Source organism: Halopiger thermotolerans (assembly GCF_054654555.1).
Window position 1 is genome coordinate 1,767,046 of sequence record NZ_BAAIEU010000004.1, and the last position, 55,341, is coordinate 1,822,386.

Below are 55,341 nucleotides of genomic sequence, written 5' to 3' on the forward strand. Positions count from 1 at the left end.
CCTCCCGGTGTGCGATCTTTTCGGTCAGTTCCCGCGCGAGGTCGGCGTTCCCGAACTCGTCGACGCTCGCCAGGTAGGCCGCGACGGTGACCCCCGCCGAGATGGTGTCCATCCCCAGCGAATCACACAGTTCGTTCGCGCGCATGACGTCGACGATGTCGTCGACTCCCTGCAGCGAGCCGAACGCGTAGACGGTCTCGAACTCCGGCCCCTCGGTCTCGAGGCCCGTCTCCTCGTCCCGCGTCGGGAGTTTACAGGCGTAGGCGCAGGCCGAGCACGCGCCCTTCTCGTACTTCTTTTCCGCGACGGCCTCGCCGCCGATGTCCGCTGCCCCCTCGAACGAGGACTCGGCGAAGTACCGCGTGGGCAGCGAGAAGTGGTCGTTGATGAACTCCGTGCTGCCGGTCGTCCCCCGTCGGCGCCGCTGGTCGTCCGACTGGCCCGCCGCGCGGTGGATCTCGGTCTGGGGCGCGTCCGGAATCTCGACCGGGGGCTCGGCGTCGCCCGCGAAGGTGATGCACTTGACCCCCTTCGCACCGAGCACTGCACCGAGTCCGCCCCGGCCGAAGGCCCGCGAGTCGTAGGTCATCGCCGACGCGAACCGCACCCGGTTCTCCCCGGCCGGTCCGATCGCGACGCAGTGGTCGGCGCCGAGGTCGTGCCGTTCGCGCATTTCGTCGGTCGTTTCCGGGACCGTCGCCCCCTCGAGTTCCGGAACATCCTCAAATTCCACGCCACCGTCGCTCACGTGGACCGCGAGCAACTCGTCGCTCTCGCCGACGAGTTCGAGGGCGCTGATGCCAGTCCCGACGAAGTTTCGCGAGAGGTAGCCGCCGGCGTTGGCCGACAGCAGTCCGTCGGTCAGCGGCGAGAGCCCGGTCATGTTCATCCGGCCGGTAAAGGACGTCCGCGACTGCTGGAGCGGTCCCGTCGAGAGGTAGAGTCGGTTCTCGGGGCCCAACGGGTCCGCGTCGAAGGGGATCCGGTCGTGCGCGAGCGCGGTCGCCGCCGCGCGGCCGCCGACGTAGCGCTCGAGGACCGCGTCGATCGACGTTTCGCGCGCGGCTCGCTCGCCGACGTCGACGGTGCATAGCGGTCCCTTCGAGTGGAGCATGTACACATGCATCACGGCGATCGCCTTAGTCCTGGGTGAGGCCGAGGTCGACTCGCGTCGGGAGCGCACGGCCGCGATCGATCGAGCGTCGGCGCGCCGAACGCGGGGGCCGACGGCGCTCCGTTCGACGCCGCACGGTCCGTATCGCGTCCGGACGCGGTGCTCGAGGCGCGAGGGGCCGCATCTGCGTGGCGCCCATTTTTGAATCTATATAGCGGTTATTGCTGTATGAACGAAATCTGGCGGGAGCTTCGGACCCAGTGTGCGAACCTCGAACCGGGTGCGGTGCTGGAGACTCCGGTGTCGGAGCGCCGATTTCGGGTCGTTCGAACCGGCGACGACCGAATCGTCGTCCGGTTCGACGACAGCGACGAGGAGCGGCCGCTCTGGCGCGAGCAGTTCGACGTGTTCGTCGACGGCCTCGACGCGGGCCAGATCGCCGTCGACGACCTGCAACCGGGCGTCGAACCGTACGCCGTCGTGCTCACGCTCTCCGGCGAGTTCACCGTCGTCAACGACTTGATCGCTCGCGATCCGGACGCGGCCGTCGCGGGCGAGAGTCCGTACCTCATCCCGGCGGCCGAGGCCCGCACGCGATCCGAACGCGTCCACGACGACGCGCTGTTGCTCGCCTCGCTGCTCGAGGGCCTCGAGGACGCCGACGACCCCGACGAGTTGAAGACGGATCCGCTGACCGACCTCTACGTCCTCTCCTCGGACGTCCAGCGGGGTGCGGATCGGCTTCGAAAGTCGGCCCGGGAACCGCTGCTCGAGCGCCTCGGCCCCGATCAGGAACTGCACGGCCGGTACGGCACCGTTCGCCGGACGGTCCGCGAGCGCCGGCAGCCGAAGGACGACGAGACGGTGCTCGGTGCGCTCGACGAGCACGGGATCCCCCGCGAGTGGGTGCTCGGCGTCGACCCGGAGAAGCTCGACGTCGTGCTCTCGGTGACCGACCTCGAGGCCGAGGCGGTCTACGACGTCGAGGAGGACGTCTACGTCCAGAAGACCGGCGTCGACGAGGACGAGAAGTACTCGCGGCTCCAGGGGATCGCCGACCGAATCGACGACCTCGAGGGCGCCGAGGGCGAGGCCCTCGAGAGCGAACTCGAGCGGATCGAGGATCGGCTCGAGGAGGCGCTGTCGGCCGACTGAGCGGATCATTATAGGTGAACGCGTGCGCGTGCCGGACGCGAAACGCGTTTGCGGCGGCCGTCCGTAGGAAGACGCGATGAGTGCACCCCGGACTCGGACGGTGCCGCGGGTCCTGCTCGTGCTGATCGGCCTCGCGGTGCTGTGCTGTTACGTCGGGCTGGCGGCGCTCGCCTACCTCGGGCTCGCGGCGCTGTGGCTCTCCGCACCGGATCCGGCGACGACGGTCGCGATTCTGCTCGCCGTCTCGCTCGTCGTCGGCTACCTGAGCTACCGCTTCGGCCGCTCCCAACTGCTCTCCCAGCTCGAGGCCGTCGAGCTCCCGCGGTCGGAGGCGCCGACGCTGTACCGGCGGCTGGACGGGCTCGCCGAGCGGATGGACGTCGAGCCGCCGACCGTGATGGTCGCGCGACTGCCGACGCCGAACGCCTTCGCGCTGGGAAGCGCGACCGGCGGCGTCGTCGTCCTCGATCGGTCGCTCTTTCGCCTGCTGTCGCTCGCGGAACTCGAGGCGCTGATCGCCCACGAACTGGCCCATCTCGAGGGGTACGACGCGTTCGTTCAGACGCTGGCCTACAGCGTCTGCCGGACGATCGCGGGGCTGGCCGTCCTGGTGTTGCTGCCGGCATTGCTGCTGGTCGGCGGTCTCGCTCGCTCGGTCGCGTGGGCGCGCGGTCGGCCGCGGGCGTGGCCCGAGACCGTCTTCGGGCGCGTCGTGCGCTGGACCGAGCGGGGCGTCGCGGTCGCCCTGCTGGCGTTCACGGCACTGGTGCGGGCCCACTCGCGGCGCCGGGAACTCGCGGCCGACGATCGGGCGGCCGAGGTGACCGGCGATCCGCTCGCGCTCGCGCGTGCGCTCCGCCGGATTCAGCGCGTCGCGGACACCCGGCGCGGGCTGCTCTCGCCGCTGTACGTTCACACCGACGAGGAGGAGACGTGGACCCGACTCTTCTCGACGCACCCCTCGACGGACGACCGGATCGAGCGGCTGGTCGACCGGGCGCGAGAATCGGGCGGAACGGGGCGGCGGATCGATATTCGATGACCGACGCGAGTCTCGACCTCGAGGTGGAGAGCCGGTTACGCGGCGATCGGCTCCGCTTCGAGGTCGAGTCGGGCGAGCGTCTCGCCGACGAGCGCCGGCCGGTCGTTCGGGGCGCGGGCCGAGACTCACCGCGAGTTCGTCCAGCCGCACTCGAGGCAGGTGGCGACGCCGTCGGTCTCGACGGTGGCGCCGGAACAGATCGGACAGGTCGCCCCGCGGGTACCGCCGTCGGTGAGCGCGATCCGCGAGGCGTCCGGAACCGACGGGTGGCAGTCCGCGCAGACGCGCAGCGTTCGGCGGTGGGTCATGGTCTCGGTACGGGTGCGATGTTCGAACAGGCGGGGTACCTCGTCGCCGCAGCGGTCGCATTCGGCCATCGTATGCTAACCATCAACACGACCGAGTAAATAGATTGCCCGGACGGTCTAAAATTGTTCGTCTGTGATTTGACTGGCGACATAATGGCGATAATAGAGAACATACGCCCACCTTTCCCGACAACATCGTTGAGGACACAGAATCGACAGTCTCCACGCGGATCGATAGCCCGTCGAAACTCGAGCGGGACCCGAATCCGGACGGGGCCGACAGGACACGATTTCGCGCCGATCGTGGCAACCCGCAAACTCTTTTGGCCGTACGCGACCTACGTGAAGGCATGTACGTGCGGGACGCGAAAAACAGGGAGGAGGTCTGGCTGCTCGACCACATCGAGTCGATGGGGCTCGACGATACGGCGTTCCGCTCTCGCGATTACGTCCTCGCCGTCGACGAGGTGTCCGACGAGAAGGCCGGGTTCGGCCGGATCCGGATCCACAAGGTCGACGGCGAGGGCGACGACCCCGACGAGGTCTGCGAACTGACCAGCATCGGCGTCCTCGAGGAGTGGCGCGGTCAAGGGGTCGGCGCCCACGTCGTCGAACGGCTCGTCGAGTACGCCGGCGATCAGGGGTTCGACACCGTCTACTCGCTGACGAGCGAGGGTAGCTACCTCGCGCAGTTCGGCTTCCGTCGGATCGACGAATCACAGCTGCCGGAGCCGCTGCGCGAGCGGCTCTCGGAGAAGCGCGACGGCGTCGACCCCGAAGCGCGCCCCTACGCGCTCGAGGTCGATCGGTTCCGGATGCCCGAGCGACTCCGCGAGGCGTTCAAGCGGGCACCGGAGGGTCGCGACGAGGTCTCGAACACGGAGACGCCGGAGGACTTCGGGATCGATCCGGAGTCGACGACCTACAAGTACGATACGGGCCGCTGAACGGCCGGAGTGAGCGGTCGAGCGCGATCGCGAGCGCCGCCGCTCGAGGTCGACGTCGATCGTTTCGCGACGGGTAATTCTGCACCGGATATCAACCTTCAAGCCCCGGCCTATCGTAGTGATCTATAATGTTCGATCCCGACGATCTCGAGGCGATACGGGAGGGCCACGAGGAGTGGGAGGGCGAATCGGTCGAGCCCGTGGTCGAGCGGTTCGGCGAGCGCAAGGAGACCTTTACTACTGATACGGGCGGCCAGGAGGTAGACCGCCTCTACACGCCGGAGGACGTCGCCGACCTCGACTACGAGGAGGACCTCGGCTTCCCGGGCGAACCGCCCTACACGCGGGGCGTCTACTCGACCGGCTATCGCGGCCGGCTGTGGACGATGCGCCAGTACGCCGGCTTCTCGACGCCCGAGGACACCAACGAACGGTACCACTACCTACTCGAGGAGGGCCAGACCGGGCTCTCGATGGCCTTCGACCTGCCGACGCAGATGGGGTACGACTCGGACGCCGACATGGCCGCCGGGGAGGTCGGGAAGGCCGGCGTCGCGATCGACTCCCTGGCGGACATGGAGACCGTCTTCGACGGGATTCCCCTGGACGAGGTCTCGACGTCGATGACGATCAACGCGCCCGCGTCGGTGCTGCTGGCGATGTACATCGCGGTGGGCGATCAGCAGGGCGTCGACCGCGAGGAACTGCGCGGGACGATTCAAAACGACCTCCTGAAGGAGTACATCGCGCGCAACACCTACATCTACCCGCCCGAGCCCTCGATGCGGATCATCACGGACATCTTCGAGTTCTGCGCCGAGGAGACGCCGAAGTTCAACACCATCTCCATCTCGGGCTATCACATCCGCGAGGCGGGCTCGACGGCCGCCCAGGAACTGGCCTTCACGCTGGGCAACGGCATCGAGTACGTCGAAGCCGCCATCGACGCGGGCCTGGACGTCGACGAGTTCGCGCCGCAGCTCTCGTTCTTCTTCAACGGCCACAACAACATCTTCGAGGAGGTGGCGAAGTTCCGCGCGGCCCGGCGGATGTGGCACGACATCATGGACGAGCGCTTCGACGCTGAGAACCCGAAATCGAAGCAGCTCAAGTTCCACACCCAGACCGCGGGCTCGATGCTGACCGCCCAGCAGATCGAGAACAACGTGGTTCGGGTGGCCTACCAGGCGCTTGCCGCCGTGCTGGGCGGCACTCAGAGCCTACACACCAACGGCAAGGACGAGGCGCTCGCGCTGCCGACCGAGGAGTCCGTTCGCACGGCCCTGCGAACCCAGCAGATCCTCGCCCACGAGTCCGGCGCGGCCGACACCATCGACCCGCTTGCCGGCAGCTACTACGTCGAATCCCTGACCGACGAAGTCGAACAGGAGGCCTACGAGATCCTCGAGGAGGTCGACGAGCGCGGCGGCATGCTCGAGGCCGTCGAGCAGCAGTGGGTCCAGCGCCAGATCCAAGACACCGCCTTCGAGCGCCAGAAGGAGATCGAGGAGAAAGAGCGCATCATCGTCGGGGTCAACGAGTTCGAGGTCGACGAAGATCCCACGGTGGACGTCGAGGAAGTGACCGAGGAAGACGAGCAGCGCCAGATCGACCGCCTCGAGACCGTCCGCGCCGACCGCGACGACGAGGCCGTCGACGCGAAGCTCGAGGCCCTGCGCCAGGCCGCGAAAGGCGACGAGAACCTGATGCCGCCGATCATCGAGGCGGTGAAGGAGTACGCGACGGTCGGCGAAATCTGCGACGTGCTGCGCGAGGAGTTCGGCGAGTACCAGCCCGGCAGCGCGCTGTGACCGGATAGTCGGCCCGCGGCGCATCGCCGAACGCTCGAGAAACGTCGGATTAGCGCCGCCCGACGGCGTCGGGCGCCGAAGTAAACCCTTGTTACGGTCGGTCGCGTCGGGCGATCCCCGGCAAAGCCGTCGTTGATCGGAGAACTCGGCGGAACGGTCGGTCCGTTTATCCGGATATCGGCCGACCGCGAGGCCGTGAGTCACTCATGAGCGATACTCCGAACAAGCGACCGACCCGGGGTTCCGAATCGACAGACGGCCGTTCCTCGACCTCACGCCGCCGCATCCTGCAGGCGGCCGCGGCCGCCGGTGCGATCGGGATGAGCGGATCGGCCCTCGCCCAGTTCGACACTCAGTCGATCGAACTCGGCGGTCAGACGAGCGGCTGGGTGGGCGTGGCGCCCGAGGCGATCGCGGACGAGACGAACCCGACGCTGGAACTGCAGGAGGGGACCACGTACGAACTCACCTGGGAGAACCTCGACGGCGCGCCCCACAACTTCGTCATCGAGAGCGAGGACGGCGAGGAACTCGAGCGGACCGAGATCATGACCGCGGAGGGCGAGACCCAGACCCTCGAGTTCGAGGCGACGAGCGACATGGCGACGTACTTCTGCGAGCCCCACCGGCCGACGATGAACGGCGACATCTCGGTCAGTAGCGGGGGCGGTGGCGGGCAGGGGCAACAGGCCGCCCAACAGCCACAGGAGGGGTTCTTCCAGGCGGGAACCGAGATCGGCCTCCAGCCGGTCGCGGAGGGAATGACTGCACCGACGGACTTCGCCGCCGAGCCGGGCGGAGACCGCTACTTCGTCACGGATCAGACCGGCGAACTGTGGGCCGTCACCGGCGACGGACTGCTGGACGAGCCGCTCCTCGACATCAGCGACCGGATGGTCGAACTCGGGACCTTCCAGGGCCAGTACGCCGATCCGAACCAGGAGTACGACGAGCGGGGGCTGCTCGGCGTCGACCCCCACCCCGACTTCGCGGAGAACGGTCGCCTGTTCCTCCACTACAGCGCGCCGCCGAACGACGAGACGCCCGACGGCTGGAGCCACGTCGAAGTGGTCTCGGAGTTCCAGGCGTCGGACGACCTGAGCGAGATCGACCCGGACTCCGAGCAGGTCATCATGGAGTTCCAGAAGCCCCAGTACAACCACGACGCCGGGCCGATGGCGTTCGGCCCCGACGGCTACCTCTACGTGCCGATGGGCGACGGCGGCGGGGCGAACGACGACATGCTGGGGCACGTCGACGACTGGTACGACGAGAACGAGGGCGGCAACGGGCAGGACGTCGCCGAGAACCTGCTGGGGAGCATCCTCCGGATCGACGTCGACGCCGACGGCGAGGGCGACCGCCCGTACGGCATCCCCGACGACAATCCGCTCGCCGACGCCGACGACGCCCGGCCCGAACACTACGCGTGGGGCTTCCGGAACCCGTACGGGATCTCCTTCGACAGCGACGGTCGACTGTTCGTCGCCGACGTCGGGCAGGACCTCTTCGAGGAGGTCGACATCGTCGAATCGGGCGGCAACTACGGCTGGAACGTCAAAGAGGGAACCCACTGCTTCAGCACGGAGAACCCCGGCGATCCGCCCGAGGACTGTCCAGACTCGGCGCCCGACGAACCGCCCTACGACGGCCAGGAACTCCAGGACCCGATCGTCGAGTACCCCCACACCTATCAGGACCAGATCGTCGGCATCGCGATCGTCGGCGGTCACGTCTACGAGGCCGGGCAGGTCGACGGCCTCGAGGGGAAGTACATCTTCGGCGACTGGACGTCGGATCCGGCGCGGCAGTCGCCGCAGGGGACGCTGATCGCCGCGTCGGAGCCCCAGGGCGACGGCGGCGTCACCGGCGGAGACCAGCCGGGCAACGCGACCGCGGACAACGAGACCCTCGCGAACGAGAGCATCGAAGCGGGCGGCTTCGACGACGCGACGAACGGAACCGCCGACAACGCGACCGCGGATAACGAGAGCCTCGCAGACGAAAACATCGAGGCAGGCGGCTTCGACAACGCGACGAACGAGTCTGCCGGTAACGCGACCGCCGGTAACGAGACTGCCGCGGACGCCGGCCAGGAACAGGTCGTCCCGCGCGACGAGCTCTGGGAGATGGAAGAGCTCCAGGTCGCGGGCACCGACGACGGATCGTTCCCCTTCTTCGTCCGCCAGTTCGGCCAGGACGACGAGGGCAACGTGTACGTCCTCGCCAACCAGGTTGGCGTCCCCGAAGGCGACACGGGCGTGGTGTTTCGGATCGTGCCGCCCGGCGAGGGCGAGTCGCTGTCGCCGCCCGAGGACGTCGGCGACGGGCAGCAGGCGGATCAGCAAGCCGAGAACGCGACCGAAACGCAGGACGAGCCGATCAACGAAACCAGCAATGAGACCGAGACGACCGACATCGACGGCAACGAGACGGGGCTGAACGAAACCGACGGCAACGAGACGGAGCTGAACGAAACCGACGGGACCGTCGACTAGCGACTCGAGTCAGGTCAAGGGAGTCGACCGCTCGACTCCCGGCGATTTTCGTGGGGACGGGTGACGATACGATACGGGGCCGACCTTGATACCGACCGGCGACGAACGACCGGCCATGAGCGACAGCATCGCCACCGCGACGGTCGACGCGCAGGGAGCCGAGATTCCGAAGCTCGGGTTCGGCACCGCGCGGATGACCGGCGACGAGTGCCGTCGGGCCGTCGAGACCGCCCTCGAGGTCGGCTACCGCCACGTCGACACGGCGCAGATGTACGACAACGAACGGGCCGTCGGTGCGGCCATCGCGAACAGCGCCGTCGACCGGGAGGACGTCTTCGTCGTCACGAAGGTCCACCCCGACAACGCCGCCTTCGACGACGTCCTCGAGTCGACCCGCGCGAGCCTCGAGCGGCTCGGCCTGTCGACCGTCGATCTGCTCCTGTTGCACGCCCCCAGCGACCGGGCGCCGCTCGAGGACACCATCGACGCGATGAACGAACTGCAAGACGAGGGCGCCGTCGACCACGTCGGCGTCAGCAACTTCTCGGCCGACCGACTCGAGGACGCGATCGCCCTCTCGCGGACGCCGATCGTCGCGAACCAGGTGAAGTACCACCCCTACCACCACCGGGACGATCTCCTCGAGTACTGCGTCGAAAACGACGTCTGCCTCACGGCGTACAGCCCGCTCGCGGAGGGCGCGGTGCCGGGCGACGACCGGCTCGCGGAGATCGGCGCGGAGTACGGGAAATCCGCCGCGCAGGTCGCCCTGCGCTGGCTGCTCCAGCAGCCGTCCGTCGCCGCGATCCCCAAGGCGGCCAGCCGCGAGCACATCGAGGCGAACGCGGACGTGTTCGACTTCGAGCTCTCCGACGAGGAGATGGCGGCCGTCACCGAGGTCGGCGACGGCGTCTGGAATCGGCTGGCGGCTACACTGGGGCTGCGGTGACCGCTCGAGAAGACAGGGACGGGACGGGGACGTCCGCCGCTCAAGCGAGCGACGGTCGACGACCCGCCCCGCTCGCGACCGAGGTCGATCCCCTCGTTATTTGATACCGTTCCGCGAATACGTCGACACCGATGCAGTTCGATCACGCGGGCATCGCGACCGACGACGCGGCCGCGCTCGCCGACCGGTACGAGACCCTGTTCGGCCTCGAGATCGCCCACGAGGAGACGTTCGACGGTATGCGCGTCGTCTTCCTCGACTGCGGCGACGGGTATCTCGAACTCCTCGAGCCGCTCGAGGACGGAACGATCGCGCAGTACCTCGAGGACCACGGGCCGGGGATTCACCACCTCGCGCTCGCCACCGACGACATCGAGGGCGCGCTCGAGCGGGCGCGCGAGCACGACGTGCGACTCGTCGACGAGGAGCCCCGACCGGGCGCATGGGGACACTCGGTCGCCTTTCTTCACCCGGCCGATACGGGCGGCGTGCTGATCGAGTTCGTCGAGCACTGACTGGCGGCCGCGATCGCTGGCGTCGTCAGCGTCGCCGCGTTCGCCCTGGCCGGCGGGACAAGGGGATCACCCGAAGTTCTCGATCAGCGCCTCGTCGGAATCGCCGCCGGCCTCGTCGATGGCGTCGGCGACGAACGTGACGAACTCGTCGAACCCGAACGCGTAGAGTCGGCCGTCGTCGACGTGGGATTCGATCGCGGCCGCGAGCTCGTCGTTCGCGTCGTCGTCGACGACCGTGACCGCTGCGCCGTCGTCCTCGAGCGCCTCGAGGCGCTCGCGGTGGGCGGGCTCGTCGTCCTGATAGACGACGACCGCCTCGTGGCCCGCGTCGTGGGCCGCCTCGGCGATCGCGACGGCCGGACCGATGCCGGGCCCGCCCGCGATCGCGACGACGTCCTCGTCTCGCTCGTAGGTAATCCGCCCGAAGGGACCGTCGACGTGAACGGTCTCGCCGCCCTCGAGGCCGGCGAGCCACGGGGAGAGGTCGCCGTCGGGATCGACGCCGACCGTGATCTCGAACGTGTCGCCGACGGTCGGCGACGAGAGGGTGTAGTGGCGCTCGACGACCTCGTCCGCGCCGTCGGGCGCCGCTCGCAGCAGCACGAACTGGCCCGGCGACGCGTCGAACTCGTCGGGCGTCTCGAGGTCGATCGCGACGGTGTCCGGGCCGACTTCGCGTACTGATTCGACGGTGACTGGGGTCCCTTCCATGTCGAACCCGTTGGCCGGCCGATTGAAAAGGCGTTCCGATCGGTCGATTCGTCGGTTCTCGCGGCGATCGTACCCGTCGGACGGCGCGTCGCCTCGAGTCGGTCTCGCGCGATCGCGGCGCCGCGGCGGTCGATCTTCGCACCAGAAAAGATACCCGGAGCGTAGTAAAGATTCGGCGTCGTCGGCGGAGCTATCAGGGAGACTCAGGGTTATCCGGTATGGGTTTCAGAAGCCTTTTCATTTACTGGGGGCAAGGTGCTGCATAACATGGCTGAGGACCTCAACTGGGCGGTCGGAGGCGAGGCCGGAGACGGTATCGACTCCACCGGAAAAATCTTCGCTCAGGCCCTGTCCAGAGCCGGGCGACACGTGTTCACTTCGAAGGACTTCGCGTCGCGGATCCGCGGTGGCTACACCGCCTACAAGATCCGCACGTCGGTCGACCGCGTGCAGAGCGTCGTCGACCGACTCGACATTCTCGTCGCGCTGACACAGCGGACCATCGACGAGAATCTGGACGAACTCCACGAGGGGAGCGCTATCATCTACGACGGCGAACGCTCTTGGGAGGCCGATATCCCCGACGAGATGACGGCGGTCGACGTGCCGCTGAAGTCGCTGGCCGAGGACGCCGGCGGCGCGATCATGCGCAACATCGTCGCGCTCGGGGCCGCCTGCGAGATTACCAACTTCGACGTCGAGTACCTGGACGAAGCCCTCGAGAAGCGCTTCGGCGGCAAGGGCTCGAAGATCGTCGAGAACAACAAGGAGGCGGCCCGTCTCGGGCAGGAGTACGTCCAGGAGAACTACGATCTGGATCTCGACTACGACCTCGACACGACCGACGAGGACTACGTCCTCCTGAACGGGAACGAAGCGATCGGCATGGGTGCCCTCGCCGCCGGCTGTCGGTTCTACGCCGGCTACCCGATCACGCCCGCGACCTCCATCATGGAGTATCTGACCGGCCGGATCGAGGACTACGGCGGCCACGTCGTGCAGGCCGAGGACGAACTCTCGGCGATCAACATGGCGCTTGGCGCCGCACGCAGCGGCGCTCGAGCGATGACCGCGACCTCCGGCGCCGGAATCGACCTGATGACCGAAACCTTCGGCCTCGTCGCCCAGAGCGAGACGCCGCTCGTCATCACCGACGTGCAGCGCTCCGGTCCCTCGACCGGGATGCCGACGAAACAGGAGCAGGGCGACCTCAACATGGCGCTGTACGGTGGCCACGGCGAAATCCCGCGGTTCGTCGTCACGCCCACGTCGATCGACGAGTGTTTCTGGAAGACCGTCGAGGCCTTTAACCTCGCAGAGAAGTACCAGATTCCGGTCTTCCTGGTGTCCGACCTCGCGATGTCGGTGACCGAGCAGACCTTCGACCCCGAGACCTTCGACATGGACGAGGTCGAGATCGACCGCGGCAAACTCGTCGACGAGGACGAGGTCGACGAGTGGCTCGACGCCCAGGGCCGGTTCCGCGCTCACGCCGTCACCGACGACGGCGTCAGCCCGCGCGCGATCCCCGGCACGACCGACGGCGCTCACATGTCCACCGGCCTCGAGCACGACGAACTCGGTCGCCGAACCGAGGACCAGGACGAGCGCGTCCAGCAGGTCGACAAGCGCTACCGAAAGGTCGAGACCGCCGAGGAGCAGGAAGAGTGGGACTACCGCGAGTTCGGCGATCCCGACGCCGACAACCTCGTCATCTCCTGGGGGTCGAACGAAGGCGCACTGCGAGAGGCGCTGTCCTACCTCGAGGAGGACGGCATCGATCTGCGCGTGATCTCGGTGCCGTACATCTTCCCCCGTCCGGACCTGAGCGAGGAGATCGAGGCCGCCGACGAGGTGATTGTCGTCGAGTGTAACGCGACGGGACAGTTCGCCGACCTGCTCGAACACGACGCACTTACCCGCCTCAAGCGCATTAACAAGTACACCGGCGTCCGCTTCAAGGCGGACGAACTCGCCGAACAGATCACCGAGAAACTCTCCGCGGAGGTGCCTGCACAATAATGAGCTCCGACGTCCGATTCACCGACTTCAAATCCGACAAGCAACCTACCTGGTGTCCCGGCTGCGGCGACTTCGGGACGATGAACGGCATGATGAAAGCCCTCGCCGAGACCGGCAACGACCCCGACAACACGTTCGTGGTCGCCGGGATCGGCTGTTCCGGCAAGATCGGGACCTACATGCACAGCTACGCCCTTCACGGGGTTCACGGCCGTGCGCTCCCGGTCGGCCAGGGCGTCAAGATGGCCCGCCCTGACATCGAAGTGATGGTCGCCGGCGGGGACGGCGACGGCTACTCGATCGGTGCCGGCCACTTCGTCCACGCCGTCCGCCGGAACGTCGACATGACCTACGTCGTCATGGACAACCGCATCTACGGGCTGACGAAGGGCCAGGCCTCGCCGACCTCGCGGTCGGACTTCGAGACCTCGACGACCCCCGAAGGGCCCAAGCAGCCGCCGGTCAACCCGCTCGCGCTCGCGCTCGCCTCCGGCGCCTCCTTCATCGCCCAGTCCTTTAGCTCGGACGCGCTGCGCCACCAGGAGATCGTCCAGGAGGCCATCGAGCACGACGGCTTCGGCTTCGTCAACGTCTTCAGCCCCTGCGTCACGTTCAACGACGTCGACACCTACGACTACTTCCGCGACAACCTCGTCGACCTGCAGGAAGACGAGGACCACGACCCCAACGACTACGAGGCCGCCAAGGAGGTCATCCTCGACAGCGACAAGGAGTACCAGGGCGTGATGTACAAGGACGAGAACTCGGTGCCGTACCACGAGAAACACGGCGTCACCGAGGACATGTCCGAGATTCCGGACGGCGCGCCCGAGGACGCGATGGACCTCGTCCGCGAGTTCTACTGATCGGCGCCGTTCGCGGTCCCGTTTTTCGTCGGTTACGTCGGTTCGCGTTTCGATTTCGACGTGCTCTATCGAGAGCGGCGAGTCCGGTCGCTGTCCGTACTCGAGTACACGGGTCGATCGGAGCAAGAACGCGACAGCGATGCGTCGATGCCGAGTCGTCGAGCGCCTCGATTTAGACCGGGTGTTCGACCGACTCCATCAGCACCTCGACGTTCGCCGACTCCTCGGCGAACGGTTTCGGGTGGCTCCCGACGAGGATCAGCAGGTCCCCCTCGTGGGAAAACGACGTCAGCGAGATTTCGACCTCGACCGTGCGGCCGTTGAACTCGGTTTCGCCCGAGAAGACGTCGACCTCGCGCCCGTCGCCCAGGATATCGAGGCCGAACGACTCCTCGTGGCTGACGTTCCCGACCGAACTGAAGTCGTCGCCGGCGCGGTTCATCACCTCCTCGAGCAGCTCCTCGTTGCTCATGCCCTCGATGGGGTTGAACGACCGGCCGGCGACTTCGATCGCGGGAATCGAGACGGCCGCGAAGACGCTCGCGTCGATCGTCTCGCCCTGGAGATCGCGCGCCTTCGAGTACAGCGAGAGCCACATCGAGGCGCTCACGTCGCGCTCGACGTTGCCGACCTGAACCGTCTCGTCGATCGACTGCTCTTCGACTCGCGTTTCCTCGTAGCCGGTCTCCTCGAGCGCCGCGTCGGTCGGCGCCGCCCGGTCCGCCTGGAACTCGAGCGGGCCGTTGCCGAGGACGACGTCGAGACAGCCGGCGGTCAGTGCGATGGTCCCCGTCGTGCCCGCGGCGAGTAGCGAACGGCGAGTGGTAGGCATGCTCGAGTAGTTCGACAGGAACCGTATATTAGTTGCGGCTCGTGTGATTTCGTAGTCAACACTGTTTCTATCGGCTGATTATCACGATCGGAGAACGGTCGTCGATCCGGACGCGGGGCGAATACAGCGAGTGTCACCGGTCGGGACGTGGGACGAACACAGCAAGCGTTATCGGGATCGACTGCGCGCGTGTAGCATATGACGGAGTTCTCACAGCGGGTCGAACAGGTGTCGATCAGCGGCATCCGAGAGGTGTTCGAGGCCGCGGGCGACGACGCGATCAACCTCGGGCTGGGCCAGCCCGACTTCCCGACGCCCACCCACGCACGGCGCGGGGCGATCGAGGCCATCGAGAACGGGCTGACCGACGCCTACACCTCCAACAAGGGCACCGAAAGCCTCCGAGAGGCCATCGCGGCGAAGTACGACCGCGACTACGGCCTCGAGATCGATCCCGCCGACGTCATCGCCACCGCGGGCGGCAGCGAGGCCTTGCACATCGCGCTCGAGGCGCACGTCGATCCCGGCGAGGAGGTCATCTTCCCCGATCCGGGCTTCGTCTCTTACGACGCGCTGACGAAGCTCGCGGGCGGGACGCCGAAGCCGGTGGGGCTGCGCGAGGATCTGACGCTCGATCCCGCGACGGTCGAGGAGAACATTACCGAGGACACGGCCGCGTTCGTGGTTAACAGCCCCGCCAACCCCACCGGCGCGGTCCAGAGCGAGGAAGACATGCGCGAGTTCGCCCGCATCGCCGACGAGCACGACGTGCTCTGTCTCTCCGACGAGGTCTACGAGAAGATCGTCTTCGAGGGCGAGCACCGCTCGCCGATGGAGTTCGCCGAGACGGACAACGTGGTCGTCGTCAGCGCCTGCTCGAAGACCTACTCGATGACCGGCTGGCGGCTGGGCTGGGTCGTCGCCTCGAACCGCCGCATCGAACGGATGCTGCGGGTCCACCAGTACGGGCAGGCCTGCGCCTCCGCACCGGCCCAGTACGCCGCCGAGGCCGCGCTGACCGGCCCGCAAGAGCCCGTCGCGGAGATGGTGGAGGCCTTCGAAGAGCGGCGCGACGTCGTCCTCGACGGCCTCGAGGACGCCGGCCTCGAGGTGCCGACGCCGGAGGGTGCCTTCTACGCGATGCCGAAGGTCCCCGAGGGGTGGGTCGACGAGGTGCTCGACCGCGGCGTGGTCGTCGTCCCCGGCGACGCCTTCGGCGAGCACGGCGAAGGGTACGCGCGGCTGTCGTACGCGACCGGCATGGACGAGCTGAAGGAGGCCCTCGAGATCATGGCCGACGCGACGCGGGCGGTGCGGTAGCTGCCGAGCGATTCCCCGAGCTCGAGCACGGAGTCCCCGATAGTGCCGCACACGGGAGGGGCGTCCTCGGCTCGTCCCTCGCGCGGTCGAGACGGCTAACTGCTCCGCGCGCCGAAACTGGATCCGAAACCGATCGGTCGCGGGTGCGCTGCCGGAGAACGTACGTTTATTCCCGTTCCGGACGTGTTCGAAACCGTCATGCGAGCCGTACGCCTCCGCGAACACGGCGGTCCCGACGTACTGCAGGTCGAAGAAATCGATCGCCCCGAGCCCGACGACGACGAACTCCTCGTCGAGGTCGCCGCGGCGGGGGTCAACCCCGTCGACACCTACTTCCGGGACGGCTCGTACGAACCGGTCGACGTGCCGTTCACGCCCGGCGTCGACCTCGCCGGCACCGTCGCGGAAACGGGCGACGCGGTCGAGGAGTTCGCCGAAGGCGATCGCGTCTACGGCACCGGTATCGGCAACGGCTCCTATCAGGGCGCGTACGCCGAGTACGCGACGGTCCCGACGGACCGCGTCGTCGCGCTCCCCGACGGCGCTGACCTCGCGGAAGCCGGCGCGGCGGGCGTCGTCGCCGTCACCGCCTGGCGCGCGCTGATCGACCACGCCGACCTCGAGCCCGCCGAGCACTGTCTGATCCACGGCGGCTCCGGCGGCGTCGGCCACGCGGCCGTCCAGATCGCGGACGCGGTCAGCGCCCGCGTCGTCACCACCGCCGCCGAGGAGTACCACGACGACCTCGAGGCGATGGGCGCCGACACCGTGCTGGACTACGGTCGCGACGACCTCGCCGACGCCGTCCTCGAGGCCAGCGACGGCGGCGTCGACGCCGTGCTGGACCACCGGCTGGACGACTACCTCCAGTTCGACGCGGACGTGGCCGCGACCGGCTGTCGGGTCGTCGGCATCGGCGAGAACAGCCCCGATCCGGGCTTTACGAACGACGGCGCCGCCCGTTCGAAGGACGTCAGCTACCAGTTCATGAGCATGTTCAACACGCCGGATCTCCGGGTGCCGCTACGCGGCGTCGCCCACCTCATGGACGCCGGCCGGCTTGCGATCGAACTCGACGAGCGGTACGACCTCGAGGAGGCGGCCGAGGCCCAGCGGGCCGTCATGGAGGATAGCGTCTTCGGGAAGCTCGTGCTCGAGCCCTGACGCCTGACGACCCGTCGACTCACTGATCCGCGAGGATCTCGTCGCAACACCGGCGGGCCGCCGCGAGGTGCTCGTCGACCGCCTCGTCGCCGGTGTCGCCGACTTCGGAAAGCAGTTCGCGTACTTTCGCGACGCGGTCGCGGGTCGTCTCCGCGTCGAGGTCGTTCGTCGCGACGTCGCGAGCGACGGCTTCCGCCTCGCCGATCCAGCGACTCGCGGTCCGGTCGAGCGGCAGTTCGGCCGTCGCCTCGAGGTGGTCGTGAAGTCGTCGCGTTCGGTCGTTCAGTCGGTCGCGGGGCTGGTCGTCGGACACGCTCGCGAGTACGGCCTCGAGCGCCGTGAGCGTTCGTACGACGCGGCCAAACGTTGATACGCGACGTGGTCGACGTACGCATATGACGCAGGACTGCTCGTTCCTCGAGGAACTCCCGCTCGAGGACGATCAGGTTTCGTTCGCCGAGAGCCGGCGCGAGGACCGCGCCGCCGACTGGGGGTCGGAACAGCGCGGCCGGGAGGTGCTGCCCGACGCCGTCGTCTGGCCCGAAAGCACGGCAGACGTGTCGACTATCCTCGAGGCGGCGACCGAGCGCGACGTGCCGGTCACGCCCTACGCCGCGGGGACGAGCCTCGAGGGCAACGCCGTGCCGGCCCACGGCGGGATCAGCCTCGATCTGACGCGGATGGACGACGTCGTCGACTACCGGCCCGAGGACTTCCAGATCGACGTCGGGCCGGGGATCATCGGCAGCGAGGTCGATGAGCGCGTCGCGCGAGACGGCCTGATGTTCCCCCCACTGCCGTCCTCGGGCGACATCTCCACGATCGGCGGGATGATCGCGACCGACGCCAGCGGGATGCAGACCGTCCGCTACGGCGAGGTCGCCGACTGGGTCCTGGGACTGGAGGCCGTCCTCGCCGACGGGACTGTCATTCAAACGGGCTCGCGGGCGGCCAAGACCTCGAGCGGCTACAACCTCACCGACCTGCTGGTCGGCAGCGAGGGCACGCTGGCCGTCGTGACGGAAGCGACGCTGGAACTCGCCGGTCGTCCCCACCAGATCCGCGGGGGGCGCGCAGTCTTCGAGACGCTCGAGGACGCCACCGCAGCCATCGCCGAGGCCGTCCGGACGGAGGTCGCCGTTGCGCGGATCGAGTTGCTCGACGAACTGAGCGTCCGGATGACCAACGACTACCTCGATACCGGGCTGCCGGACGCGCCGACGGTCTTCCTCGAGTTCCATGCCAACCACGGCATTGAGGAGGAGATTGCCCTCTGTAGAACGATCTTCGAGGACCACAACGCCGTCCGGTTCGAGATCAGCGCGGACGACGCCGAGATGGACGAGCTCTGGGAGGCGCGCCGGGAGATCGCCTTCGCGGTCGAGAACTACCGGCCCGAACTGCACACCTTGCATCCCGGCGACGTGACGGTGCCGATCAGCGCCTACCCCGAGATGGTCCGCGAAGCGAAGCGCCTCGCCGAGGAACAGGACTTGCTGGCGCCCTGCTACGGCCACGCGGGCGACGGCAACCTCCACCACAACGTGCTGGTCGATCCGGACGACCCGGAGATGGTCGAGCGCGGCGAGGAAGTCTACCGGCGGACCGTCGAGACCGCCATCGAACTCGGCGGCACGGTCACCGGCGAACACGGCATCGGCGAGGGGAAACGACAGTTCCTCGAGGACGAGCACGGCGCGGGCGCGGTCGACGCGATGCGACGCATCAAGCGGGCGCTCGATCCGACGGACACGCTGAATCCGGGGAAGATATTTCCGGAAACGGCCGACGGGGAACGGGTTCGAGACAGCTCGGACGACCGCACGTGACCGTTTCGCGATTCAATCGTGGACGAGCACGTCGAGCACGTCGACCCCCTCGCTCGAGAGGGCGTCCTCAAGCGCGCCTTCGATTTCGTCGGGCTCCTCCACGAGTCGGCCGCGGGCGCCGTGGCTCTCGGCGTTTTTCGGGATGTCGACGGGCGGCTCGAAGTCCATGCCGACGAACTCGTGGTCGTCCTCGTCGCCGCCTAGGAGTTTCATCGTGTTGTCCTTCAGGATGCGGTAGTTGCGGTTGTCGGGGATGACGACGGTCAGATCGAGGTCCTCGCGGACCGCGCTGTAGATCGAGTTGGGGTAGTACAGGTAGGAGCCGTCGCCGATGAAACAGATCACGTTCCGCGGGTCGTCGCGGTGCTCCTCGGCGATCGCTGCGCCGACCGACGCGGGCAGGCCGTAGCCGAGGCCGCCGCCTTTGTTCGAGACGAACTGTTCGGGCGCGAAGTCCCAGCGAGTCATGACGGGGTACTTCGAGGTGACGCTCTCGTCGACGACGTAGGCGTCCTCGGCGACCGATCGCATCGTATCGATCAGTTCGGCCTTCGAGGCGCGGGGATCGTCGGTCTGTTCCCCCTCGCCGATGTCAGCTAATTGGTCCTCGATCGCGGCCTTGCGCTCGTGGACGGCCTCGAGGCGTTGTTCTACGGTTCCGTCGTCGATCTTCGGTCGGACGCGTTCGATGAGGTCCTGCAACACGAGTGCGGTGTCACCGACGACGGCCGCGTCGGCGGGCTGGTTCTTGCCGACTTCCCACGGGTCGTCGCTGACGTCGACGATGGTCGCGTCGAGATCGACCAGCGGTTCCTCGTGGCGAGTTAGCGTCGTGTTCGTCGACGTGCCGACGAACAGGATCGAGTCGGCGGAAAGCAGTTCCGCCGCGCGCGCCTCGTCCGGCGGGACGTAGGAGACCCACTGGTCGTGATCGGTCGCGAAGTCGATCTCGCTGGCGTGGATCTCGCCGTGGACGCGGGCGCCGATCGACTCCGCGAGTTCGACCGCTGCGGCGACGGCCTCGTCGCCCGACCGGGCCACGTGGTCGCCGACGATCATCGCGACGTCCTCGTCGTCGGCGTCGGTCAGGAGGTCGGCGGCCCGCTCTAGTTGCGCCGGATCGCCGCCTCCGGCGTTCGGAATCCCGCCCAGTCGCTCGGGCTCGGCGTCGGTCTCGGCCATCATCACGTCCAGCGGGAGCCCGAGGAAGACGGGGCCGGTCGGCGGCGTCAGCGCGACGCGGACGGCGCGCCGGAGCATCGTCGGCAGCGCCTCGACGTTCAGCACCTCGGCGGACCACTTGCAGAACTGGTCGGCCATGTCGACGAGGTCGCCGGCCAGCGCGGGCTCCTCGTGGCGGAAGTCGGTGCTGTGGTTCCCTGCGGTGACGACGACCGGTGCACCCGCGCGTTTGGCCGCGTAGAGGTTCCCGAGTCCGTGGGCCAGCCCGGGCGCGACGTGGAGGTTCGCGATCCCGACGGGGTTGACCGAGTCGTCGTGGTGGGCGTGGTAGCGGCGGGTCTGGGCGTAGCCGCCGGCCATCCCGACCGCGACGTCCTCGTGGAGCCCGAGCACGTACTCGAGGTCGCTGTCGCCGATCGCGTCGAGGACCGGCAGTTCGGTCGTCCCGGGGTTGCCGAAGACGTACTCGACGCCGTAGGACTCGAGGGCGTCGACGAAGAGGTCTGCACCGGTGTAGCCGTCGTCGGAATCAGTTGACATACGTCCCCATCACCGACCCAGCCAATCAAATGGTGGGCCGGCCGTCGAAGGGTGAGACGGCCGGCCCGCACCGAATGCCGGCCCGGGTATTATGTATCAGTTCGTTGTCGCTCGAGACATGGCCCTCGCCAGAGACGGAACCGGGGCCGGCGCGACGGCGCGAGCCTTCTGGTCGCAGGTCCACCCCGTGTTCATGACGCCGCCGCTGGCCGCCTCGCTGTTCGGTGCGATCCTCGCCGGCGACGTCGCGCCGGCGCCCGCGGCGATCCACGTCGTCGCGATGTTCGCGGCGGTCTACACCGCGCACGTCAAGGACGGCTACGTCGACTTCTACGTCCGCGGCGAGGACGACGATCATCCGCTGACAGAGCGCGGGTGTCGCGTCGCGCTCGCGCTGTCGACGGCGACGTTCGCGCTGTGTTGCGCGGCGTTGTTCGCGGTCGTGAACTGGGTCGCGGTCGCGCTGACGGTGCCGACGTGGCTGATCGCCTACCACCACGCGCCCCAACTCGACACGAATCCGGTCACCGCCACGACGGGCTACCCGCTGGGGATCGCGCTCTCGCTTCTCGGGGGATTCTACGTCCAGACCGCAGCGTTTGCGGCGGTCCCGCTCGGTTTCGCCGTCGTCTTCCTCGTCCTGCTGTCGGGGATCAAGGTGATCGACGACGCCCAGGACTACGACTACGACCGGTCGATCGAGAAGCGAACCGTCGCCGTCGCCGTCGGGCCGACCCGCGCCTACGACCTCGCGTACGGCCTCATGGCCACCGCGTTGCTGGTCGTGGTCGCCTTCGCCGTCGCTCGAGTCTTTCCACCGACCGCGGTTCTCGCTGCGCTTGCGTTCGCGGCGGTCGCGGTCGTCGCCCGCCGAGCCGAACCGGAACTCGCCACGATGTTGCTCATCCGCGGCTCGTACGTCTTCCTCGCTGTCCTCGTCACCGCAGTTCGGTTCGAGCCCCTAGCGACGCTCTGGTGACGACGCAGGATCTCACCACCCCACCTGAAGGACCGTACGATTCGGCTCTGGTCCTTCAGGAATGAGCGAGAATTCGGGATGAAATTCTACAACAGACTTTTAGCCAACTTCGTCGAACAGAGGGTATGGGGACGACCGAACGTAATCAGTCACGAAATAGAGGGGAGACGGCCAGCTCACAGTACGATTGGGAGACGACTACGCCGAGTCAGGCTATCGTCGAGGCAGTCGCGGCCATCGAAGAAACGACCCCGGTCGCGCTTGCATGCGAGACTGGCATGACGTTGTACGATTACGTCGATCCGGAAGCGCTCGATGCACTCATCGGCGCCGACCGGACCGAATCCGTCGAGGTCACGTTCGATATCGATCACCTCCGCGTCACGGTCGCGAGCAGTGGCCGACTCGCGATCGACGTCGGCGATCAGTAACCCGTCGCGACGAGTCGACCGTTCCGGTAGCTCGAGTTCGTCGGCCAGTTCGCGGAGTCGTTCGGCGGCTTCATCGCGCTCGAGTTTCTCGGCGGAGACTGTTTCCACCATAGCCAGCCGTACTACGAACCGCCGAAAAAGCGGTTTTCCTAACGATAATATCGGTTCTGAACAGTCAGCAACGCGTATTCATTGGTTGACCGGCGGCCCGCCGTAGTCACCGACGAAGTCATGGCACACCCCATCACACCGAGCGAAGTCTGAAGGACGAGCGCTCGAGAGGACACCCGCATGGAACTCGTCGAAGCCACCGACGACGATCTCGAGGCGCTCGTCGACCGCTGGTACGACCTCGCGAACGCGATGGTGGCGTATTCCGAACTGAACAAACTCGACGTGGACGCAACCGACGAGCGCATCGAAGACGCCTTCCGCGATCACCTCGAGGACGAGGATATCTCCGACTACCTCGTCGTTCACGAGGGTGAGACGATCGGTTTCGTCACACTCCGCAAGGGCCGTCACCCGTCCCGAAAGTACTCGCAGTATCTCCGAATCGTGAACCTCGCGATCGACGAAGACTACCGAAATCGGGGCCACGGGACCGCGGTCCTCGAGCGCGTGAAAGAACTGGCCCGCGAGCGGGGCTGTGACCACCTCAAGGTCTCCTGTGAGTGGCACAACGAGGGCGCGCGGCGGTTCTATCGTGACGCGGATTTTCGACCGAAGCAGGTCGACTACGCGCAGTCGCTCGAGTAAGGTGGACGCGGTGTAGCGGTAGCCAGTCCGGACTCAGCGATCGGTGTCGACCGAAACGACGGACAGCGTCTCGTCAAGAATTCCGGTTAGCGCGTCGCCATCGACGGACACCGTCACCGCAAGCCGATCGCTCGAGTTCGAGCGGTCGGTTACGTCGACGTCGTAGAACACCGATGCCCACACCGGCCGCCGGCGGATGTCGATGTCGCGGTCGTGGTAGAACGCGACGACCGCCGGATGCGTGAGAAGCGGAAAGACCGCCGGAACGTCCGCACTCGCGCCACATCGGTCGCACTGTGTCGAGAAGTGCGGAAACGCCGGGTCGAGCGCGTCCGCGGTCATCCGCTCGTCGGCCCACTGGAGCGGGCCGTGACACACCGGACAGAGCCCTTCGCAGGCCAGTTCCAGGTCCCTGTGCGTCGTGATCGTGAGCACCTCCACGGCATCGGCCAGCCCCCGCTCCTCGACGGTTTGCCGGGCCACCGCGTTCCGGAAGCCGTGATCGTTCGCGCACGAAACCGTCAGCATCCCGTTCGCGTAGCGCGCGGTCAGCGGTTCCGTACAGACCGGACAGTCGTCGGCGAGTCGTGTCGGTCCCAGCGGCTCGCCCGCGTCGTAATCCCCGGCCAGCGCCGCCGCAACCACCTGCAACCCGGGTGCGGTTATCCGATACCCCTCGTCGGTCCGCTGCACGAATCGGCCGCGAAGCTGCTCGAGGTGGTAGTTGAAGTTCCCCGAATCGCGCAGTCCGACCCGACGACGGAGTTCCGCGAATCCGATCGGCTCGCCCCCGGTTTTCAACCGTTCGACGAGCACCTCGAGTACGCGCAGTCGCGTCGGATGGGCCAGAATCTCGAATCCGGACTCGTCGAGTGGCTGGTCGTCCATCGTCCGTTGTGCCGTCTGTCTCGTGCCAAACGTATCAATCCGATTGGTGTAATCAGTTGCTGGAACGATATATCAGCCGGCGGGCCGTTGGTTGGTCCATGTCGCTACGGCAATCACTCGAGCGGGACGGAACGGACCCATCGGGCGACGAGACGCCGACTGCGCTGACGGCGGGCAGAATCGCAGCGGTGGTACTCAGCATCGCGGGGAGTCTGGTAGCGGCCGGGTCCCTCCCGGAGACGGTTCGGATTCACTGGACGCTCGGCGCCGGGCCGTACTACGGTCCGGAGTACGCGCCGACGGCGCTGGTGGTGTTCGGATTCCCGACGCTCGTCGTCGCCCTCGCGGTCGGCGCGCAGCGACTCGGGGTTCGACTCCGAAAGACCGGCGCACTCGAGCGGTTCGCGCCGTACTATACGTTGCTCGCACTAACCGCGCTCCTCCTCGTTCTCGTCGTCCAAGCGATCGTCCTGGGAGCGAATGTGTGACTGCGGGGACGGAGCCGGTTCTTAAGAACCGTGGGTGATGGCGAAGACGTTTCTCAGGGGCGGTAGAGACGCACACTGATGGCGTTCCCCGAGATAGAGTCGGCCGTTTTTTCGGCCGTCGTCAAGTAGTGCTCACGATCTTGATTTCCGCTGATCAGTCCACACAGTGTACACAACTTATAAATTCCATTTCAGTCTGCCCAGATTTTGCGATCACTACAGATACGAACATTAGTCTCTGCCGTATTCTTCGTCACAGTACGGATCATATTTCCGACCACAATTGTCACAGACATAGAATTGTATCCGCCATCCCGGCGTCGTATATCGGGCTGAGTACGTCTCACGCTTTCCACAGCGAGGACAGATAGTCGGTGGAGACGATTCCATTATTGAAAACAACTGAATGAACCGCGATAGGTATGTTCTTTGTGCTGATTACTGCATCCAACCAAAGCGCAAGAGGAGTTGTATTTATTCCGAAAACGTCAATTCGTACTCACGATCTTGATCACGTCGCCCTCCTCGAGTTCGTAGTCCTCCCCCACTTCCCGATTCGACTTGGCGTTGACCGCGTGGAGGTAGCCGTCGCCGATGTCGGAGTGGACGGCGTAGGCCAGATCGACCGGCGTCGAACCGTCGGGCAGCAGGTGGGCGTCGGGCAGCACGTTCCCGCTCCCGTCGGACCACTTCGCCGCGTCCTCGACCGGGTAGGCCGTGATGTGCTCGAGCAGGTCGTAGACGGCGTGGTTGAGCGCGCCCTGAACGCCCGTGCCGCCCCACTCGGCCATCGTCTCCCGGAGGTCCTCGAGGGCCTCGCGCTGGGCGTCGCTGACGTCGTCGCCGATCTCGACCGTCTCGTCGCCGGGGTCGTAGTCGACGAGGCCGTTGTCGGCGGCCCGGCGGAGGGCGAGTTCGCCCTCTGCCGTGGTCGGAATTACGGGTTTGTCGAGCTCGAGCAGCCGCTCGACGTTCTCCTCGGGGGCGACGTCGATCTTGTTCGCGGCGACGACGATCGGCTTCGTGCGCTCGCGGACCAAGCGCGCGAGTTCCTCGCGGTGCTCGTCCTCCCACTGGATCGGGTCCTCGGGGTAGTCCAGTTCCCGCAGGACCGTCGCGATCTGCTTCGGCGAGGCGCCGAAGCCCGAGAGCATGTCCGCCAGGGCGTCGTCGATGTCGAAATCGGGCGAGCGGGACTTGCGCTCGACGGACTCCCAGTTGCGGTCGACGATGCCGGCCAGCCACAGGTCCATCTCCTCCTCGATGAAGTCGATGTCCTCGAGCGGATCGTGCTCGCCGATGTCGACGGGTTCGCCCTTTGCGTTGGTGCCGCCGGAGGCGTCGACGACGTTGACGATCACGTCCGCGTTGGTCAGTTCGTCGAGGAACTGATTGCCCAGGCCCTTCCCCTCGTGAGCGCCGGGAACGAGGCCGGCCACGTCGAGCAGTTCGATCGGAACGTAGCGCTTGCCGTCCTCGCAGTTGTCGGCGTTACAGCGCTCGTCGCGCTCGAGGCAGGGACACTCCGTCCGGACGTAGCTCACGCCGCGGTTGGCGTCGATCGTCGTGAAGGGGTAGTTGGCGACGTCGACGTCGGCCATCGTCGCCGCGGTGTAGAACGTGGACTTGCCGGCGTTGGGCTTTCCGGCAAGCGCGATCGAGAGCATGCCGTTCCGTAGCACCGTGGCTTCAAATTGTCTTTCGATTCGGGGGTCTCCGAGGGGGTTGCCCGCCGACGGTGCCCGCAGACCTTCGACTGAAGGGATCACGGCTTTCCACGCGACGACGCCACTTCCAGACATGCAGTACGACGACTTCATCGGCGAAGTCCAGCACCGCGCGCAGCTCGACTCCCGCGAGGCCGCCCTGAGCATCTCTCGCGCGACCCTGACGACTCTCGCCGAGCGCCTCGAGCCCGGCGAAGCCGACGACCTCGGCGCGCAACTGCCAGACGAACTGGGCCGATTCCTCGAGGAGAACGACGAAGCCGACGTATTCGACTTCGACGAGTTCGTCGACCGCGTCGCCGACCGTCAGGAGGTCGGCGGGGACGACCCGGCCGACGCCGCGTTCCACGCGCAGACCGTGATTGACGTCGTCGAGGAGGCGGTTACCGAGGGCGAACTCGAGGACATCAGGCTGCAGCTGCCCGAGGACGAGGGGTACGAGACGCTGTTCGAGATCGCCGACGCGGCGGAGAGTCCGGCGCCGGACTCCCAGGACTGACTCGGCCGTTCTCCCGCCTTCTTTTTCGAGCGCTACAGTTCGACCGCCATCATCACCTCGTCGACGTAGTCGCCGTCGATCTTGTAGTGGTCCTCCCGGACGGCTTCGGTCTCCCAGTCGTGGGCCTCGAGGAACGCGATCGCGTCCTCGTTGGTCGCGGGCACGCTCTGGTAGACCTTCTCGTAGCCGTTGGCGCCGGCCCACTCCAGCCCTCGCTCGAGGAGGTGGGAGCCGATGCCGCGGCCGCGGTAGGCCTCGAGGACGCCGACGGTCAGTTCGGCGGTGTGGCTCAGCTTGTCCAGTTCCGGCGCGTGGAGGTGGACCCAGCCGACCACCTCGTCCTCGACGGTCGCGACGAAGAACATCCGCGACTCGAGGTCGTTGTGCCGGAGCAGCGCCTCCTCGTGGTCGATCTCGTCGGCGACGGTCTCGGCCTCGATGTAGGTCTTCTCCGCGGCGACCTCGCGGATCGCGCCGACGATCCCCGTCAGATCACCCTGGCGCGCCGGCCGGATGTGAAACTCGAGGTCGTCGGCGACGTACTCCTCCTCGGCGCCGGCGTCGATCGCGACCTGCAGGGCCCCCGCTCGCTCCTCGAGGCGCCCGTCGCGCTTGAGGATCGCGACGTGGTGTTTGAACCGACCCGGTTCGATCGCGAGTCGCTCGCGAGCCTCGTCGGCGTCGACGGCGCCGCGTCGCTCGACGAACTCGTAGATCGTCCGCCGGTCGGCGTGCTCGAACTCGAGGGCGTTTTTGGATGCCATGTTCTAGCACACCACGGATTCCTATTTAATGGTTGGAGCCCGACGGCCGACCGCCGTTCGGCTCGGGTACGAGGGTCGACTTAATACGGCAATCCGTACAGCCCGTCGAACTTGCACGGGGAGGTCGACGGATCGAATGCGCGGTGGCTCCGACGGGAACGGGTACCCGTCGAGCCGGTTCGCGCACGCTATGATCGGGATGGATTCGGCTCCGACTGTGGTGATTGCTGGGTTCGCGCTCGCCCTCTCGGCCGCGATCGGGCTGGTCGCCCACGAATCAGCCCACGCGCTGGTCCTTCGCCTCGCCCGCGTCGAGTACACCGTCGTCTTCTTTCCGGGCCAGAACGGTGTGCTCGGCCGGCTGGCCGGCTGCCCGTGGGCCGTCGTCCGGCCGACGCCGACCGGCCGGGAACCGGCGTGGGTGCTCCGCTTCGCGGCGCTCGCCCCGGCGCTGCTGGCCCTCCCTGTCCTCGCAGCCGGCCTGACCACGGACCTCACCGCCGAGACGCCCATAGCATCGGCGATCGCGATCGGTTGGCTCGCCTGCTCGATCCCCAGCCCGCAGGACTTTTCGGTTGCGTTCTACGCCCACCGACTCCTCGCCGATGCGAGAGACGCGAGTGGCGCGACGAACGCGGCGGCGTCCCTCTCCCGTGCCGACTGACGGTCGCCGGGGAGTACTGCTCCACGCTCCGCGGTCTCGTTTCTTGGTTCGGTGGCCGATCGTGCCCTAAAATCCAGAACAGAGGTACATATCCACCATCTCATTCCGTCGAGACTGTCGGACACAGCGGACCACAGCCGGGCCGGTAGGGCCGTCGAACCGTCTCGAGTCGCCCTCGCAGCGTTCGGGAGTCAGGGATCGATCGCGAGCGGCGTCAGGCGATCCGAGAGTTCGGCGCTGATGAGCGCGGCGTGGCTCCGTCGCAGCCGTTCCGAAAGCGCCTGGTGGGAGATTCCGAGTTCGGCGGCCAGTTCCTCGAGGGTCACCTGTCGGGGCACGTCGAAGTACCCCAGTTCGTGGGCCTTCGAGATCGTCTCGTACTGGATCTCGGTCAGCGGCGTGCGGACGCGATCGAGGTCCTCCGTCCCGCTGACGCGGGTTACCTCGACGCGGTACTCGTACTGCTCGAACAGTCGGTGCGCCGTCGAGACCGATTCGCGGTCGTGATACAACAACTGGAGCGCCCACCGGCCGTCCCGGCCGTTGGCCGAGAGGATCGCCCCGTCGTTGTCCGATACGATCTCCTCGAACAGTTTCAGGCGCTCGCCGAACTCGAGTCGGAACAGCCACCGGTCGCGGTCGGGGTCGGCGTCGCCGCTGACGTCACCGTCGGTTTCGGCACCGTCGCCGTCCGACCCGGAACTGCCGGTCAGGTCAGCGACGACGTCCACCGATGGATCCGCCTCAAGGGCCGCCGCGACGGTTCGTCGATCCGGCCCCGAGACGCGAACGAGCGGCGGTCCGTCGCCGATCATGCCCCCGATCTGGCACTCGAACGTCGGTACCCGATTGAACGTCCGGGCGAGTCCGAGGCGATCAGCCGGAACCTCGAGTTCGACGACCGTCGTCATCACCGGAACCCACCACGAAGACGTATAGGCGCGTTGGGTTTCCGGTAGCCTTTCCCGCCATCCAATTGCGATGAGAGTTCGCCTGTCTGTACGTTCCGGAAGAACGACTGGTAATCGAAATCGAAAGACGATGCACGGCGAATCACAATGGCTGAGTGTCAGTCGTCGGAACGCGCGAGATACGACCGAAACTCGAGCGAACCCCCGAGAGGGCGCCCGTAGCCGGATCGTGTCGGCCAGTACAGGCGTTCGGTTTAACCGAATCCGAAGCGAAGCGGCAGTGATGGATATTCCCACTGACCGGCTCCTCATCATGGTCGTCGTCGTCACCGGGTTCGCCGTTCTGTTCGCCGGGTGGGCCGGCGGACTCGTCGAGGCCGAAGCCGTCGGGATAAACGAACTCGGACTACAGATCGGACTCGCCGTCGTCTTCGTCGCGGTGATCGCCGGCATCTGGTACCAGTTCAGTCGCATCGATGACGAGCGATCCAAGCGCTAATCTCCTCGCCTCCGCTTCGAAACCGCGTTCTCACCGACCGAGCGTATCGCCGCAGGGCACTCGATTCGCGCCGACCGACCTTGCAATTCTCCCCCACACGCTTATTCGGGGTTCACCTGTGTATCCGGACATGCGCCGCAGAACTCGGGCGGGACCGACGGGAGTCTTCCGACGATCGATCTCCCGGGAACTGACCGATCTCGAGGACGAACTCGAGGAAACGAAACAACGCGTCGTCCAACTGGAAAACACGCTCCGGGGCGTCGTCCGGGACGCGAACGACATCTCGGTCGGCGGCCCCTGCTCGTGCGGCAAGAGTTTGCTCCTCATTCGACAACACGTGATCTACTGTCCGCAGTGCGAGTACAAGCGGACGATCTAATCGGATCGAAGGACGATCGAGCGAACGCGGCCGCCGGAGGCCGCTCGTGCCGGGCGGATATTTTTGGGCGTCACGGACCTCGAATGCGTATGGCAACCCGACCCCCGATCGAGTGCCCCATCTGCCACGACGACCTCCCGCGCGATCTGCGCCTCGAGGACCATCTGGTCGGATCGCACTCGAAACGGAAACTGGCGAAGTTCGTCGTGTGTGAAATGGAGGCGCTTCGCGAGGGCGACATCGCGGAATAGCACGTTCGACGCCGGTTACCGTCGGACGTCGATGGCCCCGGGTCGGCCTCCGATCACCGAGGTGCTACCGGCCCGTCCGCGCCCGGTCGGACCTCGAGACCCCGATAGCCGCGCAGGACGGCAAGTCGGATGGACTCCCGCTAGTGGCGTTCGATACGAACACGGGCCATCGCGCGCCGGATTTCGATCGTCATCACGCATCGCCATCACCGGTCTGGATGTCGAGCGTCAGCGTGCGATCGGCGCGCCGTTCCTCGAACTCCTCGCGCTCGCCGGCCGTGTAGTAGTGTCGACGAATCGTCTCGGGACGGGCGTTGACCCGCTTCGCGACGGTCTCGATCTCGAGGCCGCGGAGCAGCTGCCAGGTGATCGAACCCGTGCGGATCGCGTGGGGGCTCCGCGAGGAAGGACACTTGCTCGCGTGATTCCGGCGGGTGTACTCACAGGTCTCCCGGTCGTCGCCGTGGGGACACGCAACGGCACGACACGGCTGCGTACCGCGGTAGGACCACGCCCGAAACGTCGTCGGCGAGGGCCGCCCCTGCCTGCCGCAGAACAGGGGCTTGCGCCCCTCGTCGTCGCGCTTGTCGCGGCGCTCACGGGCGACGTACGCGCGAAGCGCCCGCGCGACGGGTTTCGAGACGCCGACGACGCGCTCACCGTCGCCCTTGTTCTTCAGCAGCGTCGGCGGCCGGTGGCGAAACTCGAGGGTCCGCCGGTCGGGGTCGAAGTCCCGCAGGTCGAGGGCGCGGATTCCGCTCAGACGCGCGCCGACGTGCCAGGCGACCTCGAGGAAGGCGTGTTCCGGCCGACCGAACAGGGCGGACGACGATCGGAACGTCGACAGCAGCGTCTCGGCGTGGTCGGCCGCGAGTCGGACGTCGCTCGATTCTTCCTCTCGGCTGAGGGTCGGTACGTGCACCTTCTCGGGGAGCGTCTCGTCGACGACGTCGATCGCCGCGCAGTACTCGAGCAACTGCTTCAGCGCGGTCAGTTCCCCGTTCAGCGTCGCCGGCGCGATGTCGGCCGCCTCCCGCGCCGCGCGGTACTCGTCGAGGTCCCAGCCCGAGAGGTCGTTCATCGATTCGATCCCCTCCGCTTCGGCCCAGCGGACGAACCGCGTTAGCCGGTTCCGGTAGCTTCGGACCGTGTTCGCGGTGTTTTCCTGCCTGCGACGGGCCAGGAATCGGTCGCGGGCTGCCCGGGGCGAGAGGTCGCGACCGCTCATGGGCGCCCGACACCTCCGCCTAAATCGTCTAAATCGGTTGCAGTGACGAACATATCGGACAGAACGATCGAGCGGGATATATCGCTACAGCGGCAGTGGCCGGAACGAAGGGAAACGCGGCCAACCGCGGCAAACCGTCCTCGATCGATCCTGTACTCGGTGGCCGGAAGGTGGCCGGAAAACGGCCGGTACTCAGTAGGGCTGCTGAAGCACGACACGCGGAGCCAACCGGATGGCGATCGGACGGCATCGTCGCCCGCAACCGACGAGCGGAATCGAAAACGGTCTGCGTTCAGGGCTCCGGAACGAAGTACGTCTTCCCGGGTCCCGACCCGGTCGACTCGAGCAGCCCGTACTTGTCCTCGAGCGTCGCGAGGTACCGCCGGCGGGTCCGGTTCGATTTCGGCGTCCCGGCGCGTTCCTCGTAGGTCGCGTGGAGTTCGGTCGCGCCGATCTCGCCGGCGTCGGCGACGATGTCGTACAGTAGCCGTTTGTGCGTCCCGAGAGCGTCGATCCGATCCTGCTGGAGATCCCGCTGAGCCTTGTCGTGGACCGCGTCGACGTCCGCGAGTTCGATCCGCGAGCGATCCGTCCGCGCGACGCGGCGCGTGGCCTTCTCGAGGAGCTTGATCGCCTCGCGCGCGTCGCCCGCAGCGAGGTCGGCGATGTGCTCGACGACCGGCTCGTCGATCACGCCGGGTCGCAGCCCCGCGTCGATTCTGGCCAGCAGGATGTCGACGACCTCCTCGTGGGTGTACTTCCGGAGCCGGAGCGTCTCGGCGCTCGAGAACCGGGACTTGACGCGGCCGTTCAGCCGGTGGGTGGCGAAGAAGTCGTCCTCGTCGATCGTGATCCCGACGATCGTCACGTTCGGCAGGTCGCCAAGCCCCAGCAGGAGCGTCTCGTCCTCCAAGACGTCGACCTCGTCGATGATCGCGACGACGTGGTCGTCCGTCGCGCGGAAGGCGTCGATGAACGCGCTGGCGCCGGTTCCGTCCCGCGGCAGGTGGTTGCCGATTCCCGAGTCCTGCGCGAGCCCGTGGAGGACGTCGGTCTTCGCGGAGCCGGACATGCAGTTCCAGTAGGCCCGACGGACGCCGAACGACTCCTGGCGGAGCTTGCGGACGACGTACTTCGCGAGGGTGGTCTTCCCCGACCCCGCGGGCCCGAAGACGAGGCAGTGGTCCCCGCCGACCCCGTCCGTGATCGGCTCCAGCGCCGCCGCCAGCTGGCTGATCTGGCCGTCACGGTGCTCGAGGTCCTGTGGCACGTAGGTCGTCGCGAGGGCTCGAGCGTCCGTGATCATACGCTATCACTCGCCGTGACGCTATTAATTACTGATGGTAGTTCGGGTCACGAATCCGACGGCGAGTGTCGCGGTCGGCGTTGCGTTAGCAGTAGCCTCCCGAGTTCGGTCGCGAACGCCGCGATTCCGGTCGCGGCCGCGAGTTCTCCGATCAAGAGGTAGACGAGCGCCACGACGAGTACTCGAGCGAGAACGCGACGAGCGCGCGGCCGAAGCCGACCGAGGCGGGTTCGACGGCGAAGTCGCCGTGCGAGGATCGGCGCGGCTCCGATCGCCGCGTTCACCCAGTCGATCACCGTCCAGTCGACGGGTTCGGCCGCTCGAGTCGGCGCTTTCTGCTCGGCTGCTCGATCGGCAGCTGACCCGGGACGAGCGGCGGGTGCATCGGCCGGAGCGTCGCTCGGCTGCTCGCGAACCGGGTTCGCCGTCGGTTTTCGAACTGCCCGCTCGAGGAACGTATTCGTCGTAGTAGGATGGCGTCGACACCGGCTCGAGTACCAGTGACCGCAGCAACGAGGGTGCGGAGGGACTTGAACTACGCCGAGAGGTGCTTGCTTCGCTGCGTGCCCCTCATCTACTTCAAATCCCACCGAGTCACGTACTTGCCGCTCGCGAATTTGCTCGCGACAGAAGAATGGGGTCGGAGGGATTTGAACCCCCGATCGACTGATATCTCCGGTGCGCCTCGGAACTCCAGAGGGTCATCACACGAGCACTGATCAGGTGCTCGATCAGTATATCAGTCTGGAGTGTCGTCCCGGGCGCGTGCCTCTGGAGTCAGTCGCCATACCTGGCTTGGCCACAACCCCGTGCGTTACCCAGTTGGGGGATGGGGCCTAAATCCGTTTCGATTCGCACTACAGCCACGGGGCCCGCTCGTCGGCGTCCGTCGAATCGTCGCCCGGATACGCGTCGTCGGACTCGGCGTCGGATTCGGGCTCGGGCTCGGCCTCGGGTTCGGGTTCGACGGCGGTCGCGGCCCCCTCGTCGCCCTCGCCGCCGTCCGGCAGCGGGCCGGTTCCGACCGCGGGCGTGGGCGACGGTTCCGCCTCCGGCTCCGCGTCGGCGCCGCGCTCGAGCGGGAGGTCGAGGGCGAACAGGCCGGCGACCAGCAGCGCGGCCAGCGGCGCCTGGCCGAAGGCCATCCCGAGCAGCGACAGCGGCAGCAGGCCGAGCGCGACGGCGCTGCCGAAGCGGAAGCGGTCGATGTCCATGCACTCCCGCAGGAACGGGCCGCCGAGCGCGATCGAGAGCGCGAACCCGACGCCGACGCCGGCCGCCAGTACCGCGTGGGCGACGAGTTCCGGATCGGTCATCAGGGTGAAGCTCACGTCGCTGAGGTCGACGCTCGCGACCAGTCCGAGCCCGATGATGACGGCGGGGTTGGGCAGGTAGTCGCCGATGGTCGCGCTGGCGGTCTGGGCGGCGATCGCGAGGATGACCAGCGCGGCGAACCGCGTGATGATCGCGTCCTCGAGCATGCTGCCGATCGTCGGCGCCAGCACGGCCTGGAGGGCCGCCAGCAGTATGAGCGGGATCCCAACCAGCAGGACGATCGCGGCCTGCTCGCGGGGCGTGCCGTCCATCTCGGCGAGGATCACCGCGACCGTGGCGCTGCCGCCGAAGATCAGGAGGCCGACCTGGACGGCGTTGAGCGGATCGGTCAACGCGCCGGCCAGAATCAGCGCCGGGAAGACGCCGTCGATCAGCGGCAGCATCATCACGACCGCCAACAGTCTGGCGTCACCGCCGACTAACCGCTCTAGGCGGAGGGCAACCGGGTGCTGAGAGGTACTCATCGGTCAGGGACGATGGCCGTGACCCGAGGCCGGTGGGTAATGAGACGGACGATACCGTAACTGGTGGCGGTCGTCGGCCCACCAGTTCGTCCGATTACGGCCTCGCGCTGTGAGTTTCGCTTTGAATGTATTCCCGAATGTAAAGTTGCTGGCGGAGGCAGACGTCATCTGACCGCCGATTCGGGATTCGCTGGAACTCACAGCGTACATACTCGAGTAGAGGTTGGGATTGTCAATAAGCGTTGTGTGAGAGGCGGTTCCACGATCGATATGGTTCCCGACACTAACGCGCACGATCGGTCGCTGGTGTACGGATCTGCGAGGGTCGGCGGGACCGGTAAGAACGGCGGTGAGATTGGCGGCGGCACTGCAGTGCGAGAGAGGTCAGTCCGCCGCTCGAGCGGAAGGCGAGGAAAGCGAGAAAAGCGAGCTGAAACCGCGCTCAGTGGTCCGAGGCCACCGTCATGTCACCGTCGCTCGAGACAGTGACGCGACAGCCCTGGTACTCGAAGGTGACTTCGACGTACTGGTCCCGCGGGGGCGAGGGCGCCACGAGTTCGGAGAGCGCTTCGGGGTTGACGGTGTCGAACAGCGGTGGCATGTCGATCGGATCGTCGCCCGTCACGGTCGCCACGGCTTCGACGATCGCGACGACCAGCGAGTCGGCACGGCCGTCGAAGGTGGCGTGGAAGGTGGCGGGGGCGTCGTCGCTCTCGGGGCCGAGGTGCTGGAACGAGGGCGAATCGGAGGGTGTCGTGTTGTCGCTCATTACCAGATGGGACGGTCGGGACCGTGGTAAGGGTGAACGCTGACTAGTCAGTGTGCGCGGTCCGACCGCTCGAAGAGGTGCTCGAAGACGGTTCGCTGGGCCTTCCGGAGATGCTGGTTGAACGTCTGTCGGGTCACGCCGAAGCGGTCGGCCAGCTCGCCGCCGGTGCTGGTGCGGGGCGTATCGAAGTAGCCGCTGAAGTACGCGGCGTCGAGGGTCGCGAGCTGTCGGTCAGTGAGCGCGTCTTCGACGACGTCGGACAGGAGGTGGGGCGAGTAGACGAGGTCCTCGGAGACCAGTTCGACGTTGTCGTGGAACCGGCGAACGCCGTCGGCCGCCAGCCGGTGATCCACGTCGCCGGGTAGCTCGCCGAGGAATCGGACCTCGTCATGGGCGATGATGACGGCGCGGGGGTGGCCGCCCAACGACTGGAACACTTCGGAGACCGTCGCCTCCTCGGCGCGGGCTTCGATGCGGCTGTACCCGTCGGACGTACTGAGGAGTCGAACGTCGACGTAGTGTGGGACCTCCTCGACGGCGGTGACGAAGTCGCTCGCCGAGAGGTCCGACGTGCCCATGTACTGGACGGTCGCCCCGTCCGGCAGTGAGACGACCGATTCGACCTCGATCCGCCACTCGCCGTCCTCGACGCGCAGCGAGGGCGGCACCGCGGACTGATCCGCGCGGAACTCGAGCCGCCGCATGTGGTCGCTGAGCAGCCGCTCGCTGCGACGCTTCAGCTCCGTGACGTCCGCGAAGGAGACGACGACGTACTCGACCTCGTCGGCGTCGTTCGCGACGGGCCGGGAGTTCGTCACCAGCCACCGTTCGGTCCCGTCGGGGAGCTCGAGCCAGTGTTCGAACCCGTACTCGGGCTCCCCGGTCGCGAAGACCCGCGCGACGGGATGTTTCTCGACGGGAATGGGCGAGCCGTCCTCGTAGGAGATGTTCCACTCGGACGGCTCGTACGTTCGCTCCGCGATTTCGTCACTCGAGAGGCCGAGCGTCTCGATCGCCCGCTCGTTCGCGAAGGCGATCGCGCCCGTCGAATCGATCACGACGGTGCTGATCGGACTCATATCGAAGATGCGGCGGGCGAGGTCCGCCGGCGGCAGGCGTCGATCGCTGTCGCCGTGGTCCGAGCGCGGCCGATCCGTCTCCGCGTCCGCCGCTTCCGTCCCCGTTTCGAAGAACGCGATCTCCGTCGGCTCCGATTCAGTCATCGTCCCACCGGCCGAGAGAATACCCGTCGCGATCGGCGCCCGATCGCGCCGCGTGGCGGCGCCCGTACTCCGATCCGCGCGTGTGTCCGCGTCCGCGTTCCCGCCTGCGGCGACCGTCGCCGGCGCGGGAACCGACCGACTCCCACTCGAGTTGCCCTCGATCCATGGCGTCGCGTACGGCGTCGATGGATAAGTGTACCACGCGAATTGACGGCGAGTTGTCATTCCTCGCGTCCTATGTGACGGGACGTCCACCTCGTTCGTCGGCGCCGCTCACGCGTCCGCATCGGGGAAGATGCTCTCCGGCAGGTACGCCGAGACCGTCCAGTTCGGCGCGTTGACGACCTGATTGAGCTTCAGGTCGACGGCCGCCGAACAGAGGATGTAGGCCTCCTCCCGCGTGAGCCCGCGCTCGTCGTGGCAGTGGTCGATCATCCCACGGACGGCGTCTTTCGCCGCCTCGCGCACGTCCTCGCCGACCCCCGTCGTCCCGTACATGGGTTCGTCCTGACCCGAGGGCGTGAACGGCCCGTCCGTCTCGAACCGGGGTCGCTCGAGGTCCGGCTCCGAGCGGAGTTCGAATCGGCAGGTGACCGACATCGGGGCCTCGATGCCCGAGATGCAGACCTCGCCGTCGCCCTGCGCGGCGTGGCAGTCGCCGATGCTGAACAGCGCGTCCTCGACCGCGACCGGCAGATACATCGTCGATCCCGCGGTCAGGTGCTTGATGTCTATGTTGCCGCCGACGGGCCGAGGCGGGTTCGTATCGTGTTCGCCCGGCTCGGCCGGCGCGACGCCGAGCGTGCCGGGGAACGGGTGCAGCGGCACCTCGATCCCGTTTACGAACCGCGCGACGCCGTCCTCGAGCTCCCAGACGTGCAGCGCGGGCTCCGGAAACTCCTCGGGAAGCAGCCCCATCCCCAGTTCGCCCGGCAACACGAGCGTGTACCCCCAGCCGCGGTGCTCGAGCTCGAGCACGTCGACCTGCAGCACGTCGCCCGGCTCGGCGCCGTCGATCGCGATCGGCCCCGTCAGCGTGTGCACCTGCTCGACGTCCAGGTCGGCGAGGTCCGCGACCGTCGACTCTGGGCCGAGCTGGCCGTTGGTCGCGTCCCGGCACTCGAACCGGACGACGTCGCCGGACTCGATCGTCCGAACCGGCTCGCGATCCCTGTTCCAGTCGCTGTGAACGGTCTCGTCCGTGGCGTCGATCTCGTGGTCTACCCTGATACTGGTTGACATTTACTGTCGTAAACGTCCTCGGTGTAGATAAATTGAGCAGTCGACGGTCCACGAGCGGCGGCCGCGAGGCACGACCGCGCCTCGTGGACCGTATATCACCGGCATGTACCGCCGAAGAATACGGTGTTCGCCGCCGTCGGACCGGCGATCGCGTCCGATCGAATCCGCCGAGGACGCCCTCGTCACCGGTTCTCACCCGCGTCTATCTCGCAACGCTTTTTGCGTGCGGGTTCGGACGGTTTACATGGCGAACGACGTTCCCGAGCACGAGCCCTATTCCTCGAAACTGCAGGTACCGGAAGCGCTAACCTTCGACGACGTCCTTCTGCGCCCGAAAGAGAGCCGCGTCGAACCCGACGACGCCGACCTCACCTCGCGCGTCTCGAAGAACGTCGAGGTCTCGCTCCCGATCCTCTCGGCGGCGATGGACACCGTCACCGAGAGCGACATGGCCATCGCGATGGCCCGCCACGGCGGCCTCGGCGTCCTCCACCGCAACATGAACGTCGACGAGATGGTCGAGGAGATCGAGCGCGTCAAAAGCGCCGACGAGCTCATCATCCCCCAGGAGTCGGTCGTCACCGCCGACCCCGAGATGAGCGTCCGCGAGGTCGACGACCTGATGGCCCGCGAGGGCGTCGGCGGCGCCCCCGTCATCAACACCAACGGCGAAGTGCTGGGGATCATCTCGAGCACGGACATCCGACCCCACCTCGAGGTCAACGAGGACGACCCCGTCACGGAGGCGATGACCGACGAGGTCATCACCGCGCCCGAGGACGTCGACGCCCGCGAGGCGTTCGACCTGATGTACGAGCACAAGATCGAGCGCGTGCCGGTCGTCGACGACGAGAACCTGCTGGTGGGCCTGGTGACGATGCAGGGCATCCTCCAGCGCCGAGAGTACAAGGAGGCCGTCCGCGACGAGGACGGGAAGCTCCGTTGCGGCGTCGCCGTGAGCCCGTTCGAGGACGAGCGGGCCGCAGCCGCCGACGAGGCCGGCGCCGACGTCCTGTTCATCGACACCGCGCACGCGCACAACCGGAACGTCATCGAGGGCGCCCGCGAGATCAAGGAAAGCGTCGAGGCGGACGTCGTGGTCGGCAACGTCGGCACCCGCGAGGCCGCCGCGGAACTGGTCGACTTCGCGGACGGCATCAAGGTCGGCATCGGGCCGGGCTCGATCTGTACCACGCGAGTCGTCTCCGGCGCCGGCATGCCCCAGATCACGGCCGTCGCGCAGGTCGCCGACGTCGCCGCCAAACACGACGTGCCGGTGATCGCCGACGGCGGCATCCGCTACTCCGGCGACGCGATCAAGGCCATCGCCGCCGGCGCGGACGCGGTCATGCTCGGCTCCTACTTCGCCGGCACCGACGAGGCGCCGGGACGGGTCGTCACCATGAACGGCAAGAAGTACAAGCAGTACCGCGGCATGGGCTCGGTCGGCGCGATGAAGTCCGGCGACAGCGACCGCTACCTCAAGGAAGAACCCGACGAGGAGGACGAGTACGTCCCCGAGGGCGTCGAGGCCGCGACGCCGTACAAGGGCTCGCTGCAGTCGGAGCTCCACCAGCTCGCGGGCGGCATGCAGTCGGGCATGGGCTACGTCGGCGCCGAGACGATCCCCGAGTTCAAGGACCGCTCGGAGTTCGTCCGCGTCTCCTCGGCCGGCCAGGCCGAGAGCCACGCTCACGACGTCGTGATCACCGACGAAGCGCCGAACTACTCGCCGGATAACTGAACCGACCGCCGCCGGCGAGGAACTGACCGACGAAAACTGCACCGGGCGCGGAGCCCGGTCTGGGGTCTCGACCCCGTCTCCGCTACTCCTCCGGAACGTCGATCGACCGGTAGATCTCCGACCGCAGCTCGGACGCGCGGTCCTCGTCGAGTATTCCGTCGTCCTCGAGGTCGTCGATGAGTCCGACGATCGCGTCGCAGAGCAGTTCCGGCCGGTCGATGCGGCTCTCTGGAGTGTCGTCCATACCGTTTCGACGACGGGAAGGGTATTCAAGGCCGGTGCCGACGTCGGCCGGTCTCCGCGCGGAAGGACGGCGGAGGCGACGGACCCGGCCGGACTTCGCGGTCGCGCTCGAGCGGTCCCCCGAAACCGCCGGTTCGTTCGGGACGCTTACGGGTTCACTTCCGGCGTCCGGAACGCGCCCTCGTCGATCGCGGGATCGTACTCCTCGATGGCGGTGCGGACGAGGTTGAAGACGCCCTCCTTCCCCCAGCGGGCGGTGTTGATGTGGAGGTCGTAGAACTCCCGGTCGTCGATGTCGATGTCGTAGTAGGACTGGTAGCGGCCGGCCTCACTGACCTCGCGGACCCGCATCTCGGCCTCGGTCTCCAGCCGATCCTCGATGCGCTCGAGGCGGACGTCCTCGGGGGCGTCCAGCCAGATTCGCAGGTCGGCGCGGTCGCCGGCGAGCCACCCCGCGAGTCGGGACTCGAGGATGAACGGCTTGTTCGCCATCCCCCACTTCTCGGCGATCTGCTGGAGCCGCTGGTCGAGCGCGCGGTCGATCTCGTCGCTCTCGTCGGCCTTCGCCGTCAGCTGGTTGAGGCTCATGTCGCGGTCCTCGGCGAGTTCGCGGAAGATGTCGCCGCCGGAGACGTACGGGCAGCCGATCGCGTCGGCGAGGCGTTCACAGAGGGTCGTCGCGCCACAGCCCGGCGGGCCGGAGACGGTGATGAAAAGCGTCGTTTCGATCTCTGGCGCAGCCGTCGACGGCTCGTTTGCGGCCATGTCGGAGCAAGGCCGTGCGATTTAAAAAGGAATCCGACTCTCGAACCGAGTGATAATTGGTGACAGTATTCGGCCGCGGCGGGCCGAGCGAACGGCGGCCGAAGAGCAACGCCTACGGTCGTCCGGTCCCGAGTGGCGACCGTGAACCGCCGAACGGTACTCCGATCTGCGAGCGCGCTCGCGACGGTTGGGCTCGCGGGGTGCGTTCAGGGAGTGCAGGAACATTTCGGACTGCAGGGGGTCGTCCCGGTCGAGATCCACAACTCCGGAAGCCAAACGTACAAGATCCAGCTGCGGGCCCGCGAACTGGACAGCGGTCGGCAGAGCTACAACGAACAGTACGCCGTCTCGCCCAACGAAACCGCGTCCGCGCCGCACCTCGAGCGGACGAAACAGAGCCTGCAGATCATCCTGTTCGACGAAAACAACGAACAGGAACAGGTCGAAGCGGTGTCGATCACCTCCGACACCCGGTTCGTCTCGATCGAACTCACCGACGCCGGACTCGAAATCGACGTCGAGCGGGCCGAGGACGCGGGGAACGAGACCGCGTCGAACGCTACGAACAGCTCGAGCGCCTCGAACACCTCGAACGAGTCGGACGAGTCGAACGCCGCGGGGAACGAGACGAGCGATTCCGACGGGAACTGATTCTCAGGGATACGGGTGGAACTCCCGCTCGAGGCGCGACTCGAATCCCAGGTCGTCCGGCACCGTCCGGGCTCGCTCGCCGAAGAACGGCTCGTCGGTAAACAGCGGCTGCGCCCCGGGGACGACGACCCGGACCGCCTCGAACCCGATCGACTCGACGTCGCGGGTCGTGAGCCGCGCCGCGTACGGCTCCAGCCCGGCGTCGGTCGCGCGCTCGAGCAGCGTCTCGAGGGCGTCCGCGCCCGACGGCGCCGGATCGGGACCGACGCTGTCGGCCGGCACCCGATCGCCGTCGGTGGCGACGAACTCGCGGGCCGGTTCCGGGAACGCGGCGTACTCGCCGATCGCGTCCGACCGGTCGGTCGCCTCCTCGGGACCGAGGTTCCGCAGCTCCATCCAGTTTTGCAGCGCCTCCTCGAGCGCCGCCGTCGCGGCGGCCGTCGCGTCGAGGTCGGCCGCGGAGCCAACCGCGAAGGCCGGCCAGGCGTCGGATTGGGGGTCGACCTCGGCGTCCGCAGCCGCATCGACGTCGCGGTGAACCGCGACCGCCACCACCGGCAGGTCCACGTCCTGCGTGACCAGCAGCGGCGTCACCGACAGGCCCTCGCTGCGGGCCCGGCGCTCGAGAGTCGCGAAGGCCGGGTCGTCGACGGCCAGTTCGAGCGGTTCGAACGTCGAGTACCACGCGAGCATCGTCGCGTCACGCTCGAGGACCTCCGTCAGCCCCGACAGCAGGGCGTCGACCGTCGACGATCCCAGGCCGAGCCCGGTCGTGATTGCGGGGACGAGCCCCCGCCCGTCGCCGGGTTGGGGGAACTGCACCGCGTCGGCGGGGAGGTGGGCCCGCTCGCCCGTGACGAGGTTCTCGCCGGGCACCCAGCGGTACTCGTCGGTCGGATCGTACGCGGGCGCGTCGTCCGGCCGGACGAGATCCGTCGGCGAGACGGCGTTCTCGAGGTCGGCCTCGCTCGCGCGGACGAACGCCGCGTCGCGGTAGACGCCGGCGCAGTAGCGCTCGAGGCCCTCGCCGACGGCCTTCATCAGCGCGGCGTTCCAGTCGTCGGCGACGCCGGCGGCCTGCCGCGGTGCACCGGCATCGCTGAAGGCGGTCGTGTCCGCGTTCGTCGCCAGGTAGTAGGGAACCGGGAACGATTCGACCTCGCCGATGCTCGAGACGACGCCGACCCGGTCGTCGATAGCCGCCTCCGCGTGGTCGACGGCCACCTCGAGGGGCAGGGAGTCGTCGTCCTGCCCAAGTTCGCGGTCGCGCCCACTGCCCGCGCACTCGCAGCCGGGAACAGGAAGGAGGCGCCGCCGGTGGTGCGGCAGTTCGACGACGTGGCCGACGATCGATTCGTCCTCGCCGGCGAAGACGCGCACGCACTCCCGGCCGGCGACCGCGCCGGCGAGACGCGCCGCGGCCCGTTCGGCCTGTGGGCCGTCCGCGATCTCGCCCTCCTCGAGATTCGACGCAACGCGGGCGCGCAGACAGTCGAAACAGCCGGTCCCCGCTCCCGGCGCGAAGCCGGATACCGCGGCGTCGACCGCCGGTAGGGGGTAGCCGCCGACGCCGCCGATCTCGACGGCGATCCAGGGCGTCGACCCCGCTCGAGCGGCTTCGTTCGCCCGATCGAACGTGTCCGAGCCGGCGACGCCGCTGACGACGCCGAACCGGGCACCCTCGAGATCGGCGGGCGCGGCGTCCGCGACATCGACGTCGACGTCTCCGAGCGCGGCGACGACGGCCTCGCGGACCGGGTCGTCGCCCACGACGTGAACTTGCATACCCGAAGGGTCACAGGCGGGCGGCAAAAGGGCCGCGCTCGCGGTCGGCGACGGCGGGTTTCGATCGAGCGGTGTACGATACGTCGACGAGCAGACGGCCGAACGCGACGAGCGTGGCGAAAAACGAGCTTAGTCCTGGTCGGGTTCGGCGTCCGTCTCGTCGCGCTGGCGCGTCTCCGAGATGTCGATGACCTCGCCGGTCGACTCCGGCGCCATGTCCTCGCCCTCCTGGATCGCCTGAGCCTCCTGCTCCATCGCCTCGACGTCCAACTCGGCGTCCTCGATCTCGCCGATGATCTCGGAGATGTCGTCGAGGCCGATCAGTTCGCGGGTCTCCTCGTCGAACTCGAGGGCCTCGAGTTCCGTGCCGTCCGCTTTCACGTCGCTGCCCGAGAGGTGCTTGCCGTAGCGCCCGACTAGCGAGGTGAGTTCCTGCGGGAGGACGAACGTCGTCGACTCGCTTTGCCCGATCCCCTCGAGGGTCTCCATGCCCTTGTCGATGATCGCGCGCTCGCCCATCGATTCGGCCGAGCGGGCGCGCAGCACCGTGGAAATCGCGTCACCCTGCGCCTCGAGGATCTGGCTCTGCTTCTCCCCCTGAGCGCGGATGATGTTCGACTGCTTGTCACCTTCCGCCTTCTCGACGGCGCTGCGGCGTTCGCCCTGCGCCTCGAGGATCATCGCGCGGCGGCGCCGTTCGGCGGAGGTCTGCTCCTCCATCGCCCCCTTGACGCCCTTGGACGGCGTGACCTCGCGGACCTCGACGCTTTCGACGCGGATCCCCCACTCGTCGGTGGGCTCGTCGAGTTCCTGACGGATCCGCTCGTTGATCATCTCGCGGCGGCTCAGCGTGTCGTCCAGTTCCATGTCGCCGATCACCGCCCGCAGGGTGGTCTGGGCGAGGTTCGAGACGGCCCGCTGATAGTCGTCGACCTCGAGGAACGCGCGCGTGGCGTCCATCACGCGGATGTAGACGACGGCGTCGGCGGTCACGGGCGAGTTGTCGCGGGTGATCGCCTCCTGACTGGGGACGTCGATCGTCTGCGTTCGCATGTCGAACGTGTACACCCGCGAGACGAACGGCGGCACGACGTTCAGCCCGGGCTCGAGCAGCTTGCGGTACTCCCCGAAGACGGTCAGCGCGCCCCGGTCGTAGGCGTCGACGATCTCGACCATCGACCAGACGGTCGCGACGGCGAGAACGAGCACGAGCGCCCCGACGACCAGCAGCGGGTCCTCGAGTAGCTGCTGGGCTTGCAGGGGTGCGGCCGCAGTGGTAAGCGATACCATTATACAGGCTACGGCCGCTGTCCGAATAAGGCTTGGCCGCTCAGCGAACTGCCCTCAAAACGCGGCCCGTCGGATGACGGACGGACGAGCACACCGCCCGGGACCGCGCTCAGTCGTTGGCGGTCGACGGCGCGACGCCGCTGATCGTCCGGCTTCGTCTCCCGCTGCTAAACCCTCGAGCTGTCGCTCCCCGTTCTGGGTCGGTGCTCGGTGCTGTCGCCGCAGAGGCACTTTGGTGGTGCGGGGGTGGCAGTCCTCGCCGCGGTTCGGTTCCGTTCTCCGTCCGTTAGTCGTCGGCGCCGACCTCGGTGTCCGCATCGCCCTCGAGTTCGCGGTCGCGATCGTCGCCGGCCTGCGGACTCGGACTCGGGCCCGGACCGGGTGCGGCGCCCCTGACGTCGGCGTCGCGCCAGGTGCCACGGCGGTACCACGCGTAGGTGAGCGCGGCGCCGAGGACGTTCGAGACGGCGAAGGCGACCCAGATCCCCCGGAACCCGAGCGGCGTCTGCGAGAGGGTGCCGGCGACGGGCAGCCGGACCAGCGCGTAGATGACGATGACGATGCCCGCCGCGGTGAGCGTCCTGCCGGCGCCGCGGAAGCTCCCGTTGTAGGAGCGCATGATCCCGATGAAGCCGAACGTCGGCGCGACGTACCGGAGGAACGTGACGCCGACCGCGACGACCTCGGCGCTCTCGGTGAACGCGGCGATGATCGGCTCCGCGGCGACCCACGCGACGACGCCCAGCGCGCCGAGAATGAGGAACATGGTCCGGGCGGCGAAGTCGGCGGCCTCCTTCGCGCGGTCCGGCTTCCCCGCGCCGATGTTCTGGCCGGTCATCGTCTCGACGCCGCGGGCGACCGCCACCGCCGGCAGGAAGATGACCGAGAACACGCGCGTGCCGACGCCGTAGGCGGCCACGACCGTATCCGGGAAGATGGCGACGATCACCAGCAGCAGGTTGATCGACAGCGCGCGGCTCATCCCCTCGACCGACGCCGGGAAGCCGATCCTGACGAGCTTGTTCGCGAACGAGAAGTCCGGCCACATCTGCCCGAGGCGGATCTGGACGCCCCGCCGGCCGCGGAACATGATCGCCAGTCCCACGACGAGCGCGAGCGCCCTCGAGAAGACGGTCGCGACGGCCGCGCCCTGGATGCCGAGCTCGGGGAACGGCCCCCAGCCGAAGATCAGGAACGGGTCGAGGACGACGTTGAGCAACACGGAGCCGAACATCACGAGCATCGGCGTGACGGTGTCCCCGTAGCCCCGCATGAGCGCGATGAAGACGAAGAAGCCGAACATGAAGGCCAGGCCGAGGGCGATGACCTCCATGTACGCGGTCGCGAGCGGCAGGACGTCCGCTGAAGCGCCGAGTAGTGCAAGCAGGTCGCCGACGAACACGTAGCCGACGAGGCCGATCAGCGTCGCGGCGACCAGCGACAGGACGACCGTCTGGGACGCGGCGTACTCGGCTTCGCCCTCCTCGTTCGCGCCGATGTGCTGGGCGACGAGGACGCTCCCGGCGACCGACAGCCCCATCCCGACCGAGATGAGCAGGAAGACCATCGGGAACGCGAAGCTGATCGCCGCGAGCGCGTCCGTGCTGTACTGGCCGAGCCAGAACGTGTCGATGAGGTTGTAGGCGGTCTGGAGCAGGTTCGTGACGACGATCGGCAGGGAGAGGAAAAAGAGGGGCTTCGCGATGCCACCCGAGGTCAGATCGACCTCGTCGGGGCCCTTGAACAGCCCGGCGACCTGATCGACCTGCGTCCGAACCCACGCGATCAGTCGGTCCAGCAGACTCATCGGGATCCCTCCACCCCGCCGGTCGGTATCGGATCGTCGGCGTCGGCGTCCGAATCACCGTCCGCGGCCTCTGTGTCACTATCCGCGCGGAGCGCCCCGTCGATGTACGCGTGCACGTACTTCTTCGTCCGCTCCGGCGACCGATCGACCGCCGCCGCTCGCGTCTGAGCGCCGTGGAAGACGGTCACCAGAAACTCGCCCGTCGCCTCGGGGTCGACGTCCTCGCGAAACTCGCCGACGGCTACCCCGTCGGCGACGAGGTCGGCGATCCGATCGCGCAGTCGCCGATCGAACTCCGCGAGTCGCTCCCGGTAGGCCTCGTCGTACGGCGACTGGGCCTTGATCTCGAGCATCGCCGTCCGGAACGCCGTCGCCGAATCCTCGTCGGCGGTCGACAGCAGTTCGTCGACGAACGCGTGGAGTCGCTCGGCCGGCGTCTCGCCGGGGACGGTCTCCGTTCGCGCCTCGAAGCGGTCGATGAGATGGTCGAGGAAGGCCTCGAGCAACTCTCCCTTCCCGTCGAAGTGGTAGTGCAGCGTCCCCTTGCTCTTGGCCGATTTCGCGGCGATATCCTGCATCGTCAGCTCCGCGTACCCGTGCTCGCAGAGCGCCCGGTACGTCGCGTCCATGATGTCCTCGATCGTCTCCTCGGTCATTCGGCTCGCGTCTACCGGACTTACTGACCGGCCAGTCAAAAGGACTTCGGCACCGGAAGGTACGTCGCATGGCTCGAGAGAGCGGCGGGAGTAGTCCCGGTCGCGGAAAACTCGGCAGCTAGTCGTGGGTCTCCTCGCGGAGCCGCTCGAGGACCTCCTCGGCGTTTGCGACGGCCTTCTCCTTCTTCGCGGGATAGGCTTCGACCTTGCCGCGGAAGGTGATGCCGTCGCCCAGTCGGACGTCGCCCTCGAAGGCGGCCTGCTTGTCCAGTCGCAGGAAGAGTTCGGTGTTCTCGGTCACCCGCTCGTCGAGTTCGTCCATCAGTTCGTCGAACGACTCGAGGTCGGCGAGCCGCGAGAGGACGTGGCGGACGTCGTCGGCGTTCTCCACGCGGGCCGAGAGGACGAGGATGCGGTCGCCGTAGTGGCCCTCGCTCTCGGCGCGCTCGATCGGGAACGGCTCGTCGTCGTCCTCGCGGTCGGGAAGGAAGGTCCGCAGCGCCTCCTCGACGCGTTTTTCGTCCTCTGTGGCGTAGCAGAACGTCCGTAGGTCGACGTAGTGAAGCGGTATCTGTGGCATCTGCGGTTCTCAGGTGAAACGCGGTCCGCTACCGACGACGCGAGCAAACGGGCGGGCCGGTCGCGTCTCGGCGGTCGTTATTCCTCGTCTTCGTCGTCGGCGTCCTCGTCGGCCGCCTCGAGGGCGTCCTCGGGGACGCCGGTCTCCTGTCCGTCCTCGAAGCTGACGGTGTAGGTGACGTCGCCGAACATCGACTCCATCGTCTGGGTCACGGTGCCGGTTTCGCCGTCGAACTCGCTGTGCTCGTCGTGCAGGACGACGCGATCGTCTTCCTCGAAGCTCATGTCCTGAAATTCCCCGCCGCCGCGTAAAAAGGAACTGATTCGGAGGCCGCGGGTCAGCCGTCGCTCGCGTCCTCCGTGGCGTCCGTCTCCCCGTCGCGAGCGGCGTCGGTCTCGTCGTCCGCTTCTCCATCGAGCACGTTCCCGTGCTCGTCGATCTCCCCCTTCACGATCCGGGTGCTCGAGATGACGTCCCCGTCCTCGGCTTTCACGTGCGGAACGACGACGACCTCGAGCGGGTCGTACCCGCGCTCGCGGCGGATCTCGTTGATCCGCTCGCCACCGTCGCGGGTCTCCGGCGAGACGACCAGGTAGTCGAACTGCGGTTCGGTCGCGATGCCGGTCGGATCCTCGAGCGGGCGGATCTCGAACTCCCGGTCGTACTCCTCGGCGAAGGGCTCGAGTTCCGCCTCCAGGGCCGCTTTTCGTTCCGCGTACGGTCTGACGTGTCGTTCGACGTGGCGCGTCTTCGGCGCGAGGTCGTCGCTCGTCAGCCCGACGGTCACGTCTCCGAGTTCGAACGCCCGGTCGAACAGCCGTCGGTGGCCGTCGTGAACGGGGTCGAACGTCCCACCAAGCGCGACGTCCATACGCCACGTCACTGGGGCGGCGCGTATAAAACGGTCGACTCCGCGAACCGGCCGTCGATCGCCCGAAGGTATCGACAAACGTCGAACCTACCCTCCACATTATTTTTATTGGTGGCCGTCGCTGTCGATGGTATGGGACTGGACGAGGACTCACTCGAGTACCACCGCACGGATCCGCCCGGCAAGATCGAGATTTCGACGACCAAGCCGACGAACACCCAGCGTGACCTCTCGCTGGCGTACTCGCCCGGCGTGGCCGCGCCCTGCCTCGAGATCGACGAAAACGAGAGCGAGGCCTACACGTACACCGCGAAGGGCAACCTCGTCGGCGTCGTCTCGAACGGGTCGGCCGTGCTCGGCCTGGGCGACATCGGCGCGCAGGCGTCGAAACCCGTCATGGAGGGGAAGGGCGTACTGTTCAAGCGCTTCGCCGACATCGACGTCTTCGACGTGGAACTCGACGAAGAGGACCCCCACAAGTTCGTCGAGGCGGTCAAGATGATGGAGCCGACCTTCGGCGGGATCAACCTGGAGGACATCAAGGCTCCCGAATGCTTCACGATCGAGGAACGGCTCCGCGAGGAGACGGACATCCCGATCTTCCACGACGACCAGCACGGCACCGCGATCATCTCCGGCGCCGCGCTCATCAACGCGGCCGACATCGCCGGGAAGGACCTCGAGGAGCTCGAGGTCGTCTTCTCCGGCGCCGGCGCGAGCGCCATCGCGACCGCTCGGTTCTACGTCTCGCTTGGCGTCCGGAAGGAGAACATCACGATGTGTGACTCCTCGGGGATCATCACCGCCGAACGCGCCGAGCGGGGCGACGTCAACGAGTACAAGCGGCAGTTCGCCCGCGACGTTCCCGAGGGCGGCCTCGCGGACGCGATGGAGGGCGCCGACGTGTTCGTCGGCCTCTCGGTCGGCGGCATCGTCTCGCAGGACATGGTCCGCTCGATGGCGGACAACCCCATCATCTTCGCGATGGCCAACCCCGATCCGGAGATCGGCTACGAGGAGGCCAAGGACGCCCGCGACGACACGGTCATCATGGCGACGGGCCGCTCCGATTACCCGAATCAGGTCAACAACGTCCTCGGGTTCCCCTTCATCTTCCGCGGCGCGCTGGACGTCCGCGCGACCGAGATCAACGAGGACATGAAGGTCGCTTGCGCCGAGGCGCTGGCCGAGCTCGCGCGCGAAGACGTCCCCGACGCCGTCGTCAAGGCCTACGGCGACGAACCGCTGCAGTACGGCCCCGACTACATCATCCCCAAGCCCGTCGACCCGCGGGTCCTGTTCCGCGTCGCGCCCTCGATCGCCGAGGCCGCGATGGAATCGGGCGCCGCGCGCACCGAACTCGACCTCGAGGAGTACGAGGAGGAACTCGAGGCCCGCCTCGGCAAGTCCCGCGAGATGATGCGCGTCGTCCTCAACAAGGCAAAGAGCGACCCCAAGACGGTCGCGCTCGCCGAGGGCGAGAACGAGAAGATGATCCGCGCGGCCTACCAGATCCAGGAGCAGGGGATCGCGGCGCCGATCCTCATCGGCGACGAGAGCGAGATCCGCTCGACGGCCGCGAACCTCGGGCTGGACTTCGATCCCCAGGTCGCCGATCCCTCGGTCGGCGACTACGAGGAGTACGCGGACCGGCTCCACGAACTCCGCCAGCGCAAGGGGATCACCCGCACCGAGGCCGGCGAACTCATCGAGAGCGACTCGAACTACTTCGGCAGCGTGATGGTCGAGCAGGGCGACGCCGACGCCCTGCTGACCGGGCTCTCCCACCACTACCCCTCGGCCCTGCGCCCGCCGCTGCAGGTCATCGGCACCGCCGAGGACGTCGATTACGCCGCCGGCGTCTACATGCTGACGTTCAAGAACCGCGTGATCTTCGTGGCCGACGCGACGGTCAACCAGAACCCCGACGAGGAGGTCCTCGCGGAGGTCACCAAGCAGACCGGCAAACTCGCCCGCCGGTTCAACATCGACCCGCGCGCGGCCCTGCTGTCGTACTCGAACTTCGGCAGCGTCGACAACGAGGGCACCCGCAAGCCCCGCCGCGCCGCGAGCATGCTGCAGGACGACCCCGAGGTCGACTTCCCGGTCGACGGGGAGATGCAGGCCGACACCGCCGTCGTCGAGGACATCCTCGAGGGCACCTACGGCTTCTCGGAGCTCGAGGAGCCGGCGAACGTGCTGGTCTTCCCGAACCTCGAGTCGGGCAACATCGGCTACAAGCTGCTCCAGCGGCTGGGCGGCGCCGACGCCATCGGCCCGATGCTGGTCGGGATGGACAAGCCGGTCCACGTCCTCCAGCGGGGCGACGAGGTCAAGGACATCGTGAACCTGGCGGGCGTGGCGGTCGTCGACGCCCAGCAAGAGTAGACGGATCGCAAACGACTCGAGGAGCGGTTTTCGATTTTCACGTCCGGGCAGCGGGACGATCGGTGCAGCCGGTTCGGCGGGCACAGCGTCCTCGAACCCGACGAACGGCGCGGATCCGAACCACTATAGGTGAACGATTCGTCGGTTCGACGCGATGGACGGAGACGGCGACGGGAGCAGCGTCGGAACCGACGAGGACGCCAGCGAGCGCAGCGCTACTGGGGGCCGACCGACGCGACGGCAACTCCTCGCGACCGTCGGCGCCGGCAGCATCGTCGGCTTCGCCGGCTGTGCGGCCGACTACGCCCGGTCGATCCCCGATTGCGGCCGGGCGACCGCCGACGCCGCGGGGCCGACCGTTCCCCGCCCCGTCGACGACGACGTCTCGATGTTCCGGCGCGGGCTGCGCCGGTACGGCTACTACCCCGAGGAGACGGTGCCGGACGACGTCACCGTCAACTGGGAGTTTCCGGTCAACCGGATCAGCCACACCGCGGCCAAGTCCACGCCGCGGCCGACTCCCGACGGCGAGACGATCCTCATCGCCAGCGATACCGGCCGGATCCACGCCGTGACGCCGGACGGCGAGCGCCGCTGGCTGCTCGAGACGGCCGCCGGGACGAGCCTCGGCTTCCACGGGACGCCCGCGATCGTCGGCGACACCGCCTACATCGGCGGCTACGACGGTGCGCTCTACGCCGTCGACATCGACGCCGGCGAGTTGCTCTGGCGGACCAGCACCCGCGATTTCGACGGCTCGATCGCCATCGGCTCGAGCCCCGCCTACATCGACGGGACGCTGTACGTCATGGCGGAGTACAGCGATCCGGACAGCGGTGCGCTGTGGGAGGTCGACGCCGCGACCGGGAACCCGACCTGGCACGACGACGACATCTGGGGGATGCCCCACCCGTCGCCGGCGATCGACTGCGACGCGGGCCGCCTCGTGTCGGGATCGAACGACGGCGTCGTCTACGCCTGGGAGTTCCCCTCGCTCGAGCGCGCCTGGACGTTTCAGGCCGACGTCGACGCCGGCCCGAACCTCGACGAGGAGGCGGACGGGCCGTTCTCCCTCGGCGCCCAGATCAAGGGCACGATTCCGGTCTACGACGGCGCCGCGTTCGCCGGGTCGTGGGACGGGCACTTCTACCGGCTCGACCTCGAGGACGGCAGCGAGGAGTGGTCGTTCGAGACGGGCGAGATCGTCATGTCGAACCCGGCGATCGATCCCGAGGCGGGGATCGTCTACGTCGGCAGCGCCGACCATCACGTCTACGCGCTCGAGGCCGACACCGGCGAGGAACTGTGGGCGGCGAACGTCGGCGGCAGCGTCATCGGCTCGATCACGGCCACCGCCGAGACGATCCTCGTCGGCTCCTACGACACCCACCTCTACGCGCTCGACCGCGACACCGGGGAGCGCCGCTGGCGCGTCGAAAACCGCGGACACGTCACGAGCGGGGCGATCCCCCGCGACGGCCGGATCTACTACGCCGAGCGGGGCGCCTTCTCGGGCTACTACGACGACGAGAAAACGGTGCTCGAGGCGCCCGGCCACGCGTACTGTCTGGTCGCCGACGAGTGACGGCGGCGGCGATATCCGATGCACGCTCGCCGGCGCTCGAGTCGCAGCCGTCGACCGGTCCAACCGCAGACCGGTCGGCCGGAAAGCGTGCATTCAAGTATTCGCCGGGACTTTTCCCGCGTATGCAAGACCAGGGACGCTCTACGCGCAAGCGCACCGGCGGTCGACTGAAGAACGTTCGCAAGCGCCGCAAGGACGAACTCGGGCGGCTGCCGACCGAAACGCAGGTCGGCGAGCCCCGCTTCCGGACCATCGACGTCCACGGCAACGGCACGAAGACTCGCGCGCTCGCTACAGACATTGCTAGCGTCAACAAGGGTGGCGAGACCGTCTCCGCCGAAATCGAGGACGTCGTCGAGAACGAAGCTAACCCCAACTACGTCCGCCGGAACATCATCACGAAAGGCGCCGTCATCGAAACCTCGGAGGGCCGCGCCCGCGTGACGTCCCGTCCCGGCCAGACCGGGCAGGTCAACGCCGTCCTGCTCGAGGAGTAACGACCCGACACTTTTCCGATAGCGATCCGCTCGCCTCGCGACGGATCGGTTCTCCGCTCCGATAGCGGACGCGACGGCGGTTCTCGAGGTCGATTGGACCTCGGTACTTTCGTATCAGGGCCGAGGCGCCGCCTTCTGCAGCGCCGTCTCGGCGACGTTCCCGCCGTAGTCGGCGCTGCGGGACAGCGAATCGACGATCAGCCCGAGCGACTGGGCCTGGACGGGGGCCAGGTCGCGGAGCATATCGTCGATCGTCCGCGTGTGCTCGTCGATCTCGAGGACGGCCTGGCGGGCCGCGTGGCCGAGTTCGTTCGCCTCGCCGGTGTCGTCGGCGAACAGCGCGTCCATCGACTTCTCGAGGATGTCCTCGACGTCCGCGTGCAGGTCCAGCAGGGCGTCCGCGACGTCCTCGGGAACGTCCTCGAGTTTGAGCGCGAGCTGGCTGATCTTGGCGGCGTGGTCGGCGATGCGCTCGAGCTGCCGGGCGCTAGAGTGGTAGTCGAAGCAGTCCTCGCGGGGAACCCCGAGTTCCTCGGCGGCCCGGGGCGAGCGCAGCGTCGCGCGGAAGATCCGCGAGACGACGAGCCACAGCCGGTCGACGTCGTCGTCGCGCTCGATGACGTCCAGGGCGATGTCGTCGTCGTTCTCGACCAGGGCGGTGACGGCGTCGGCGAGCATCGAGGTCGCGATCAGCCGCATGCGCGTGACGGCGTTGACGATCGACAGCTCCGAGGAATCGAGGAGGTCCTGGATAACGACGCTGTCGGTGGTCTCCTCCAGTACCTCGACGCCGACGAGACTCTGCGTAGCGTCCCGAATCGCGCGGCGCTGGTCGGTCGTGATCCGGCCCGCCTCGAGGCGGATGATGTCGAAGCCGCTGACGTACATCGTCATCACGGCTCGCGTCAGGCGTTCGCCCTCGAGATCGGAGACGTCGAGGGTGCCCTCCTGGCGTTCGCTCTCGCTTCGGGGAGTCAACAACAGCGAGTCGTCCTCGGGATAGAACTCGACGGTCGACCCGGAACTGACGCCGTTGGCGGTCGCCCAGTCCTTCGGTAACGAGACGGTGTAGGTCGACCCACCGGTCACCTGGACCTTGCGTGTCTCCATACCGAGTCGATTCGGCCGTATACCTATAAATCCACGCTCCTCTATAGTTCTCGAGAGACGCCGCTTACTGGTTGTAACCCCGACTGACCGGCCTCTCGCGCTGATCGAACGCTCGTTTCGCTCTCGAGTCTGCGATCGAACGGCGGGATATGTAGTCCGAGCGGCGAAACCCGCGATCGGCTCGATCGAAGCCGCACTCGGCGAGACGGACCGATCGTTCGCTCCAGTTCCGTTCGAGCGGAGGCGGTCGAACGCGTGGCGCGGGGAACGTGCGTCGGTCCGACGTTCCGACCGGGTTTCGATCGGCGCCGGCGTCGCGTCGGGTTGCGTTTTCGCGTCGCGGTTACGTCCGCATCGACCCCGTCCGTCCGTATCGTCGACGGCTCAATGACCCGTTCACCATATAGTTTCCTAATATCTATAGTCGTGTTCTCGTACACGGGCCTACGTACTCATATGTACGAATTATCGGATTCGGGACCACCGATAGAAGGCCCCAGGTGCCGGAAAAACGCACCTTGGGCCGAATTAGCCAGGTAACTCCCGACTACGTCTGTATGGGTAGATCTATATAGCTAACATAGCATCGTATTTCTATATACGGTCAAAGGTTCACCTGATGGCTGATACCCAGACGGATCGTTCGGTCCGATCGGTTTCTCGACGGAAGGTTCTGGCGGCGACGGGTTCGATTGGGGCGCTCTCCCTCGCCGGCTGTACCGAAAACAACGCCAGCGGGAACGGGTCCGACGGAAACAGTTCCAGCGGAAACGGCAATGGCGGAAGCGGACGGGTCGTCGTCACGGGAAGTAGCACGGTGTTCCCCGTCTCGGACACGATGGCCGAGAAGTTCATGGAGGAGAACGGCGGCGTGAACGTCACCACCAACCCGACCGGGACCGGCGGCGGGTTCAGCAACAACTTCTGTCCCGGCGACTCCGACATCAACGGCGCGTCGCGGCCGATTCAGGAGGCTGAAGTGAGCGCCTGTAACGAAAACGGGGTTGAACCGATCGAGTTCCAGATCGGCGCCGACGCGGTCACGATGGCCGTCCACAACGATTCGCCGGTCGACTGCGTCACTTACGACGAACTCGCCCAGATCTGGTCCGAAAACGGCGCCGAAACGTGGTCCGACGTCAACTCCGACTGGCCCGACGAGGAGATCGTCCGCTACGGACCGCCCTCGACGTCCGGCACGTTCGACTGGTTCAGAAACAACGTGATCGGCGACAGCGGGAACCACGTCACCCAGTACCAACAGACCGAAAACGACAACGAACTCGTTCAGGGGATCTCCTCGACCGAAAACGCGATCGGTTACTTCGGCTACGCGTACTACCGCGAGAACGAGGACCAGCTCAAAGCCCTCGAGATCAAGGAAAGCGAGGACGGCGAGTGCACCGCACCCAGTCTCGAGGCGGCCAGCGAGGGCACGTACCCGATGGCGCGACCGCTGTACATCTACGTCAGCAAGCAGTCGCTCGAGCGGGAGCCGGTCTACAACTTCGTTAAGTTCTACATCGAGCAGTCGGGGACCGACACCGTCTCTAACGTCGGCTACGTCCCGGCCAGCGACGAGCAGGTTCAGGAGAACCTCGAGAAGCTCGAGAGCGCGGTAAACTGAGGCGGTCAAATCGAACGATTCACGATGGCAGTTCAACAACCACCCAACGATGAGTGAGCGATCAGTAGACGTCGATCTGACGCGGCCGTCGTCGGGTCAAGTCGTCAAAGAACGTATCTACAAGTGGC

General features: G+C 67.2%; 54 protein-coding genes and 1 tRNA gene (2 of these 55 cut by a window edge). 28 read left to right on the plus strand and 27 right to left on the minus strand.

What is annotated here, in order from left to right:
- Positions 1–1,114: the 5' portion of an aldehyde ferredoxin oxidoreductase family protein gene (locus ACYQ26_RS16675; RefSeq protein ID WP_459810010.1), read on the minus strand. Its footprint begins 554 nt before the window's first position; only the first 1,114 of its 1,668 coding nucleotides appear in the window; the start codon lies at positions 1,112–1,114; its stop codon lies beyond the left edge, outside the window.
- Between the two features lie 228 nt (positions 1,115–1,342).
- Here ACYQ26_RS16675 and ACYQ26_RS16680 point away from each other — a divergent pair, with 228 nt between their 5' ends.
- Positions 1,343–2,269 carry a DUF7983 family protein gene (locus ACYQ26_RS16680; protein ID WP_459810011.1) on the plus strand — a complete coding sequence of 309 codons (927 nt, stop codon included), beginning with the start codon at positions 1,343–1,345 and terminating at the stop codon, positions 2,267–2,269.
- A gap of 76 nt (positions 2,270–2,345) precedes the next feature.
- Positions 2,346–3,311, plus strand: a complete 966-nt coding sequence (locus tag ACYQ26_RS16685) for a M48 family metallopeptidase (protein ID WP_459810012.1) — start codon at positions 2,346–2,348, stop codon at positions 3,309–3,311.
- A 125-nt stretch (positions 3,312–3,436) separates the two neighbouring features.
- Here the strand turns inward: ACYQ26_RS16685 and ACYQ26_RS16690 are convergent, their stop codons facing one another.
- A complete protein-coding gene (locus ACYQ26_RS16690; RefSeq protein ID WP_459810013.1) occupies positions 3,437–3,688 on the minus strand; it encodes a hypothetical protein in 252 nt (83 codons plus the stop codon).
- Positions 3,689–3,969: 281 nt separating this feature from the next.
- On the opposite strand from ACYQ26_RS16690, the gene ACYQ26_RS16695 reads away from it, so the two are divergent.
- The 5 genes from ACYQ26_RS16695 (at position 3,970) to mce (ending at position 10,339) form a co-directional block, all read left to right on the plus strand.
- Positions 3,970–4,566: a GNAT family N-acetyltransferase gene (locus ACYQ26_RS16695; RefSeq protein WP_459810014.1), complete on the plus strand. Its 597-nt coding sequence runs from the start codon at positions 3,970–3,972 to the stop codon at positions 4,564–4,566.
- A gap of 128 nt (positions 4,567–4,694) precedes the next feature.
- A complete protein-coding gene (locus ACYQ26_RS16700; protein WP_459810015.1) occupies positions 4,695–6,377 on the plus strand; it encodes an acyl-CoA mutase large subunit family protein in 1,683 nt (560 codons plus the stop codon).
- Positions 6,378–6,583: 206 nt separating this feature from the next.
- Positions 6,584–8,875, plus strand: a complete 2,292-nt coding sequence (locus tag ACYQ26_RS16705) for a PQQ-dependent sugar dehydrogenase (protein WP_459810016.1) — start codon at positions 6,584–6,586, stop codon at positions 8,873–8,875.
- 115 nt (positions 8,876–8,990) lie between these two features.
- Positions 8,991–9,824, plus strand: a complete 834-nt coding sequence (locus ACYQ26_RS16710) for an aldo/keto reductase (protein WP_459810017.1) — start codon at positions 8,991–8,993, stop codon at positions 9,822–9,824.
- 131 nt (positions 9,825–9,955) lie between these two features.
- A complete protein-coding gene (gene mce / locus ACYQ26_RS16715; RefSeq protein ID WP_459810018.1) occupies positions 9,956–10,339 on the plus strand; it encodes a methylmalonyl-CoA epimerase in 384 nt (127 codons plus the stop codon).
- Between the two features lie 66 nt (positions 10,340–10,405).
- Here the strand turns inward: mce and ACYQ26_RS16720 are convergent, their stop codons facing one another.
- Complete coding sequence (locus ACYQ26_RS16720) at positions 10,406–11,050, minus strand: FAD-dependent oxidoreductase (protein ID WP_459810019.1); 645 nt, start codon at positions 11,048–11,050, stop codon at positions 10,406–10,408.
- 267 nt (positions 11,051–11,317) lie between these two features.
- Here ACYQ26_RS16720 and ACYQ26_RS16725 point away from each other — a divergent pair, with 267 nt between their 5' ends.
- Positions 11,318–13,072, plus strand: a complete 1,755-nt coding sequence (locus ACYQ26_RS16725) for a 2-oxoacid:acceptor oxidoreductase subunit alpha (protein ID WP_459810020.1) — start codon at positions 11,318–11,320, stop codon at positions 13,070–13,072.
- Positions 13,072–13,938: a 2-oxoacid:ferredoxin oxidoreductase subunit beta gene (locus tag ACYQ26_RS16730; RefSeq protein ID WP_459810021.1), complete on the plus strand. Its 867-nt coding sequence runs from the start codon at positions 13,072–13,074 to the stop codon at positions 13,936–13,938. The genes ACYQ26_RS16725 and ACYQ26_RS16730 overlap by 1 nt, the downstream gene beginning before the upstream one ends.
- A 172-nt stretch (positions 13,939–14,110) precedes the next feature.
- Here ACYQ26_RS16730 and ACYQ26_RS16735 read toward each other — a convergent pair whose 3' ends face one another.
- A complete protein-coding gene (locus ACYQ26_RS16735) occupies positions 14,111–14,770 on the minus strand; it encodes a DUF6517 family protein (protein WP_459810022.1) in 660 nt (219 codons plus the stop codon).
- 198 nt (positions 14,771–14,968) lie between these two features.
- Between ACYQ26_RS16735 and ACYQ26_RS16740 the strand changes: the two genes are divergently transcribed.
- Positions 14,969–16,090 carry a pyridoxal phosphate-dependent aminotransferase gene (locus tag ACYQ26_RS16740; RefSeq protein ID WP_459810023.1) on the plus strand — a complete coding sequence of 374 codons (1,122 nt, stop codon included), beginning with the start codon at positions 14,969–14,971 and terminating at the stop codon, positions 16,088–16,090.
- 198 nt (positions 16,091–16,288) lie between these two features.
- Positions 16,289–17,254: an NADPH:quinone reductase gene (locus tag ACYQ26_RS16745; RefSeq protein WP_459810024.1), complete on the plus strand. Its 966-nt coding sequence runs from the start codon at positions 16,289–16,291 to the stop codon at positions 17,252–17,254.
- Positions 17,255–17,273: 19 nt separating this feature from the next.
- On the opposite strand, the gene ACYQ26_RS16750 is transcribed toward ACYQ26_RS16745, so the two are convergent.
- Positions 17,274–17,567, minus strand: coding sequence for a DUF8152 family protein (locus ACYQ26_RS16750; RefSeq protein ID WP_459810025.1), 294 nt, complete (start codon positions 17,565–17,567; stop codon positions 17,274–17,276).
- Positions 17,568–17,649: 82 nt separating this feature from the next.
- Here ACYQ26_RS16750 and ACYQ26_RS16755 point away from each other — a divergent pair, with 82 nt between their 5' ends.
- Positions 17,650–19,083 (plus strand): FAD-binding oxidoreductase, encoded by a 1,434-nt coding sequence (locus tag ACYQ26_RS16755; RefSeq protein WP_459810026.1) that lies wholly within the window; start codon positions 17,650–17,652, stop codon positions 19,081–19,083.
- Positions 19,084–19,095: 12 nt separating this feature from the next.
- Here the strand turns inward: ACYQ26_RS16755 and ACYQ26_RS16760 are convergent, their stop codons facing one another.
- Positions 19,096–20,805, minus strand: a complete 1,710-nt coding sequence (locus tag ACYQ26_RS16760; protein ID WP_459810027.1) for a thiamine pyrophosphate-binding protein — start codon at positions 20,803–20,805, stop codon at positions 19,096–19,098.
- Between the two features lie 118 nt (positions 20,806–20,923).
- Between ACYQ26_RS16760 and ACYQ26_RS16765 the strand changes: the two genes are divergently transcribed.
- From ACYQ26_RS16765 to ACYQ26_RS16775, 3 genes are all read left to right on the plus strand, one after another.
- Positions 20,924–21,784, plus strand: a complete 861-nt coding sequence (locus ACYQ26_RS16765; RefSeq protein WP_459810028.1) for a UbiA family prenyltransferase — start codon at positions 20,924–20,926, stop codon at positions 21,782–21,784.
- Positions 21,785–21,909: 125 nt separating this feature from the next.
- Positions 21,910–22,215 (plus strand): HalOD1 output domain-containing protein, encoded by a 306-nt coding sequence (locus tag ACYQ26_RS16770; protein WP_459810029.1) that lies wholly within the window; start codon positions 21,910–21,912, stop codon positions 22,213–22,215.
- 291 nt (positions 22,216–22,506) lie between these two features.
- Positions 22,507–22,974, plus strand: coding sequence for a GNAT family N-acetyltransferase (locus ACYQ26_RS16775; protein ID WP_459810030.1), 468 nt, complete (start codon positions 22,507–22,509; stop codon positions 22,972–22,974).
- A gap of 33 nt (positions 22,975–23,007) precedes the next feature.
- On the opposite strand, the gene ACYQ26_RS16780 is transcribed toward ACYQ26_RS16775, so the two are convergent.
- The gene (locus ACYQ26_RS16780) at positions 23,008–23,862 is read right to left on the minus strand and encodes an ArsR/SmtB family transcription factor (protein ID WP_459810031.1); all 855 of its coding nucleotides are present in this window, start codon (positions 23,860–23,862) and stop codon (positions 23,008–23,010) included.
- A 98-nt stretch (positions 23,863–23,960) separates the two neighbouring features.
- On the opposite strand from ACYQ26_RS16780, the gene ACYQ26_RS16785 reads away from it, so the two are divergent.
- The gene (locus ACYQ26_RS16785) at positions 23,961–24,350 is read left to right on the plus strand and encodes a hypothetical protein (RefSeq protein ID WP_459810032.1); all 390 of its coding nucleotides are present in this window, start codon (positions 23,961–23,963) and stop codon (positions 24,348–24,350) included.
- Between the two features lie 488 nt (positions 24,351–24,838).
- Here the strand turns inward: ACYQ26_RS16785 and ACYQ26_RS16790 are convergent, their stop codons facing one another.
- Positions 24,839–26,017 carry a redox-regulated ATPase YchF gene (locus tag ACYQ26_RS16790; RefSeq protein WP_459810033.1) on the minus strand — a complete coding sequence of 393 codons (1,179 nt, stop codon included), beginning with the start codon at positions 26,015–26,017 and terminating at the stop codon, positions 24,839–24,841.
- Between the two features lie 133 nt (positions 26,018–26,150).
- Here ACYQ26_RS16790 and ACYQ26_RS16795 point away from each other — a divergent pair, with 133 nt between their 5' ends.
- Entirely contained in the window at positions 26,151–26,576 is a 426-nt protein-coding gene (locus tag ACYQ26_RS16795; protein ID WP_459810034.1) for a DUF2267 domain-containing protein, read from the plus strand.
- Between the two features lie 32 nt (positions 26,577–26,608).
- Here the strand turns inward: ACYQ26_RS16795 and ACYQ26_RS16800 are convergent, their stop codons facing one another.
- Positions 26,609–27,340: a GNAT family N-acetyltransferase gene (locus tag ACYQ26_RS16800; protein WP_459810035.1), complete on the minus strand. Its 732-nt coding sequence runs from the start codon at positions 27,338–27,340 to the stop codon at positions 26,609–26,611.
- 190 nt (positions 27,341–27,530) lie between these two features.
- On the opposite strand from ACYQ26_RS16800, the gene ACYQ26_RS16805 reads away from it, so the two are divergent.
- Entirely contained in the window at positions 27,531–28,004 is a 474-nt protein-coding gene (locus ACYQ26_RS16805) for a hypothetical protein (RefSeq protein WP_459810036.1), read from the plus strand.
- 191 nt (positions 28,005–28,195) lie between these two features.
- On the opposite strand, the gene ACYQ26_RS16810 is transcribed toward ACYQ26_RS16805, so the two are convergent.
- Positions 28,196–28,915, minus strand: coding sequence for a helix-turn-helix domain-containing protein (locus ACYQ26_RS16810; RefSeq protein ID WP_459810037.1), 720 nt, complete (start codon positions 28,913–28,915; stop codon positions 28,196–28,198).
- Between the two features lie 283 nt (positions 28,916–29,198).
- Between ACYQ26_RS16810 and ACYQ26_RS16815 the strand changes: the two genes are divergently transcribed.
- The 3 genes from ACYQ26_RS16815 (at position 29,199) to ACYQ26_RS16825 (ending at position 30,047) form a co-directional block, all read left to right on the plus strand.
- A complete protein-coding gene (locus tag ACYQ26_RS16815; protein WP_459810038.1) occupies positions 29,199–29,414 on the plus strand; it encodes a hypothetical protein in 216 nt (71 codons plus the stop codon).
- A 130-nt stretch (positions 29,415–29,544) separates the two neighbouring features.
- Positions 29,545–29,796, plus strand: a complete 252-nt coding sequence (locus tag ACYQ26_RS16820; RefSeq protein WP_459810039.1) for a hypothetical protein — start codon at positions 29,545–29,547, stop codon at positions 29,794–29,796.
- Between the two features lie 89 nt (positions 29,797–29,885).
- Positions 29,886–30,047: a hypothetical protein gene (locus tag ACYQ26_RS16825; protein ID WP_459810040.1), complete on the plus strand. Its 162-nt coding sequence runs from the start codon at positions 29,886–29,888 to the stop codon at positions 30,045–30,047.
- 193 nt (positions 30,048–30,240) lie between these two features.
- Here ACYQ26_RS16825 and ACYQ26_RS16830 read toward each other — a convergent pair whose 3' ends face one another.
- The 7 genes from ACYQ26_RS16830 to ACYQ26_RS16860 all read right to left on the minus strand — a co-directional run bounded on the left by ACYQ26_RS16830 (position 30,241) and on the right by ACYQ26_RS16860 (position 37,614).
- Positions 30,241–31,275: a tyrosine-type recombinase/integrase gene (locus ACYQ26_RS16830; protein ID WP_459810041.1), complete on the minus strand. Its 1,035-nt coding sequence runs from the start codon at positions 31,273–31,275 to the stop codon at positions 30,241–30,243.
- A gap of 292 nt (positions 31,276–31,567) precedes the next feature.
- On the minus strand, positions 31,568–32,581 hold the full coding sequence (locus tag ACYQ26_RS16835) for a Cdc6/Cdc18 family protein (protein ID WP_459810042.1): 1,014 nt from the start codon (positions 32,579–32,581) through the stop codon (positions 31,568–31,570).
- 635 nt (positions 32,582–33,216) lie between these two features.
- A tRNA-Trp gene (locus tag ACYQ26_RS16840) sits at positions 33,217–33,390 on the minus strand.
- Positions 33,391–33,438: 48 nt separating this feature from the next.
- Positions 33,439–34,380 carry a DUF5794 domain-containing protein gene (locus ACYQ26_RS16845; RefSeq protein WP_459810043.1) on the minus strand — a complete coding sequence of 314 codons (942 nt, stop codon included), beginning with the start codon at positions 34,378–34,380 and terminating at the stop codon, positions 33,439–33,441.
- A gap of 442 nt (positions 34,381–34,822) precedes the next feature.
- The gene (ddfA, locus tag ACYQ26_RS16850) at positions 34,823–35,149 is read right to left on the minus strand and encodes a DdfA family disk-determining factor (RefSeq protein ID WP_459810044.1); all 327 of its coding nucleotides are present in this window, start codon (positions 35,147–35,149) and stop codon (positions 34,823–34,825) included.
- 47 nt (positions 35,150–35,196) lie between these two features.
- A complete protein-coding gene (locus ACYQ26_RS16855; protein ID WP_459810045.1) occupies positions 35,197–36,372 on the minus strand; it encodes a bacterio-opsin activator domain-containing protein in 1,176 nt (391 codons plus the stop codon).
- Positions 36,373–36,645: 273 nt separating this feature from the next.
- On the minus strand, positions 36,646–37,614 hold the full coding sequence (locus ACYQ26_RS16860) for an acetamidase/formamidase family protein (RefSeq protein WP_459810046.1): 969 nt from the start codon (positions 37,612–37,614) through the stop codon (positions 36,646–36,648).
- Between the two features lie 244 nt (positions 37,615–37,858).
- Between ACYQ26_RS16860 and guaB the strand changes: the two genes are divergently transcribed.
- Entirely contained in the window at positions 37,859–39,358 is a 1,500-nt protein-coding gene (guaB, locus tag ACYQ26_RS16865; RefSeq protein WP_459810047.1) for an IMP dehydrogenase, read from the plus strand.
- Between the two features lie 82 nt (positions 39,359–39,440).
- Here guaB and ACYQ26_RS16870 read toward each other — a convergent pair whose 3' ends face one another.
- Together ACYQ26_RS16870 and cmk are read right to left on the minus strand one after the other, a co-directional pair.
- Positions 39,441–39,602: a hypothetical protein gene (locus ACYQ26_RS16870; RefSeq protein ID WP_459810048.1), complete on the minus strand. Its 162-nt coding sequence runs from the start codon at positions 39,600–39,602 to the stop codon at positions 39,441–39,443.
- A 146-nt stretch (positions 39,603–39,748) separates the two neighbouring features.
- Positions 39,749–40,366 carry a (d)CMP kinase gene (gene cmk, locus ACYQ26_RS16875; protein ID WP_459810049.1) on the minus strand — a complete coding sequence of 206 codons (618 nt, stop codon included), beginning with the start codon at positions 40,364–40,366 and terminating at the stop codon, positions 39,749–39,751.
- A 141-nt stretch (positions 40,367–40,507) separates the two neighbouring features.
- On the opposite strand from cmk, the gene ACYQ26_RS16880 reads away from it, so the two are divergent.
- Positions 40,508–41,017, plus strand: a complete 510-nt coding sequence (locus ACYQ26_RS16880) for a hypothetical protein (protein ID WP_459810051.1) — start codon at positions 40,508–40,510, stop codon at positions 41,015–41,017.
- A gap of 3 nt (positions 41,018–41,020) precedes the next feature.
- Here ACYQ26_RS16880 and ACYQ26_RS16885 read toward each other — a convergent pair whose 3' ends face one another.
- The 7 genes from ACYQ26_RS16885 to ACYQ26_RS16915 all read right to left on the minus strand — a co-directional run bounded on the left by ACYQ26_RS16885 (position 41,021) and on the right by ACYQ26_RS16915 (position 48,006).
- Positions 41,021–42,802: a YcaO-like family protein gene (locus tag ACYQ26_RS16885; RefSeq protein WP_459810052.1), complete on the minus strand. Its 1,782-nt coding sequence runs from the start codon at positions 42,800–42,802 to the stop codon at positions 41,021–41,023.
- A 129-nt stretch (positions 42,803–42,931) separates the two neighbouring features.
- Positions 42,932–44,092: an SPFH domain-containing protein gene (locus tag ACYQ26_RS16890; protein ID WP_459810053.1), complete on the minus strand. Its 1,161-nt coding sequence runs from the start codon at positions 44,090–44,092 to the stop codon at positions 42,932–42,934.
- Positions 44,093–44,378: 286 nt separating this feature from the next.
- Positions 44,379–45,899, minus strand: a complete 1,521-nt coding sequence (locus ACYQ26_RS16895; RefSeq protein ID WP_459810054.1) for an MATE family efflux transporter — start codon at positions 45,897–45,899, stop codon at positions 44,379–44,381.
- Positions 45,896–46,555, minus strand: a complete 660-nt coding sequence (locus ACYQ26_RS16900) for a TetR/AcrR family transcriptional regulator (RefSeq protein ID WP_459810055.1) — start codon at positions 46,553–46,555, stop codon at positions 45,896–45,898. The genes ACYQ26_RS16895 and ACYQ26_RS16900 overlap by 4 nt, the downstream gene beginning before the upstream one ends.
- Positions 46,556–46,673: 118 nt before the next feature.
- Positions 46,674–47,135, minus strand: a complete 462-nt coding sequence (locus ACYQ26_RS16905; RefSeq protein ID WP_459810056.1) for an RNA-binding protein — start codon at positions 47,133–47,135, stop codon at positions 46,674–46,676.
- 77 nt (positions 47,136–47,212) lie between these two features.
- Complete coding sequence (locus tag ACYQ26_RS16910) at positions 47,213–47,419, minus strand: DUF1918 domain-containing protein (protein ID WP_459810057.1); 207 nt, start codon at positions 47,417–47,419, stop codon at positions 47,213–47,215.
- A gap of 53 nt (positions 47,420–47,472) precedes the next feature.
- Positions 47,473–48,006 (minus strand): phosphopantetheine adenylyltransferase, encoded by a 534-nt coding sequence (locus tag ACYQ26_RS16915; RefSeq protein WP_459810058.1) that lies wholly within the window; start codon positions 48,004–48,006, stop codon positions 47,473–47,475.
- A gap of 132 nt (positions 48,007–48,138) precedes the next feature.
- On the opposite strand from ACYQ26_RS16915, the gene ACYQ26_RS16920 reads away from it, so the two are divergent.
- From ACYQ26_RS16920 to ACYQ26_RS16930, 3 genes are all read left to right on the plus strand, one after another.
- Positions 48,139–50,394 carry an NADP-dependent malic enzyme gene (locus tag ACYQ26_RS16920; protein WP_459810059.1) on the plus strand — a complete coding sequence of 752 codons (2,256 nt, stop codon included), beginning with the start codon at positions 48,139–48,141 and terminating at the stop codon, positions 50,392–50,394.
- A 154-nt stretch (positions 50,395–50,548) separates the two neighbouring features.
- Positions 50,549–51,979, plus strand: a complete 1,431-nt coding sequence (locus tag ACYQ26_RS16925; RefSeq protein ID WP_459810060.1) for an outer membrane protein assembly factor BamB family protein — start codon at positions 50,549–50,551, stop codon at positions 51,977–51,979.
- A 122-nt stretch (positions 51,980–52,101) separates the two neighbouring features.
- Positions 52,102–52,476 (plus strand): 30S ribosomal protein S8e, encoded by a 375-nt coding sequence (locus ACYQ26_RS16930; protein WP_459810061.1) that lies wholly within the window; start codon positions 52,102–52,104, stop codon positions 52,474–52,476.
- A 114-nt stretch (positions 52,477–52,590) separates the two neighbouring features.
- On the opposite strand, the gene ACYQ26_RS16935 is transcribed toward ACYQ26_RS16930, so the two are convergent.
- Entirely contained in the window at positions 52,591–53,586 is a 996-nt protein-coding gene (locus ACYQ26_RS16935) for a PhoU domain-containing protein (protein ID WP_459810062.1), read from the minus strand.
- A 619-nt stretch (positions 53,587–54,205) separates the two neighbouring features.
- On the opposite strand from ACYQ26_RS16935, the gene ACYQ26_RS16940 reads away from it, so the two are divergent.
- Positions 54,206–55,213 (plus strand): phosphate ABC transporter substrate-binding protein PstS family protein, encoded by a 1,008-nt coding sequence (locus ACYQ26_RS16940; protein ID WP_459810063.1) that lies wholly within the window; start codon positions 54,206–54,208, stop codon positions 55,211–55,213.
- A gap of 49 nt (positions 55,214–55,262) precedes the next feature.
- Positions 55,263–55,341, plus strand: the 5' end (the start) of a protein-coding gene (pstC, locus tag ACYQ26_RS16945; RefSeq protein WP_459810064.1) for a phosphate ABC transporter permease subunit PstC. It continues 863 nt past the right edge of the window; the window shows 79 of its 942 coding nt (coding positions 1–79); the start codon lies at positions 55,263–55,265; the stop codon falls past the right edge of the window.

Coding starts and splice junctions, on each gene's coding strand:
- ACYQ26_RS16925 (WP_459810060.1), top strand. CDS start 50,549: ATGGACGGAGACGGCGACGGGAGCAGCGTCGGAACCGACGAGGACGCC.
- ACYQ26_RS16795 (WP_459810034.1), top strand. CDS start 26,151: ATGCAGTACGACGACTTCATCGGCGAAGTCCAGCACCGCGCGCAGCTC.
- ddfA (WP_459810044.1), bottom strand. CDS start 35,149: ATGAGCGACAACACGACACCCTCCGATTCGCCCTCGTTCCAGCACCTC.
- ACYQ26_RS16860 (WP_459810046.1), bottom strand. CDS start 37,614: ATGTCAACCAGTATCAGGGTAGACCACGAGATCGACGCCACGGACGAG.
- ACYQ26_RS16735 (WP_459810022.1), bottom strand. CDS start 14,770: ATGCCTACCACTCGCCGTTCGCTACTCGCCGCGGGCACGACGGGGACC.
- ACYQ26_RS16870 (WP_459810048.1), bottom strand. CDS start 39,602: ATGGACGACACTCCAGAGAGCCGCATCGACCGGCCGGAACTGCTCTGC.
- ACYQ26_RS16920 (WP_459810059.1), top strand. CDS start 48,139: ATGGGACTGGACGAGGACTCACTCGAGTACCACCGCACGGATCCGCCC.
- ACYQ26_RS16765 (WP_459810028.1), top strand. CDS start 20,924: ATGGCCCTCGCCAGAGACGGAACCGGGGCCGGCGCGACGGCGCGAGCC.
- ACYQ26_RS16810 (WP_459810037.1), bottom strand. CDS start 28,915: ATGACGACGGTCGTCGAACTCGAGGTTCCGGCTGATCGCCTCGGACTC.
- ACYQ26_RS16930 (WP_459810061.1), top strand. CDS start 52,102: ATGCAAGACCAGGGACGCTCTACGCGCAAGCGCACCGGCGGTCGACTG.
- ACYQ26_RS16725 (WP_459810020.1), top strand. CDS start 11,318: ATGGCTGAGGACCTCAACTGGGCGGTCGGAGGCGAGGCCGGAGACGGT.
- ACYQ26_RS16900 (WP_459810055.1), bottom strand. CDS start 46,555: ATGACCGAGGAGACGATCGAGGACATCATGGACGCGACGTACCGGGCG.
- ACYQ26_RS16935 (WP_459810062.1), bottom strand. CDS start 53,586: ATGGAGACACGCAAGGTCCAGGTGACCGGTGGGTCGACCTACACCGTC.
- ACYQ26_RS16685 (WP_459810012.1), top strand. CDS start 2,346: ATGAGTGCACCCCGGACTCGGACGGTGCCGCGGGTCCTGCTCGTGCTG.
- ACYQ26_RS16910 (WP_459810057.1), bottom strand. CDS start 47,419: ATGAGCTTCGAGGAAGACGATCGCGTCGTCCTGCACGACGAGCACAGC.
- mce (WP_459810018.1), top strand. CDS start 9,956: ATGCAGTTCGATCACGCGGGCATCGCGACCGACGACGCGGCCGCGCTC.
- ACYQ26_RS16845 (WP_459810043.1), bottom strand. CDS start 34,380: ATGAGTACCTCTCAGCACCCGGTTGCCCTCCGCCTAGAGCGGTTAGTC.
- ACYQ26_RS16790 (WP_459810033.1), bottom strand. CDS start 26,017: ATGCTCTCGATCGCGCTTGCCGGAAAGCCCAACGCCGGCAAGTCCACG.
- guaB (WP_459810047.1), top strand. CDS start 37,859: ATGGCGAACGACGTTCCCGAGCACGAGCCCTATTCCTCGAAACTGCAG.
- ACYQ26_RS16895 (WP_459810054.1), bottom strand. CDS start 45,899: ATGAGTCTGCTGGACCGACTGATCGCGTGGGTTCGGACGCAGGTCGAT.
- ACYQ26_RS16775 (WP_459810030.1), top strand. CDS start 22,507: ATGGAACTCGTCGAAGCCACCGACGACGATCTCGAGGCGCTCGTCGAC.
- ACYQ26_RS16760 (WP_459810027.1), bottom strand. CDS start 20,805: ATGTCAACTGATTCCGACGACGGCTACACCGGTGCAGACCTCTTCGTC.
- ACYQ26_RS16705 (WP_459810016.1), top strand. CDS start 6,584: ATGAGCGATACTCCGAACAAGCGACCGACCCGGGGTTCCGAATCGACA.
- ACYQ26_RS16680 (WP_459810011.1), top strand. CDS start 1,343: ATGAACGAAATCTGGCGGGAGCTTCGGACCCAGTGTGCGAACCTCGAA.
- ACYQ26_RS16890 (WP_459810053.1), bottom strand. CDS start 44,092: ATGGTATCGCTTACCACTGCGGCCGCACCCCTGCAAGCCCAGCAGCTA.
- ACYQ26_RS16815 (WP_459810038.1), top strand. CDS start 29,199: ATGGATATTCCCACTGACCGGCTCCTCATCATGGTCGTCGTCGTCACC.
- ACYQ26_RS16830 (WP_459810041.1), bottom strand. CDS start 31,275: ATGAGCGGTCGCGACCTCTCGCCCCGGGCAGCCCGCGACCGATTCCTG.
- ACYQ26_RS16805 (WP_459810036.1), top strand. CDS start 27,531: ATGATCGGGATGGATTCGGCTCCGACTGTGGTGATTGCTGGGTTCGCG.
- ACYQ26_RS16710 (WP_459810017.1), top strand. CDS start 8,991: ATGAGCGACAGCATCGCCACCGCGACGGTCGACGCGCAGGGAGCCGAG.
- ACYQ26_RS16885 (WP_459810052.1), bottom strand. CDS start 42,802: ATGCAAGTTCACGTCGTGGGCGACGACCCGGTCCGCGAGGCCGTCGTC.
- ACYQ26_RS16690 (WP_459810013.1), bottom strand. CDS start 3,688: ATGGCCGAATGCGACCGCTGCGGCGACGAGGTACCCCGCCTGTTCGAA.
- ACYQ26_RS16745 (WP_459810024.1), top strand. CDS start 16,289: ATGCGAGCCGTACGCCTCCGCGAACACGGCGGTCCCGACGTACTGCAG.
- ACYQ26_RS16915 (WP_459810058.1), bottom strand. CDS start 48,006: ATGGACGTCGCGCTTGGTGGGACGTTCGACCCCGTTCACGACGGCCAC.
- ACYQ26_RS16825 (WP_459810040.1), top strand. CDS start 29,886: ATGGCAACCCGACCCCCGATCGAGTGCCCCATCTGCCACGACGACCTC.
- ACYQ26_RS16770 (WP_459810029.1), top strand. CDS start 21,910: ATGGGGACGACCGAACGTAATCAGTCACGAAATAGAGGGGAGACGGCC.
- ACYQ26_RS16740 (WP_459810023.1), top strand. CDS start 14,969: ATGACGGAGTTCTCACAGCGGGTCGAACAGGTGTCGATCAGCGGCATC.
- ACYQ26_RS16905 (WP_459810056.1), bottom strand. CDS start 47,135: ATGCCACAGATACCGCTTCACTACGTCGACCTACGGACGTTCTGCTAC.
- ACYQ26_RS16780 (WP_459810031.1), bottom strand. CDS start 23,862: ATGGACGACCAGCCACTCGACGAGTCCGGATTCGAGATTCTGGCCCAT.
- ACYQ26_RS16720 (WP_459810019.1), bottom strand. CDS start 11,050: ATGGAAGGGACCCCAGTCACCGTCGAATCAGTACGCGAAGTCGGCCCG.
- ACYQ26_RS16800 (WP_459810035.1), bottom strand. CDS start 27,340: ATGGCATCCAAAAACGCCCTCGAGTTCGAGCACGCCGACCGGCGGACG.
- cmk (WP_459810049.1), bottom strand. CDS start 40,366: ATGGCCGCAAACGAGCCGTCGACGGCTGCGCCAGAGATCGAAACGACG.
- ACYQ26_RS16730 (WP_459810021.1), top strand. CDS start 13,072: ATGAGCTCCGACGTCCGATTCACCGACTTCAAATCCGACAAGCAACCT.
- ACYQ26_RS16755 (WP_459810026.1), top strand. CDS start 17,650: ATGACGCAGGACTGCTCGTTCCTCGAGGAACTCCCGCTCGAGGACGAT.
- ACYQ26_RS16835 (WP_459810042.1), bottom strand. CDS start 32,581: ATGATCACGGACGCTCGAGCCCTCGCGACGACCTACGTGCCACAGGAC.
- ACYQ26_RS16695 (WP_459810014.1), top strand. CDS start 3,970: ATGTACGTGCGGGACGCGAAAAACAGGGAGGAGGTCTGGCTGCTCGAC.
- ACYQ26_RS16940 (WP_459810063.1), top strand. CDS start 54,206: ATGGCTGATACCCAGACGGATCGTTCGGTCCGATCGGTTTCTCGACGG.
- ACYQ26_RS16785 (WP_459810032.1), top strand. CDS start 23,961: ATGTCGCTACGGCAATCACTCGAGCGGGACGGAACGGACCCATCGGGC.
- ACYQ26_RS16700 (WP_459810015.1), top strand. CDS start 4,695: ATGTTCGATCCCGACGATCTCGAGGCGATACGGGAGGGCCACGAGGAG.
- ACYQ26_RS16820 (WP_459810039.1), top strand. CDS start 29,545: ATGCGCCGCAGAACTCGGGCGGGACCGACGGGAGTCTTCCGACGATCG.
- ACYQ26_RS16855 (WP_459810045.1), bottom strand. CDS start 36,372: ATGACTGAATCGGAGCCGACGGAGATCGCGTTCTTCGAAACGGGGACG.